The following is a 57,496-nucleotide window of genomic DNA, read 5'->3' on the forward strand; positions in this document are numbered from 1 at the left end:
TACTATCATCCAAAACAGATTCACGATCAACAATAACATCGTTTCGTTCAATAGATACAACTTCCCCTGTATCTTCATCAGCAAAATCCTCCACCCATGTTTTCAATACACGAGCAGCCAATTTACGACCAATCATCTTCTTCAAATTAGCTTTCGTTACTTTAACTTCTTCCGCTAAATTGAAGATTTCAAGAATATCTTTATCGCTCTCAAAACCAATCGCTCTTAATAAAGTAGTTACAGGTAACTTCTTTTTGCGATCAATATAAGCATACATGACATTATTAATGTCCGTTGCAAATTCAATCCACGAACCCTTAAAAGGAATGATTCGTGCAGAATATAATTTTGTACCATTCGCATGAACACTTTGTCCAAAGAAAACACCTGGAGAGCGGTGCAACTGAGATACAACAACACGCTCTGCACCGTTAATCACGAATGTACCACGCTCTGTCATATAAGGAATAGGACCCAAATATACATCCTGTATGACAGTATCAAAATCTTCATGATCCGGATCCGTACAATATAGTTTTAACTTCGCTTTTAGCGGAACGCTATAAGTAAGTCCTCGTGAAATACATTCATCTATGCTATAACGAGGAGGATCTATATAGTAATCTAAAAACTCCAGCACAAAATTGTTTCGAGTATCTGCTATAGGGAAATTCTCAGCAAATACTTTATACAAACCCTCCTTCTTTCTCTTTTCAGGAGGTGTGTCGAGTTGAAGGAAGTCCCGAAAAGACTTCAATTGCACTTCGAGAAAATCCGGATATGGTAGAGAATTCTTTATCGAAGCAAAATTTACTCTTTGATTTACAGCTGTTGAAGACATCTAGTAAGGATTTTATTGAACTTATTAAAATTATAGACGCAAAAAGGTTAAGAATCCCCATCGCCGAAGATTCTTAACCAACTACCTGATTAACAGGTTACAAATTTATTACTTAAGCTCAACTTCTGCTCCAGCGTCTTCCAAAGCCTTCTTCAATGCTTCAGCATCTTCTTTAGAAATACCTTCTTTAACTTTGCTAGGAGCAGCATCTACCAAGTCCTTAGCTTCTTTCAAGCCCAGACCACAATGTTCCTTAACAGCTTTAACTACCTGCAATTTAGCAGCACCTGCTGATTTCAAAATTACATCGAAAGATGTCTTCTCTTCTACCGGAGCCGCAGCACCTGCTGCCGGACCTGCAACAGCCACAGCTGCAGCAGCTGGTTCAATACCATATTCTTCTTTCAGAATTGTTGCCAATTCACTAACTTCTTTTACGGTCAGGTTTACTAATTGTTCTGCAAAAGCTTTCAAATCTGCCATTTTTGTATGATTTAAATGATTATTTTTTACTTTATTAACTACTTAAATTATCTTTCTTCCAATGTCTTCAACAAGCCATGGATTGTTTGCCCGGATGATTGCAGAGCCGAAATAACATTCTTCGCTGGAGATTCCAACAAAGCAATAACATCTGCAATAAGTTCTTTCTTGCTCTTGATACTTACTAACACATCCAATGAAGTTGCATCGTAAAAACTTTCTTGTACATAAGCAGCTTTCAACTGAGGCTTACCTTCACCTTTCGTATCTTTCGTAAAATCTTTAATCAAACGGGCCGGAGCATTAGCCACCTGCGAAAACATCACAGCTGTACTCCCTTTCATCGAATCATGTAAAGGAGAGAAATCACCTTCTACATTCTCCAATGCTTTTTTCAGCAAACTATTTTTAACAACAACCAACTTAACGTCATTCTTGAAGCATTCACGTCTCAACCGAGAGGTTGTATCTGCATCAATAGCTTCAATATCCGTCAGGTAAAAATTAGGATACTCCTTCAATGTTGCAGTCAGTTGCTCTATTATAACACCTTTATCTTCCTTTCTCATTGTTCAATTGTTTTTAAAGTTCATCAACTGATTTCGGGTCTACCTTGATACCCGCACTCATAGTACTTGAAAGATAAATGCTCTTAATATACGTACCTTTAGCTGCTGACGGTTTCAATTTAATCAATGCAGAGATAAATTCTTTTGCGTTATCGCGAATTTGATCTGCATTAAAAGAAACCTTACCGATTGAAGTATGAACAATACCAGCCTTATCTACTTTGAAATCGATTTTACCCTGTTTTACTTCTTTTACAGCATTACCAATTTCATTCGTGACAGTACCGCTTTTAGGATTAGGCATCAAGCCACGTGGACCTAACACTCGTCCCAAAGCACCAATCTTACCCATGATGGAAGGCATCGTAATAATTACATCAACATCCGTCCAACCACTTTTAATCTTATTGATATATTCATCCAAACCGACATAGTCAGCTCCTGCTGCAGTAGCTTCTGCTTCCTTGTCTGGAGTACACAATGCAAGAACCCGAACCTGTTTACCAGTTCCATGAGGTAATGAAACAACACCTCTCACCATTTGATTGGCTTTACGGGGATCAACACCTAAACGAACATCTACATCTACAGAAGCATCAAACTTTGTGGTTGTAATTTCTTTAACCAACGCAGAAGCTTCCTTCAATGAATATGTCTTCCCAGCTTCAATCTTACCCAAAGCCAACTTTTGATTTTTTGTAAGTTTACTCATTTCAATTGAAGTTTTTAATTATTACCCGGGAATGTCCCTTTAACTGTGATACCCATACTTCTCGCTGTTCCAGCAACCATCCTCATGGCCGACTCAACAGTAAAGCAGTTCAAATCTTGTAACTTGTCTTCTGCAATCGTTTTTACCTGATCCCAAGAAATTTCTGCAATTTTCTTACGATTCGGCTCTGCAGAACCACTCTTTTGTTTCGTAGCTTCCAACAACTGAATAGCCACAGGAGGGGTTTTAACGACAAAGTCAAAAGACTTATCTGTATAGTAAGTAATTACTACCGGCAATACCTTACCTGCTTTGTCTTGGGTTTTGGCATTAAATTGCTTGCAAAACTCCATAATGTTAATACCCTTAGAACCCAATGCAGGTCCTACTGGGGGAGAAGGGTTTGCTGCTCCTCCTTTAATTTGCAATTTGATTTGTCCAGCAACTTCTTTAGCCATTTTTCTAAAATTTAATACAGTATAACACCTACAACTGAAAGATCCATACTTTTCGTAACCAGAGTACTTACTCTTTCTCCACCTGCATATAACCTAACTCAAGTGGGGTTTTACGTCCAAAAACTTTCACCATCACTTTGAGTTTCCGTTTCTCGGCATTTACCTCTTCGATGATTCCACTAAACCCATTAAATGGACCAAATGTGATTTTCACACTTTCTCCTACGAAATATTGGATATCAGCATCATCCGGCTGTTCTTGCATTTCATCAACCGTACCTAAAATACGACTTACTTCTGCAGGACGTAGCGGAACGGGGTTATCAGACCCTCCTAAAAATCCAATAATGTTAGGAATGTTCCTCAATCGATGAGCGACTTCTCCCACCAAAGCAGCTTCTACTAATACATAACCTGGCAAATAAGCACGTTCTTTCATTACTTTTTTCCCGTTACGCACCGTAAAAGTTTTTTCAGTCGGAATTAAAACTTGAGATACATATTCTCCTAAATCCGTATTCTTTATCTCAGCTTCCAAATACTCTTTCGCTTTATTCTCCTTTCCGCTAATAGCACGAAGAACATAGAATTTCTTTTGAACGTCAGACATTTTCAAAACTGATTAAAAGATTTTTTCGTAGAAGAAACGCATCACAGCTTCAAAGCCCATGTCAATAACAAAGATTACAACAGCTATGATAAGGGAAGCAAACATAACCACAACTGCACTATTCGCAAGCTCTGTTTTTGTTGGCCAAGAAACCTTATATACAAGTTCGTTATAAGATTCTTTTATATATTCAACTATTTTCTTCATCGAATCTGTTATTTTTTGCACGGAACGAGAGGCTCGAACTCCCGACACCTGGTTTTGGAGACCAGTGCTCTACCAACTGAGCTAGTTCCGTAGTTAAAATGAAGAATTAAGAATTACTTCTTTTCGGTATACCGATTCTTCATTCTTAACTCTTCATTCTTTACTATTATTAGTTTTCCAGTTCTGTAATCTGACCTGCACCTACCGTACGACCACCTTCGCGGATAGCGAAACGCAAACCTACGCTACATGCTACCGGATAGATCAATTCTACCTCGATTGTTACGTTATCACCTGGCATAACCATTTCAGTTCCTTCCGGCAACTTGATTTCACCCGTCACATCCAATGTACGGATATAGAACTGAGGACGGTAGTGGTTGTGGAACGGAGTGTGACGACCACCTTCTTCTTTCTTCAAGATATAAACCTCTGCTTTAAACTTAGAGTGAGGCTTAACCTGACCCGGGTGGCAGATTACCATACCACGCTTAACTTCGTTCTTATCGATACCACGGAGCAACAAACCTACGTTATCACCAGCTTCGCCCTGATCCAACAGTTTGCGGAACATTTCAACGCCTGTAACAACAGATTTCTTACCTTCAGCACCCAAACCGATAATCTGAACTTCATCACCTACTTTCACAACACCAGTTTCGATACGACCTGTTGCTACAGTACCACGACCTGTGATAGAGAACACGTCTTCAACCGGCATCAAGAAAGGCTTATCGATTTCACGCGGAGGCAACGGAATCCAAGTATCGCAAGCATCCATCAATTCCATTACTTTTTCTTCCCACTTCGGATCGCCATTCAACGCACCCAGCGCAGAACCACGGATGATAGGAGTATTGTCACCGTCGTAACCGTAGAACGAAAGCAATTCACGCATTTCCATTTCTACCAATTCCAACATTTCTTCATCGTCAACCATATCGCACTTGTTCAAGAAAACAACCAAACGCGGTACGTTCACCTGACGAGCCAACAAGATATGTTCACGAGTCTGAGGCATAGGACCATCAGTAGCAGCAACTACAATGATAGCACCATCCATCTGAGCAGCACCAGTTACCATGTTCTTTACATAGTCGGCGTGACCCGGACAGTCTACGTGAGCATAGTGACGGTTAGCCGTCTGATACTCTACGTGAGCAGTGTTGATAGTGATACCTCTTTCCTTTTCTTCAGGTGCATTATCGATAGAATCGAATGAACGCTGTTCTGAAAGACCTCTCTTTGCCAACACCGTTGTGATAGCGGCTGTCAAAGTTGTTTTACCGTGGTCAACGTGACCAATCGTACCAATGTTAACATGTGGTTTCGATCTGTCAAATTTCTCTTTTGCCATAACTTAATTGTCCTTTATTTGATTAATAATTTCATTCTTAAATATCCGAGCCTAAACCGAGACTTGAACTCGGGACCTCTTCCTTACCAAGGAAGTGCTCTACCGCTGAGCTATTTAGGCATTTTGAGCGGAAAACGGGACTCAAACCCGCGACCCCCAGCTTGGAAGGCTAGTGCTCTATCAACTGAGCTATTTCCGCAATACCTATATATAAATAGGTGGGCAGTGATGGATTCGAACCACCGAAGGCGTAAGCCAGCTGAGTTACAGTCAGCCCCATTTGGCCACTCTGGTAACTGCCCTTTCCAACATTTCTTTTGAGCCTCTTGTCGGATTCGAACCAACGACCCCGAGATTACAAATCACGTGCTCTGGCCAACTGAGCTAAAGAGGCATATCTTCAAAATAACAGCCGTTTCGGTACTCTCATCGAAACGGCTGCAAATTTAGGCATTATTTCTTACATACCAAATTTTTCTACCGTATTTTTTATTTGGTTCTGCTTTTTTCTTTGAATTTAACCAATTGTTTTTCCAAAGCTTCCACACTTTCGTCGATTGCCTCTTCAAAAGTGTCTTTTGTTTTCTCTGCAAAGCAATCCCCATTTTTCACTTTCACTAAGATAGCAGCATTCTTGTTCATTGCCGTTTCCGGTTTTACAACCTTCAGAGTCACTTCAGCCAATATGATGCCATCGTAGTATTGTTCCAACTTGGATACTTTCTTTTGAATAAAAGCTTCCAACTGCTTCGTCGCATCAAAATGAATCGCCTGAATTCTAATTTCCATAATAACCTCCTTCTTTTTTCGCCCGAGGGTGGGCATGATACACTTTTTTTAATTCCTCAAAGGATGTATGCGTATATACGCTCGTAGAAGCCAAACTACTGTGTCCTAATAAATCTTTCACCGCGTTCAACTCTGCGCCGTTGTTCAGCATACTTGTCGCAAACGAATGCCGCAACACGTGCGGGCTACGCTTGGCCAATGTAGGCACTTCCGACAATCTTCCTTTTACTACTCTATAAACAATATAGGAAGAAATTTGTTCACCATTGGGGCGAATAAAAAAATATTCCGAAGCGCCTACCTCTTGGTTGCGCACCTGTATGTATTGCCACATCAAGTCCTTCAATCTCTCGGCAAACGGTATCAATCGTTGCTTATTGCGCTTTCCTGTCACCTTGATTTGCATTCGTTCGAAATCCACATCCGCATCGCGAAGGTTAACCAATTCCGCCCGTCGCATTCCGGTATCGTAAAGCATTTCCACAATCAGATTGTCTCGTATGCTTATAAAATCCTTTTCCCCATTGCCTTCATGCGAGTCGAGCAGCATTTCCATGTCTTTGTCTTTTACGAAATAAGGCAAAGGCTTTTTGGCTTTCGGCCCCGTAATAAGGCGCATAGGGTCAGCAGAAATCCGTTTCTGCTTCATGAGATATTTAAAAAAAGACTTCAAAGAACTCAATTTCCGATTGACGGAAGTCTCCTTGTATCCCTTACCTTCTCTACCTCCTTTATTATCCATCAAGGAAATAATCCAGCGCCGGACCAAATCGGCATCCACATCTTCCGGAAAGGTTATGTTTTCGTCCAATTCCCGCAAATACAATATGAATTGCAACAAATCCTTCCGATAAGCCTCAACCGTCAGAAGCGAATAATTACGCTCATATTGCAAATAGCTTAGAAATTCATCGACCAGCATATTCGTTCACCAATCCTTTCTTGGGCACGAATATAGAAATTAGATTTTAAAGAACCAAATTTTTCGCACAGAATTATTCTTCCGCCTGATGCAATTGCTGTACGTAGATAGCGCGCATCATTTGCTTTCTCTTTGTTACAGACGGTTTTTCGAAAGCTTGACGGTTTCTCAATTCTTTTACGATACCAGTCTTTTCAAATTTTCTCTTAAACTTCTTCAGCGCCTTTTCAATGTTTTCGCCTTCTTTCAATGGAACTACGATCATACTTTTTTAATTTATTATTTTGTTTAATTACTACTTCCTTTAAAATGGGCACAAAATTAGAGATAGTTTCGCTACTTGCCAAACTTTCTGCCCATAAATATCATATTTTTCTTATTTTAATAGGTACAACGACCTCCTTTCTTGTCCTTCTTTCATTAAACATCTGATTAGTTCCTCTGTGCAACCCAAAGCCATACACCCCGAATCGCCGCGCAAAGGTACACTTTTTCTTTGTTTTTTGCAACACATCCTAACTTTTTGTGTATCAACACAAGGGTACGTGCCGAGATTTATGCCTATAATCGTTTCCATTTATAACGGGAATCGTTTTCGTTTATGCCTATATTTGCAAACGATTTCAACGAGAATCTGGAGAAAAATCCCTACTTTTGCCACCGGATACCTATACATATATTATATATACTATCATCAGATATGGAAAAGAAGACGACAGAAGAGGAAGTTATGGCTTATTTGCGACATGGAGAAATACAGGCAGCCGAGGGACATTTAAAAGAGGCGGAAGCGGACTTCAGGCTTGTATTGGAATTAAATCCGTTCCATACAAAAGCGCTTGGTTATATGGGCGATCTGTTCGCCTACCAAAAGAAATGGGACGAAGCTATCCAATTCTTCAGCGAAATGATTGAACAAACGCCCCTTTCCGCTAAAGCTTTCTCCGAACGAGGACGAGCCAAACATCTGAAAGGCGATGAAAAAGGCGCTTTCGAAGATTTGAAACGAGCCATCGAATTGAATCCTACAGGCGAGGAAGCACAACGTTTGGAGGGTATCCATCGTAATTTTGCAAGAAAATGAGTTTAACTTTTTGGTAGTTCCAAAAAAAGGACGTATCTTTGCAGCCCGAATAAACATGTGAATAAGAACAAGAATAATAATAAATAAGATAGAAAAATGAAAAGAACATTCCAACCATCCAATCGGAAAAGAAAGAACAAACACGGATTCCGTTCAAGAATGGCTACTCCTAATGGCCGTCGTGTATTAGCAGCTCGTCGAGCTAAAGGCAGAGCTAAATTGACCGTTTCTGACGAATACAACGGATAAAAAATATCCGTTTCGTAGCAAACTTGACAAAGAAGTAAAGGTTTTTTTGAGGAAAGCCTTTACTTTTTTTGTTTTTATGTCTATCTTTGAACCTTGTATCAAAAACAAAGAACCATGAGTAATCATTTCTTAAAAATAGGAAAGAATCCATTCGTCGTAAGCATTCTGCTTGTTATCCTCATTACGTGGGGGTTAATCTACGGAACATTGCTTTGGCTGGATAGCTATACGCGCCATAACCAAGCGGTAGTCATACCTGACGTAAAAGGATTGACTATCGAAAAGGCCGAACCGCTATTAGCCGAAAAGGGCATCCGATACAACATCATCGATTCGGTTTTCTCGAAAGATGTGCCACCGGGTGCCATCGTTGAATTAGTACCCGAACCCGGTTCGAAAGTAAAAGAAGGGCGAATCGTGTTTGTGACTATCAATGCAAAAACGTCTCAAATGGCCATTATGCCCGAAGTACAGGATTTGTCATTCCGGCAAGCTTATGCCTTGCTCCGCTCGTTGGGTTTCACTTCGGTAGAAGTAAAATACATACCGGCGGAATATACTAATCTGGCCATTGGAGTGGAAATGAATGAACGCCCCGTCGAACAAGGGCAACATGTTCCCCTCAACGCACCATTGGTGCTTATTGTAGGGAGCCAAGAGATGGAGCAAGATTCATTGGCCTTGGATAGCTTGAACAATCTTCCCATAGAGAGTTTAGATAGTGAAGTAGAAAATTGGTTTTGAGATGGCAGACTTCATAGACGAAATAGAAGAGATTGAAAAGGAGCAAGCAAACGACTTTTTGCTGGAAGACGATGACGAATGTGCGTCTATCATCACTTCGCCCGAAGTCTCTCCCGGATTATACGAGCATTTCAAGATTATAGCAGACAAAGGGCAATCGCTCTTACGTGTCGACAAATTCTTGGTGGCACGCTTGGTGGGGGCTACCCGCAACCGTATCCAGCAAGCCGCTGAAGCAGGATGTATTTGGGTGAATGGACAAGCCGTAAAGAGCAATTACCGGGTAAAACCGGCAGACGTAGTGCAAATCGTCATGGACCGCCCTCGACGCGAGACAGAAATCATTCCTCAAGATATTCCATTAAATATTGTATATGAAGATGCCGACCTTATGGTAATCAACAAACCGGCTGGTATGGTTGTACATCCAGGACATGGAAACTATTCCGGTACGTTACTGAATGCTATCGCTTATTATTTGCGAGATGACCAGCATTTCGACGCATCTGATCCCCGCCTCGGTTTAGTACATCGTATCGATAAAGATACTTCCGGCCTACTGGTGATTGCAAAAACCCCAGAAGCTAAAAGCCATTTGGGACTTCAATTCTACCACCATACGACGAAACGGCATTACCGCGCCGTCGTATGGGGACAATTTCAAGAAAAAGAGGGACGAATCGAAGGGAATATTGCCCGAAGTATGAAAGACCGCCTTCAGATGACGGTCTATCCGGACGGAAGCCAAGGCAAACATGCTGTCACCCATTATCAGGTATTGGAAAAGTTAGGCTATGTGACATTGGTGGAATGCCGTTTGGAAACCGGACGCACGCATCAAATTCGTGTGCACATGAAATATATTGGCCATACGCTATTCAACGACGAACGTTATGGTGGACATGAGATTCTGAAGGGGACTACGTCCTCAAAATATAAACAATTTGTACAAAACTGCTTTGCTATTTGTCCTCGTCAAGCTCTGCATGCCAAGACATTAGGATTCGTCCATCCGTCTACAGGGGAAGAGATGTTTTTCGACTCCGAATTGCCCGAAGACATGCAACACCTCATCGACAAATGGCGCATCTATTCAACTTCTAAAGATATTGAATTATGAATACGAAAAAGAACATTGCGATTGTAGCTGGTGGAGATTCTTCCGAAATTGTTATTTCACTCAAAAGTGCAGAAGGAATCTACTCTTTCATAGATAAAGACAAATACAATTTATATATTGCCATTGTAAAACATGACCAATGGGCGGTAAAACTCCCCAATGGCGATTACACTCCTATCGATAAGAATGATTTCAGTTTCGAAATAAACGGGCGGAAAGTTAAGTTTGATTTTGCTTATATTACCATTCATGGGACACCAGGCGAAGATGGACGCCTACAGGCTTATTTCGATTTAATTGGGTTGCCCTATTCTTCTTGTGGGATGCTGGTAAGTGCGCTTACTTTTAACAAATATGTATGCAATCAATACCTCAGCCATTTCGGCGTGCGCATTGCAAAATCAATTCGGATACGGAAAGGCGAAAGTGTTTCAGCCGAAGAGGTGGAAACACGTTTGGGCTGGCCTGTATTTGTCAAACCGGACGACGGAGGCAGTAGCTTTGGCATTTCGAAGGTGAAAGAGGCATCCCAGCTCCAACCCGCTATCGACAAAGCTTTTGCGGAGGGAGGAGAAGTCATTATCGAAAGTTTTATCGAAGGAACGGAGATTAGCTGCGGTTGTTACAAGGTAAAAGGGAAAGAGGTCGTTTTGCCTATCACGGAAGTAGTGACGAGCAACGAGTTCTTCGACTTCGACGCGAAATACAACGGACAGGTGCAGGAAATTACACCCGCTCGCCTCTCACCCGAATTGACTGAACGCGTGCAACGGGAGATTTCCCGTATCTACGACATCCTTGGTGCCAAGGGGCTGATTCGCGTGGATTACATCATCCCGTCGGACGGGATCCCTTGCCTCTTGGAAATCAACACGACGCCAGGCATGACAGCTACCAGCTTCATCCCGCAGCAGGTACGCGCTGCCGGATTAAACATAACGGATGTAATGAATGACATTATTGAAAACGAGATAAACTAAATAGATATGGCACAAGATACTGTTTCTTCTAATTTTGAGGATATTCGTCCGCTGAACCCGAACGAGGTCCATGCTGCTATCGAAGAATTGCTAACCTCCGACGAGTTTAAAAAAGCCATCCTCTATGTAAAGCCGGATTTGGATTGGAACCTATTCGCGGCTGCTATGCGGGCTTGCAAGACGAAAGAAGAGTTTAAGACTACATTTGGATATGACGCTGTCATGACCGTAGCAAAGAAAACTACCTTCTCGCTTACGGTGTCGGGACGGAGCCGCCTTCCTCAAGGCAAACCGGCCTGCACGTTCATCTCCAATCATCGGGACATCGTCCTCGATGCATCGTTCCTGAACGTGATCCTGTACGACGTGGGATATGGATTGACCCAAATCGCCATCGGCGATAATCTTCTCATCCATCCATGGATTGAGACGTTCGTACGGCTCAGCAATTGTTTTATCGTCAAACGCGGCGTGTCTGTCCGGCAAATGCTGGAAGCTAGCAACCAGCTTTCAGCTTACATCAACCACACGATCCAAGAAACACACGAGTCTATCTGGATTGCCCAACGCGAAGGACGCGCGAAGGATTCGAACGACCGCACGCAGCCCAGCGTCCTCAAGATGCTCAACATGGCGGGCGAAAAGGACATCATCAGCAATCTCTCGGCACTGAACATCGTCCCGATTTCTATTTCCTACGAATACGACCCTTGCGATTATTTGAAAGCGCAAGAGTTCCAATTGAAGCGCGATAACCCGGCTTACCAGAAAACACAGCACGACGACCTCCTCAATATGGAAACGGGTATCTTGGGAAACAAAGGACGCGTCCATTTCACTATCGGTAATCTCATCAACGACCAGCTCCAAGCACTCGACCCCTCGATGGACAAGAATGCCCTCTTCGCAGCTGTGGCCTCTATCATCGACCGCGAGATATACACCCATTATCGTTTTTATCCTTGCAATTACGTGGCTTACGACTTGCTCAGCGGCACCCGCTGCTTCTCCAGCCACTACGGGGCGAAAGACAAGAAAGACTTCGAAACTTACCTGCAAGGGCAGTTGGACAAAATTCAGATTCCAAACAAAGACGAGGCCTTCCTTCGCCATAAAATCTTGGAAATGTATACCAATCCGCTAAAAAACCATTTGGCGTTGCAGGACTAAATAAATAACCTAACAAGCGCGAAGCCATTGGGAATCACCCGGCTTCGCGCTTGTTCTATATCCATCCCACACCACAAAGTTCGCCTCACCGCGCCACACACGTCTCATCGCCAATCCAACCAGACAATACCCGTCTTCCATCCTCCTGCTCTTTTAACGGTTATTCAAAAACAAAATCACGTGGTGAAAACGGTACAATCACCTGCCCGGATGTTCAGGCAGCACTTTGTACCGGTACAATCACCCGCCTGGAAGTCCAGGCAGCACGTCGTACCGGTACAATCACCCGCCCGGAAGTCCAGGCAGCACTTTGTACCAGTACAATCACCCGCCCGGATGTTCAGGCAGCACTTTGTACCGGTACAATCATCCGCCCGAAGGTTCAGGCAGCACTTTGTACCGGTACAATCACCCGCCCGGATGTTCAGGCAGCACTTTGTACCTCAAATCTGGCTTGTCTGGAAGTCCGGGCGGACAATTGAACCCATCGTAATCCTAAATTTGAAATTAAAGTAGGGGAAACACGCGGAAAGATGCAGAAAAGAAACATAGTACAGGCTCACCATAGTACACAAAAAAGCGACTTCCGACGCTTCGGAAATCGCCTTCATTAACATAAAATACACAAAAATGATAGCTTATGAACAACGAATCGTACGACCCAGGCGCAAGATAGTAGTACGCGTGATACCGTTCAGTTCGCACAAGCGAGCCACGGTCGTACCATACTTCTGTGCAATAGCGCCCAGCGTATCGCCCGATTGAATCTTATGATAAATAGGCTGGCCTTCCGACTCGGTCGTGAGCGCAGCTACTGGTTCCGTCTGCGCCTCCACCTGCGTTTCTATCTTCGGCCGCCGCGTGGTGTAATTCTCGCCTGCTGTGCAACGAAGCACACGTCCGATGCGCAAAGTCGTCGTCGGACGGATGCCATTCAGCCGACAAAGTTCGCCGATGGTCGTCCCATACATGCGGGCAATCTTACCGAGCGTATCACCCGATTTAATACGGTGATAAACCAACTGGTCGCCCGAGGTATAAATATTACTTTTACGCCCATTGATTTTGACATTGCGGAAGACGTAAGTATCTTGAATAGGCACGCCGTTCTCGAAATCGATGATAAGAGCCGGGTTGATAGGTTGCCCGAGGAAACGCGTTTCGAAATGGAGATGTGAACCGGTTGAACGCCCCGTATTTCCCCCCAAACCGATGGGATCGCCCGCGTGCACAATATCATTTACTTTTACCAATTGTTTAGAAAGATGACCGTAGATGGTTTCCAATCCGTTCGGATGGCGAATGACGAGGTAATAACCATACCCCCGGCGCTCGTAGTTACGGATACGCACTTTCCCGTCGAAAGCAGCACGGATAGTATCACCTTTATAGACTTTCAAGTCGATGCCCTTGTGCATCCGGCGGCGACGCGGGCCATATTTCGAAGTAACTCGAATCATCGTATCGATAGGAAAAACAAAAGAGGAACAATCTATCAGGCAAGAATCTGGGAATTCCACTTTTTCTTCACCTCGGAAAGGGTCAACCCAACGGGTGTTCCAATTCGAGCCATAGAGCTCATCGGCGGGAAACATTAGGTTTTCACGAGCCACTTCATCGGCGAGTTTAGCTTCGGCAAGTTTCTCAAGGGCGATGTCCTTTTTAAATCCGACACGTTCCGCCATGAGTTCCGATACTTGGCGTTCCATTACATTGTTGGCTTCTTCTACAGAGACGGGAGACGTTTTTCCCTTTTCAGGTTCTGCGGCTTCCATCCCTGGGAGCATCAGCAAGCCCAAACAGGCAGATAATATTGCTTTAATTGTCATCTTTCAAAATCCTTCAAACTTATAGACCGTTATTAAAACTTCGTACTTAATTGTTTTTCAACTAAGAACTGTTCAAAGTTCGATATTTTGGTTTTTACCTCAAAATAATTCGAGAGAAAAAATTCGTACGAGTTTTAATGAATTTTAAATGCGCTTGCTAAACAAAAGAGCAATAATGATTTACGGAAAATATGTTTTACAACATATTTAGCTAATTAAGCGCCAATTTAGCTTGCCCGAGAAGAGCTGGCGGAGCCTTTCGTTCAATAACCGATAGGTTTCGCTCATTAATTGCGGGTCTTCGTTCAATATCTCGAAAGCTACCGAACGAGCGTATTGGAGGATTTGGCCATCTGTCGCAAGATTGGCTATTTTGAGGTCCAAGCCTTCACCACTTTGCCGGGTTCCTTCGATATCACCCTGCCCCCGAAGACGGAGGTCGGCCTCTGCAATTTCAAATCCGTTGTTGCTCTGAACCATTATCTCCAAACGTTTGCGCGTCTCGTGGCTGAGTTTGTAAGAAGAGACAAGAATACAATAAGATTGTTCGGCACCGCGCCCTACTCGCCCCCGGAGCTGATGAAGTTGAGAAAGTCCAAATCGCTCGGCACTCTCGATGACCATCACAGAGGCATTCGGGACATTCACACCAACCTCAATTACTGTAGTAGCCAAGAGAATCTGCGCTTCACCCGTGATAAAACGTTGCATCTCCCGCTCCTTGTCGGCTGATTTCAACCGCCCGTGCACCATACAGACCGTATACTCTTGGAATTCCTCTTTAAATACCTCAAACCCCTCTTCGAGACTCTTGTAATCAAGTTTTTCGTTACCTTCAATGAGAGGATAAACTACATACACTTGACGTCCTTTCTCGATTTCCTTCCGCAAGAAATCAAAGAGCTCTTTACGCTTGGTATCGTAACGATGGAGCGTGACAATTGGCTTACGTCCCGGCGGAAGTTCATCGATGACCGAAACATCCAAATCACCATACAGCGTCATGGCAAGGGTACGGGGAATAGGAGTTGCCGTCATAACCAACACATGGGGCACCGTCTGCGTATTCTTCCGCCAAAGTCTGGCCCGCTGCTCCACGCCAAAGCGATGCTGCTCGTCGATAATAGCCAATCCTAAAGAAGAAAAAACTACCGTATCCTCTATCAAAGCATGGGTTCCTATCACAATCTGAACCTCTCCATGGGCTATGGCTGGAAGCATCTTATCTCGCTCGCGCTTCTTGGTAGATCCCGTCAACAACGCTACCTTTATATCCATATCTTGGAGAAAAGACTTCACCGTAGCATAATGTTGGGCTGCCAATATCTCTGTAGGCGCCATCATACAAGCTTGGCACCCATTATCAAGGGCAAGTAGCATGGCCAACAAACCCACCAGCGTTTTTCCGCTTCCGACATCTCCTTGCAGCAAACGGTTCATCTGTCGACCGCTACCCATATCGGCACGAATCTCTTTTATCACCCGTTTTTGTGCGTTCGTTAACTCGAACGGCAAGTAATCTTTATAAAATGTATTAAAATAAGTACCGACACGAGGAAAAGGAATTCCCCGCAAATGCAATTTCCGATCTTGCGCCGTCTGGAGAATGTGGAGTTGGATAAAAAACAACTCATCGAATTTCAACCTCACTTGCGCCTCGCGCAACTTTTGGACCGATTCTGGAAAATGGATATGCCGCATAGCTTCCGATAGAGGCATAAGGTGCGTTTTGGTCAATACCGCTTCAGGCAATATTTCAGGAATACGCCAATTCAAATTGCTGAGCAAAGTATATTGCAGATTCTGCAATGCACGCGAATTAAGAAATGCTTTCTTCATCCGCTCAGTCGTATTGTAATAAGGAGTTAATCCATTGGCCACCTGCTCCGCCTGTTCAATAGGATCTATGTCTGGATGTACTATATTATATGTATGTCCAAATTCAGTAGGCCGTCCAAAGACTATATATTCTGTATCTGTCTTAATCTTTTGGGTCACATAAGCCAAACCCTTAAACCACACGAGGTCTATCGTCCCTGTACCATCAGTAAATTTTCCAATTAACCGTTTCGTACGTCCTTCCCCTATTTGGTCGAAAAGTACAATCTTACCCTTTAGTTGGATAAAAGGCATATTACCCGTCACCTCATTCACACGATAGAACCGACTCCGGTCGATATATTTATAAGGAAAATAATAAAGCAAATCCTCGTAGGAGGAAACACCTATCTCTTGCTTTAGTACCTCCGCTCGCCGTGGTCCTACGCCAGGCAAATAAGTTATCGCTCGTTTATTTAAGTCCAGTTGCATACGTGGCACTTGTACCCCCGTTGGGAGTATCAGATATAAAATAAGACAAAATACAGTAAAACACAATAGTCCCAATTACAGATATTTAATGTTATTCATTGCAAATTATAACTGCATGAAATTGCATCAAATTTCATTTTGGAGGACAAAATGAGGACAAAAAACGTTTTAAGCCACATTTTGTGATTACCTTTGTAACGAATAGGAACGAAAAATATTATGGCAACGATTCAAAAAAGATTATCGACGCAAAAAGACGGACAAGGATATAGTCAGATACTTTTCCGTGTATCAATCGACCGGAATATAAAGATACGCCTAAAAACGGGCGTGTTTGTCCCTGAGAAAAGATGGGATGCAGCCAAAGGACGAATGAGTTACGGTAAGGCCATAGGTGTAGAACGTGCCGAAATGGTGGAAAAAGAAACGAGACTAAACGATATCGAGGCCAAAGTGTTGAAATTATGCGAAATCTTTCCGAAAGACACTCTTTCTAAGGAGTGGATGGAATATGTATTGCCACTTTGTAAGGACATAAAAGCTGATCAATTGTCGGTTCTGTTGGTAAATGAATTGATAGATAAGGCTCAGAATCCGGAAAAGTATATCAAACGGCCATTCTTTGACTGTATGATTGATTTCCGAGATAATGCAAAGAAGAAAATCAATGGTAAACGAGAAGGCGATAAATCGGATGTATGGAAACGGAACTTTGATGTACTTGTTCGTGCACTCCAGCGGTATGAGATGTTTGTTCGTGCTTGCGATCCCAGGCGGAAAGATTTTAGGCTGGATATAGATACCATAGATAGCGAAACGATAGAGGATATAGAATCGTTCCTTCGCAATGAATATGCTTTGGCTGAGAAATATCCAGAGATATATAAGAAGATCCCTATTTCTACCGACAAGCGGAGAAGCCCGAAACCTCAACAACGGGGACGCAATGCGATTGCTACCTTGTTCCATAAGTTTAAAGCCTTCTTTAATTGGTTGAATGAAACAGGCGTTACAGTAAATAATCCATTCGTAGGATTTGAGGGTACAACTACAGAAAAATACGGTACGCCTTATTACATCACGCTGGAGGAACGGAATCAAATTGCGGACTTCGATTTATCTGCGCATCCTCAATTGTCGATCCAGCGAGATATATTCATATTCCAATGTTGCATCGGCTGCCGGGTGTCTGATTTATTTCGCCTGACAGCAAGCAATGTGATAAATGGGAACATTGAGTATATTCCGCGTAAGACTAAAGAAGAGCGGCAAGATGTAGTCCGTGTACCGTTAAATAGTAGAGCAATGGCGCTAATGAATAAGTATAAGAATGTAGATGCTAAAGGTCGGTTATTTCCGTTTATCACTCCGCAACGATATAATGATGATATAAAAGAGATATTCCGCCTATGTGGTATAACACGGCTTGTTACCGTGCTTGACAGTGTAACCGGTGAAGAGGTACAACGACCTATCAATGAAGTTGCATCTTCACACATGGCACGCCGTTGTTTTGTGGGAAATTTGTATAAGAAGGTACAAGATCCGAACCTGATAGCGTCCATGTCCGGTCATGTACAAGGCAGCAGGGCTTTTAATAGGTATCGAGAGATTGACGATGAATTAAAGAAAGAGATTGTCTCTCTAATTGAGTAGAGTTTTTTGGAGGGGATGGCATCCCCCCCTATATTATGGAAATATGATACAGTTACATCATCTAAAAAATTTTTTCTTATGAATTTTGAAATGACAAAATGCCTGAAAGCATTAGACGATAGTATAACTTTATTGGGTCTGTATATAAAAGATAAACCTAACACTATAGAGGAATCGAATGCTTTGTATAGTTCTTATTATTTGGGCGGAATAGGGAGACAAGATCCCACTGTAGAAGAATATATTGTTCGATTATATGAAGATTGCAGGATTATGTCTCAAGTTCTGAAAGAGCCTATGGAAGAAATAGACAAGTATGCAGATTCTATCTTGCGGATATTTGATTGTGCTGAACGAACTGGGTTATTTGATTGCAAGCGTTATTCCTACATCAATGCAAGTGATGCAGCGAAAGAGCCTCCCTCTTATATTGAATGGAAGCGTCGATATTTGCATAGTTTATTTGTGGTCGTTAGTATGGTGCTTACAAATATTAGAGGGAAATTCAGTGCTGATAATTCTATTGTTCACTACAGCGATGAATTATTGGGTTTATTCAACGGTAATGAAAACCTTATTCAAGAGCTTGCGGGAAAGTCAGATGATGAAATAGCAACGATGATCAAAAAATGGGCAAAAGAAAAAGATAAATTTGGAAAACCTTTGATAGAGAATCCGGAAAATAATCTGAAAAAGGCTTTTGCCGAGGCTTTAAAGGAGGTCAATATAATATCCATGTCTTCTGACCGATTTAGACACTTATTGTAATCACAATCGATTTACATATCTGTAATGAGGGTGTGCTTTTGAGTGCATCCTTTTTTTGTCCAATTTACCCAACTTACCCACCAATTTACCCAAGTTACCCAACTTGTTGCCATTAGTTATACAACATTGCACCTTTGCAATATCCAAAGAGGATAAAGCCGTATCCTCGTTGTTTGGAAGTGGTAAATCTTAAGCCGTCGGCAAGGTTATGAGAGACCACTCAATGTTCAATTTCACAAATCATGAACATTACAAACTTAATTAAAGAAGGAGCAAACGTGCAGTTGGTCATTAATGCACTTGACCTCAAAGAGGCATTTCTACAATGGAATGCGGAGATGAAACACCCGGAACCTGTCCGACAGGAAGAGGACTATTTGACGGCAAAGGAGACAGCTAAAAAATTGGGTGTAGATTTATCCACGTTGTGGCGATGGGACAGGTCCGGGTATTTGAAAAAAATCAAGGTAGGCAAAAGCGTGAAGTATAGAGGAAGTGATATTAGAAAATTAATGGAGGAATAACATATGAATAAAAAACAAAAGGCGACTTTCGCCGCCCCCTGCACCACCAACAGGGGCAAAGTTAATGATAATATTCCAATAATAAAAAAGATAAGATCATTATTTATGTCTGGGAGAAAATTTTATGCGAAAGAATTAAACGAACTTGCCCACACGAATGATGCTCGTAAGCGCATATCTGAGCTAAGACGGGCAGGATTGGATATTCAGGATAGTTGGCAACCTAATGGATGTAAGCTGTATTGGATCAACTTAAATGATAACAGGCAGTTGGATTTCTGGTCTAAATGGGAGGGCGTACGCTATGACTAATATTTCGATCAATCCTACTGACTTAGATGTAAGAGAGGCTATGCTGCCAATTGATGGCCTATCAACGCAAGCTCAAGGCGTTATCGACGCTATTGTAGGCACATTCCAATGTTCAAGGGACATGGTCGTGGCAAGCCTGTTCGCCGTTGCCGGTACGGCAGTAGGTAAGCGACTGGTCATTGATGATGGCAAGTATCAGAATTATCCTTGCCTTTGGATTTGCAATATAGCCCCTTCTGGAAGCAATAAGAGTACGCCTATGCGTTTTCTGTTGCAGCCCTTAAAGGATAGAGATGCCTACAATTATGGCATTTACCGGGAGAAACTTAAGCTGTACAAGGCTGCAGGCGACGATAAAGCCGAGAAGCCCGTATTTAACCAGTTCCTCGTTTCTGACAGCACGCCAGAAGCTCGTAACCAGGTACTATCTGTTAATCCTAATGGTGTTCTGCTTTACCGGGATGAACTAAAGGGTATGATTGACGATTTCGGGCGATACAACCGTAGCGGGGAGCTATCGCAATTACTATCAATTTACGATTCTGATAATATAATCGTAAATAGGAAGAGCGACGATACTCTATTGATAGAGAAGCCTTTCATGTCCATATTGGGGAGTATCCAGCCGAGTGTATTAAATGAAACGTTCGGTAATGAACTGATGATGGGTAATGGGTTTGTTCAGCGGTGGTTATTCTGCTTCCCGGATTCCGTTCCTCCAGCTATGTACAGTGATGAGGTGATTCCTTCTTCGGTTGCTAATGATTGGCGTTCATTCATCTATAATCTCCTAATGTTTGATTTCAGTGCAGAAGGTGGTAAACTCTATTTACGTAGCGAGGCAAAGAAAGTATATATTGAATATTACAATAAACTGCAGCTCAAGAAAGTAGATACTGATGATTATATGGCTGCAGTTTGTTCCAAGTTGCAAATATATGTCATTCGATGGGCTGGTATTGCACACATATTAGGGCGCAATCCTTATTCTGTGGACATTAGTCCGGAAGAGATGGAATACAGTTGTCGGTGTATGGACTACTTCATAGGATGCGCTGAGAAAGTCTATCAGATACTTCGATCTGGGAAGAATAGACCGGAAGCAAAGCCGATGGGAAACGAAGAAATGGTAGCTCGTTTGTACTTTACTAATAAGCCTAAGAACCAAAGGGCATTTGCGGATGCACTTGGGGTTTCACAGCCGTATATCGCTAAATGCTTAAAGAAATATAGCAGGTTATCAGGTTATAGGTTATCATCAAACGAAAGCGTTGATATTGAGGAAGATAACAAATAATAAGCGATAACCTAATGTTTTATGGTATTAAGATACCATAATTAATAAGGTTATCATATAAAACGTTATAAATATCTGATTTACAATAAATAAATCAATATATAACCTATAACCTGATAACCATCTAATAAATTTGAGAGATTATGAAGAAAGATATTTTTGATACAGAGGTTTCGATATACAATGGTGTCCGTGATGTGTACGGCACTACCCACCCCCTTCGAGAGTTCCTATCGGACACGGGCCACATCCAAGAGATAGAATACCTGCGCACCTTGCAAACTAAAGAAGAGCGGAACGCAATTAAGAAACGTTTGCCGCAGGCTTGTATTAGTGGAATATTCCAACCTACACGCAAGGCGGACAACCTTGTTAAGCATTCCGGGCTTATCTGTCTGGATGTAGACCGGAAGGACAATCAAGATATAGACAACTGGACAGATCTTAAGCAAGAATTTGCTAAGTTACCGCAAGTAGCTTATATCAGCCTTTCGGTAAGTGGTAACGGTTACTTTTTGATTCTTCCTTTACGATATCCAGAATTTCATAAGCAGCAGTTCGAGCAACTGAAACGGGATTTCAGTAAGATGGGTATTACCATAGACCCGGCTTGTGGTGATGTTACCCGGATGAGGTGCCTGTCGTATGATCCTCATCCGTATATCAATCCAGATGCAGTACCGTATGAAGGGTATTACATGGAGCCTAAGCCATTCATCAATTATCAGTATTCAGGCGATGGAGTACTGGATAAGGTTGCAAAGTGCTGTGAGCGGATAGAAGCCAATGGGATAGACATCACGGGCGATTATCAGTCATGGTTTACCGTAGGATGCGCATTGGCTTCATTAGGCGAGCAAGGACGGCAGTTCTTCCATGTGTGCAGTAGTCAGAATAACAAATACAACCGGGCAGAAACCGATAAGAAGTTCACCAACCTTTTGCGTACAGGCAAGCGCATAGGCATTGGATCGTTCTTCGAAATATGTAAAGATTATGGGATCACCTTTAAATCCAATTATTGATATGATAGAAATTCCAGCAATAAACAGAACGAAGAAAACTCCGAAGCCACGTTACCAGAAGCCGGATTCGGTAAAACAACTGGAGATTGAATATTTCAAATGGAAATACCGGGAATCTTCCATTCCTCAGCAATGCCGGTTCAAACGGTCTTTCCGGGATGATACTGCCAACGGATTAGCCGGGTGTATTGAGGCATGGGCTAAGATTCATGGGGCGTTTTACCAACGACAGAACTCGCAAGGCCAGTACGACAGCCGACTAAAGATATGGCGCAAGTCCGGCACAACGAAAGGCATTGCCGATGTGCAAGTAACCTATAAAGGTAAGACGTTCAATCTGGAGATAAAGGTCGGTAAAGACCGGCAAAGCGAGGTGCAAAAGGAAGTCGAGCGGAAAATCAAGGCAGCAGGAGGGCATTACGCAATCATTCGTTGCTTTGACGATTTTTTGGAGGAGATATGGCAATATGAATAAGATAGACCTTATTAACCAACCAAGTCCGAAATATTTCAATTTCCAGTCCCCGGATATATCGAACATGTTTCCGTTCCAAATGGATGATCGTACTACGTTCTATTTCAGGACGGAAGAAAAGCGAAAGGCTTTTATAAGGAAAAGATTAAACAAACGATAGTATTAACCCATTAAATTAGATTGAAAATGAAAAAATTGTCGATGGAATTAGTAAACAACATGAGCGAGGATGCTATGCGTCAATTGCTCCGTGATGAAGTTGTAGAGCAGCATCTCAAAGAACAGGCAGAAGCCGAACGCATTAGGGCAGAGGAAGAGGCTAAAGCCAAGGAAGAAAAGGCGATGAACGATTTCTTTGCCAACAAGTTTAAAGACAATTCTCCACGATTCGGAGACCAGTATTAACCCATTAAATTTCAGTAGGTATGGAACAATTAGAAAATTTCATAGTACAAGAATGGCTCAAACAGCAAGAACTCAAATATCTTGGACAGCAAGAAGAAGGAGTAAATAATGCTCTGAAAGTATTGGAAGCGGAAGGTTTGCCAACGTCCATCAATACGCTGTCTAAAATTGTCGTATCAGACGAAGCGTTTACCAACTGGATAGACAAGGCGGAAGCTTCTTATATCGGCAAACTGGGATTCATCCCAAAAGAGGAAAAGAAACGTATTCGGGAGACTTTCAGGGCAATGGCAGACCGTACAAAGGATGCCCGTAATACAGTAGGGCATTTCCTAAGAGAAAAGAAGTTTCCTATCATTCAAGATGGGGACAGTACGCTGCACTACGACCGTGAAGAAGTAGACAAGGTTCTTACGGAGAAATACACGAAGCGTTTTTCAGACGAAGATAAGGAATATTACCAAGTTATTCTACAGGCCAAAGCAGCCCTTCAGAGACTTTATGACTGGGAAGAGGCACATTTATATGTTCCGATGAATTTAATCATCCAGAACGTCGGAAAATTCCTCACGGAAGAATTTACCAAAGGATGGTTCCAGGAAAATATCGGATGGAGAATCGGCAAGATGAATCCGGACGCTATCCGTATGCTGAAGGAACAAAGTAATGATGAAGATTAGTATTAACCAGGGTTATGCGGTTAATTCCGCATAACTTTTAAATGATTTAATCATGGATAAGAAAGAAGTAAAATCATTATTAGACATATCACTTAGCAACGTTTTGCTTACTCGGGTGCCCGTTGGAGACATCCACAAGTGCATAACGCAGCTTGTCAAGCTAAAAAATACGCTCAAGCAAGGTAATATACTATATGCGCACGCAATTTGCTCGTACCTTATTTTGTATTGCGACAACCTTGTAGAACGTGAATTGCATTTTGAAGAATATCTTAAACAAGAAAGCGAGGTAAATCATGGGAAGAAGGAAACAGAATGAAGATGAGATATTAACTCCTACTGAGAAGTTTTGCCTTGATGCTTACTTGCTCAATGGCGACGTGGACAAGGCTTACACGTTAAGTCGTCGGAACCGTATCAAGACCGACAACCAAGACACCATACATCGTATGGCTCTGCGTTGGCTGAGGTCTGAGTATGTGAAGAAGTACTTGAATGAACGGAGTATCCTCCTCCAGGATCGGGTCACGGAAGGGAATAAGCCAAAAGCCGGAAGACGTGATAAGGACGCAATCGTATCGGAACTCAACATCTTGGCAGATGCTACCAAAGACCCGAAGCAGAAAACGGAAATCCTTATGAAGCTGGCAGACCTGCAGCAAATGAAGAAGGATGCGACCAAAGAAGAAGAGGATAACACGGTACATTACTATCTGCCACTTAATTGTAGGAACTGCGAATTGTACATCAAACGGCAACAAGGGATGGATAGCAAGTAAGAGATGGTTACAATGTGAAGCCGGAACGATGGTAACTCCAAGAATATTTTCAGGAATATTTTAACGACTAAACATCCTTTTTACTTCCTGTTGTGACAGATATTTTTTAACATGTGGTATTTGTGCCTGGAACAAATATATAAACACTTCCTAAAGACAGCAAAGCCCCGCTAACGGAATTTCTGTTTCGGGGCTTTTACATACACCAGTTTTGGGGCTTCCATCAAATTTAAATACCCCGAATTTGGGGTATTTAAAATGCGTAGAATTTACGTATTAGTTCTCACTGCACATTGAACAAAAAACACGCTCCATAATTTTGTGGGGGCAGTATTTGATAACTCGGTCAACAACCATTGAAAACACGCAGAATCTTGCGTATTTAATCCATCCCTCCCAATATGGATAAATAGCGGTGCATGGAGGCTATTTCGGCTTCTGCTACGAGCTTTTGAAAGGCTTCTGGATGTTTCTCTATGTGTGATACCTCTAAAGCTGTATAATAGGCTAATTTCGCCTCATCTGTCCCTTTGAGATTTACGATAACATAGCCATTACGCAAAAGATACAGATTCATTAGAAGGCGTGAAGTACGTCCGTTGCCGTCAATGAATGGATGGATGCGTACCAATTCATCATGCAGGTAGGTTGCAATTAAGACTGGGTGTACCTTTTCTCCTTCCATTTCCCGATATCTAATCATGAAATCCTCCATCAGCTTATTTATCAAATAGGGCTGGGGCGGAATATGCCGGCTTCCAGAAATCAGGACAGGGACAGAACGGTAACGTCCTGCATTCTCCCGATTGATGCCATGCAATACAAGGGCATGTATTTCTTTGATGGTTCTTTCACTTATTTCCATACCATTATGGGCAAAGTCTTTGATATAGTCGATCGCTTCCGCATGGTTGATGGCCTCTAAGTGCTCACGCATGGATTTCCCGGCAATAGTCACGCCTTCATTTACGACAAGTTCCGTTTCCTGCAAGGTAAGCGTGTTCCCTTCTATCCGGTTGCTTTCATAGGTATATTCAATCGCTAATGCGTCCTCTATCTTTTTCAGAGCCTCAGCAGGCAAGGGGCGCATTGCTGAAAGATGAGCCCTCAACGTATCACATTCTTGCAACAATGTAGTTATTTCTGCATCCATATTCATTCTTATATTTGTTTCTGAATGCAAAGATAGTGTTATATCGTCTTGTGATGAATCCTTACGACCACAAAAAAGCAGGTTACGCTCAAATTGATTGTATCTTTTTAAATATCAATTAGTTTAATACTATCGTAACCGTAACATAGGGTATTTATTCTCAGAAGCAATACCACAAATAAGGTGGTTGTAACTATTTTATCCATATCTGCCTAACTATCAAATCATTTAATATTACACAACCTACAACCTGACAACCTACCACTATTTTTGTAATCCCAATACCATAAATTAGGTGGTTGACGCACATTTTATTGTAGATATTTGTATATCAGCTTATTTAATACCTGTCAACCGTCAACCTGTCAACCTCTATATAATTTCTACATGCTATAAAAATAAAAAATATGGGGCTTTTCTTTTGCCATTTCAAAAACTTTTCCCAACTTTGCGGTGCTCTACTAATTCACATGGCGGAGAGTCCGCCGAACATATTTGTGTTGCGGCATTTTTTATGCCATAGCATTTTGAAGATATACGGTTTCGTACCCCCTTGATACGGCTTAATGGCCGTAACTGCCATGTGAGGTGTAGAGCAAAGGGACAGGCGAAACCGTTTTTATTTTGCCTGCAAACCAAACAATTTATAGTTATGCTCAAACTCACAAACATTTGTTTGCCGGGGAAAAATAGTACCCTGCAGACAACGTTGCCAGCTAACGACAAAGCTGTAGTAAAGAATCTCTTTTCCTGGCGCACTGTTGCCAAAGTGTATCAATTCCTCTCCTGGAGATTATTAGGCGAAGTAACCGAAGAAGAAGCTAAAGGTTACACGAAGGTCCTATTGTTGTTATTTTCTGCCGTCGCTATTGGCGGATTAATGGAAGGAGGTGCGATATGATGAACACAAACCCCAAAACAGAAATCATTTTTGCCAACTTTAAAATAGACGAGCAGCTGTCCGATATTCTATTGGTTGCAACTGATCTATATTCGAGATTAGACAGTCTTATTGATTCCCAAAAATATAATCATGAAGAATATCCGGGAAAAGAAATAGATGAATTGTTTGATGAAGTAGGCAATATTATGTGCAAGTTGGGAGACGTTATAGGTCATGATATTGCCTTACAAGCCTTTGATTTATGCAAAAACAAGGAAGGAGGCGAGGCATGAAAGAAGATAAATCAATAAAGCGTATTGTAAATACGGATATGCCGTATGATATAACAAAACTAAATCAGTATTTGATTGAAAGAGCAAGGCATATAAACGAAGCGATAAAGGCTGCAAGAGAAGAATATCGCAAAAGATTTAATACTGGATTCTATGTGGGTGATATATTGTCTTTTATGGTAAGTCCAGAATGGTCTTTCAAGGATAACTTAGATAATTTGTTGTCTATCGCTGAAGGCAATACGATTGCAGGAATATTTTTGGAACATAGCTCGCTTAATGATTTGAATAAAGTAATTTCTAAGGATAACAAAATCGATGAGTTGGGTAATTTGTGCTACCTCCTAAAAAAGCAAAAGGAAGAAGAAGCTCGACTAAAAATGATGGCTTTTTTATTTATTATCAGAAATGGGTTTGAGGATGAATTCTGTGCTTTCAACGCCAATTATCACGGCAATGTAAAAGAAGATCTTCAAAGAGAATTTGAGCGTATTTACGGAAATGGAGCACGTTTTAATTAACCGAACTATAAAAGCAACGCCCGAAGCTGTAAGAGGGCAAACTATAATAATCAAACATGAACGAAGATAGAGTTTTGACAATGGCAAAGAGTGCGCTAAAGCTGGCAAACATCATCCGATATGAAAACGGACACGAGATAATAGATGTGAGCCTGTTGCGTACAATTCCAGATGGCGAATTAATGAGATTTCGCAATGTGGGTAAAACCACGATTGGGAAAATACAAGAAATAAGAAAGTCGCTCGACTGGATGTAATGTTTATCCCTGCAGACCGGAACGACCGGACATTGCGGAGCGAGACCGCAGCAGGGAACAAGATGCACACTTAGCCGGTAATCATAACCGGAGGTGAAGATACAGGACATAAGCAGATGCAGACAATCGTCTGTTGAGAGCGGTCTTTTCGATTGCATAGGGTCTACATGGGTGAAGATATGTTCTTTTAAATAGGCTTTCAGTAGCACCAGCCCGACCCTGCACGGTCTTAGAGCCTACCCTTTGATGTGGATGCAGGGAACAGAAAAATATATCTCGGCATACAAATGCCATAAGGTATTTTAAAGCGAAACGGAATGTTAAAGGATGTTTGCTAAGCATGGCAAATATACCCCTTTTCATTGATGTTTATAATTTGGAGGACAAACGGAGGACAAAAGCGCAAGTTGCGAAATGTTATTATATTAATAATTAAATAGTTATGATTTTAAGTTGTACCCCCGTTGGGAATCGAACCCAAATTTACGGTTTAGGAAACCATCGTTCTATCCGTTGAACTACAAGGGCATCTTTTTTGGTTCGGCAAAAGTAAGTTCTTTTCGGCAAATGGGCAAATTTTTCGGGAAAGAACTTGCGTCTTCCTATTAATCAAAAAGCGATTGGAGGACGGAAAGGGACTTGATTTCTTGAAAACCGGGAACGTGAAGCCGGTAATATTCAAAGATACGTTCGATGATGCGTACCCGGTCGTGGCGCGAAAAAGCATAGAGGGACATATTTTCGTAGCTTATCTTTAGGAGACGAACCAATATGCGTGTTTCGTCGGGACGAAGATAATGCGGATGCATCGGTATTTGATCCGTAAAGACACCATTTAGCATATCGAAATAAAGCCCTTCGCGCCGATGCTCCGTATTGGGATAAATCCCCAAATAATATAATAGATGAAGCAAAAACACCAAATGGAAATTAGCAACACCCTCGTCCGTCTTTTCCAGCACTTGGATGGAATCGTAGAGGAAACGAAACAGGCGTTCGTCCGGTTCAGCATCTTTTACGAAGCGAAACAACACCTCGGAGAGGAAAAGCGCCAGCACGTTCTTTATCGGATTGCCCATCCATTCGTTCGATGCAAGGCAAAGCCGCGCCTCTTTGATGCGTTGCATCTCGCGCCGATTCAAATGTTCTACCTCCAAATCTAAAACCGAAAGCGGGATGAACAACGAACGCATCACGCCCGATTTCTTCCCCCGTCCGCGCGAAACCAAATAGGAAACGCGCCCGAATGCTTCCGTATACATATATATAATATGGTATGTTTCCTTGTAAGGAATCGTACGCAAGACGATTCCCCGCGTCTTATATAACATATAAACAACCTCCTTTCCGTCTGGTGGCCCCGCAAAGATACGACCTTTCTGCCTATTCTAAAAATCTTCTCCCTACCGAAAAATTCCGACAAAGGGGAGAAAACTTTCTTTTCCAACGATACATTCTACAAGTATCGTCGATATTTTTATATCTTTAGGCTAAAGATACACAAATATCGTCGATATTTATACAAACATCGACGATATTTAGAGAAATCACAAGCAGAAAAGGAACTTTTCTCCGCTATGCATAGAAGTATTCAAGGCGTATAAAGACGTTAAAAAAAAGCCTTATGCATATTTTTCTTTCAAAATGTTTTGTCAGTTCAAAAAGAAACCCTACCTTTGCACCGCAATTGAGAGAACAACATCTCTCGAAACGATTAAAACTTGAAATATAAGTGCGGAAGGCCCGTTCGTCTATCGGTTAGGACGCAAGATTTTCATTCTTGAAAGGGGGGTTCGATTCCCCCACGGGCTACAATAAACAGGATTAAAAAATTATAAAGAGATTTCGAAGAAATGGCAAACCATAAGTCATCGATTAAAAGAATTAGACAAACAAACGCAAGACGTCTGCACAATAGATATTATGCAAAGACTGCGCGTAACGCGATGCGTGATCTCCGTGCTACGGAAGATGCAAGCGAAGCAAAAGCTATGTACCCGAAGGTATGTTCTATGTTGGATAAATTAGCTAAGAAACATATCATCCACAAGAACAAGGCTGGTAACTTGAAATCAAAGTTGGCTAAGCATGTGAATGCATTGGCTAAATGATAAAAATATCATAACTCTATTAGAGAAGCTGGCCCGTTCGTCTATCGGTTAGGACGCAAGATTTTCATTCTTGAAAGGGGGGTTCGATTCCCCCACGGGCTACGGACAAAAGGAATACGATTTGCATCGTGTTCCTTTTGTCTTTTTTATTTTTTTACACCTAAACCGTTTTCCATCTCAACAATTTTCCGTACATTTGTTAGCTTATTTGAAAGATTATAACAAGTTAAAAACGAAATAGACGCATGAGTGAAGAATTAAAGAATACATCGTCCGAGTATTCAGCCGACAGTATCCAAGTGCTGGAAGGTCTGGAGGCGGTGCGCAAGAGACCAGCCATGTACATTGGAGACATCAGTGAAAAAGGTCTCCACCACTTAGTATATGAAGTTGTTGATAACTCTATTGACGAAGCATTAGCTGGTTATTGTAAACATATCGACGTAACAATAAACGAAGACAATTCGATTCAGGTAGTCGACGACGGGCGAGGCATTCCGGTAGATATCCACGAGAAAGAAGGAAAATCGGCATTGGAAGTAGTACTGACCGTACTTCATGCCGGCGGTAAGTTCGATAAAGGAACATATAAAGTATCAGGAGGTTTGCACGGCGTAGGTGTTTCTTGCGTGAATGCCCTTTCTACCTATTTGCGGGCAGAGGTACGACGCAACGGACATATTTACATGCAAGAATTTGCATGTGGGAAACCTTTACACGATGTAGAAGTAATTGGTGATGCAGACACAACAGGTACCACCATCCTCTTTAAGCCAGATGGAAGCATCTTTACGACTACGGAATACAAATACGACATCTTAGCAACCCGACTCCGCGAGTTGGCCTTTTTGAATTCAGGCATTACGTTGCGCCTGACCGATAAACGAATGGTAAAGGAAGACGGGACGTACCGTTCGGAGACATTCCACTCGAAAGAAGGATTGAAAGAGTTTGTACGCTACATCGACCGTTCGAAAGAAGAGTTGATTCCCGATGTGATTCACATCGTAACGGAAAAGCAAGGTATCCCTGTCGAAGTAGCTATGACTTATAATACCTCGTACAACGAAAGTGTATTCTCGTATGTGAATGATATCAACACAATAGAAGGAGGTACGCACGTAGCTGGTTTCCGTCGCGGATTGACGCGTACACTTAAAAAATATGCAGAAGATTCGAAGCTCCTCGAAAAGGCAAAAGTAGAAATCCAAGGCGATGACTTTCGCGAAGGATTGACGGCCGTGATTTCCATCAAAGTGGCAGAACCCCAATTCGAAGGGCAAACGAAAACGAAGCTGGGTAATAACGAAGTAACAGGTGCTGTCGACCAAGCTGTTGGGGAAGCTCTCGGTTATTACCTTGAAGAGCATCCAAAAGAGGCAAAGACAATTGTAGAAAAAGTAATACTCGCCGCATCAGCTCGCCAAGCTGCACGTAAAGCCCGTGAACAAGTATTGCGTAAATCGCCGATGACGGGAGGCGGACTTCCGGGTAAGCTGGCCGATTGCCAATCAAAAGATGCCGCGGTATGCGAACTATTCCTCGTCGAGGGTGATTCGGCAGGTGGTACCGCTAAGCAAGGACGCGATAGCAAATTCCAAGCCATCTTACCGTTAAGAGGTAAAATCTTGAACGTCGAAAAGGCTATGGAGCACAAGATATTCGAAAGTGAAGAAATTCAGAATATTTTCCGCGCCATGGGTGTGACTATCGGCACAGAGGACGACCCGAAGGCTTTGAACCTGGATAAAATACGTTATCATAAGGTGATTATTATGACCGATGCCGATGTCGACGGAAGCCATATCGCCACCCTAATTTTAACCTTCTTTTTCCGGCGGATGCGTGCCTTGATAGAAAACGGTTATGTGTATTTGGCTACACCGCCTCTGTATCAGTGCTCGAAGGGGAAAGTGAAAGAATATTGCTGGACAGACCAACAACGTCAAGCCTTTATCCTGAAATATGGAGGAGGCGACGAAAAACAAATCCAGACTCAACGCTACAAAGGTTTGGGTGAAATGAGCGACCATCAATTATGGGAAACAACCATGGACCCCGAAAACCGTATCTTGAAACAAATAACCATAGACAATGCAGCGGAAGCAGACCAAATATTCTCAATGTTGATGGGCGAAGACGTAGGTCCACGACGTGAGTTTATTGAGGAAAATGCAACCTATGCCAATATTGACGCATAAGTATGGATTTCACATTTCCACTAGAAGAACTTTTCAAACAGGCCGATTCTTTCCAACTCAAGAAAGAGCCGGTCTTGATTGGTATTTCTGCCAATCATAAAGAGGGATTGAATTGCCTTGCCGACACCTACATACGGTCGATTATCAAAGCAGGCGGAGCGCCGGTCATCATCCCTTGCACATCCGATTTACGCGTATTGACGCACATTGTCAACCAATTGGATGGCTTGCTAATGAGCGGAGGCGGCGATATCAATCCGCTTTTCCTCCACGAAGAGCCAGTTCAAGGCTTACAAGAAGGGGACACCTGGCGAGACCAATCAGAGCTACTTTTGCTTCGACTCGCAGCCAACCGGCAATTACCAATCATGGGTATTTGCCGAGGCCATCAATTGGTCAATGTCGCATTCGGAGGCAGCCTTTATCAAGACATTTACACGCAATACACGCAAAACCTCTTAAAGCATAGCCAAAAGATGCCACGCGAAGAGGTATCCCATTCTGTCACCTTGGAAAACGGAGCAAAGGTCTATGTTAACTCTTTCCATCATCAAGCAGTGAAAGACATAGCGCCTGATTTCATCGAAATGGCCGTAGCGCCCGATGGCATCAACGAAGGTATCCGTCATAAGGAAAAACCGGTGTTCAGTGTCCAATGGCATCCGGAAGCATTTCACCTGAACGAAGACGAGATGGCTTATTCTTTGTTCAGTTATCTGATATCCAAAGCTCATTGTTTCCATCAAGCCAAAGAGTTACATCGTCAATATGTCACCTTGGATTCCCATACCGACACACCTATGATTTTCCCCGGCCCGTTTGATATCGGAAAGAAAGAAGGAGGAAAAGTAAACCTGCCATTGATGGAAGAAGGCCTTATCGACGCGGCAGTGATGGTTGCTTACATCCCGCAAAAAGAACGAGATGAACAATCGCTTCGAAAAGCCACCGAATATGCGATTGAACGGCTTTCAGCAATACACCGTCAAAAAGAACTCAACGATAAACGGATGCGAATAGCTATTACCTATTCGGACGTCATGCAGGCGAAAAAGCATGGCGAAAGGGCTATTCTCATCGGCGTAGAAAACGGTTATGCCATTGGGAAAGACTTGGACAACATCTCTCGCTTCAAAAAGATGGGTGTGTGTTATATCACATTGTGTCATAATGGCGATAACGATATTTGCGACTCGGCAAAAGGAGATAAGGAATGGAACGGCCTCAGTCCGTTCGGACGGGATGTCATCGCCGAAATGAACCGTCTGGGCATCATGGTCGACGTATCGCACGCCTCGGAAAAGAGTTTCTATGATGTGCTTGAATGCAGTCAATATCCCGTGATTGCTTCCCATTCTTCCGTGCGGGCTTTGTGTAATCATCCACGGAACTTGACCGACATGCAAATTCGCGACCTGGCCAGCATGGGCGGCGTCGTGCAGATTTGTCTGTACAAAGGTTTCATCAATGAAGAGGCTGAAAAAGCGTCGCTTTCCGACGCTATCAATCACATCGATTATATCGTACAAATGGTGGGACCAGACCATGTGGGCATCGGCTCGGATTTTGACGGCGATGGCGAATTGATTGGTTGCCGTGCCAGCAACGAACTGATCAACATCACCATGAAACTATTGGAATTGGGGTATACAGATCAGGATATTCGTAAAATTTGGGGCGGGAATTTCTTTCGCGTCATGCGGGAAGTCCAAGCTGCCTATCCCTATCGTACCTAATAATGAAATATCAAAAACAACCACTCTCATGTTCCGAATTTTCTATTTAACCCTCGTGGTCATGTTGTTATCTTGTAGTAACAAACCGGCAGGGAATCCAAGTGCGACGACCTCTCCCGAAGTCAAAAAGACAGAGGCTGCGGTGCCGTCTCCCACGCCTGAATTCAATGCCGACAGTGCATACAGTTATGTGCAGCGGCAAGTGGATTTCGGTCCACGCGTCCCCAACTCGGCCGCCCATAAGGCATGTGGCGATTTCTTAGCCCAAGAATTGGAACGTTTTGGCGCCAAAGTGTATCAACAAAATATGACCGTCACGGCCTACGACAACACGCCGCTCGAAGCACGGAATGTCGTCGGCGCTTTCCGTCCGGAAGCGAAACAGCGTATTTTGCTCTTTGCCCATTGGGATTCACGCCCGTATGCCGACCACGACCCGAATCCGACCCAACATAAAACAGCTATCGACGGTGCGGACGACGGCGCAAGCGGCGTAGGCGTTTTGCTCGAAATCGCCCGCCAAATCGGACTTAAAGCACCCAACGTGGGTATCGACATCATCTTTTTCGACGCGGAAGACTACGGGACGCCGGAATTTATCGACGATTACAAACCGAATACATGGTGCCTCGGCTCCCAGTTCTGGGCAAAAAAGCCGCACGTCGCGGATTATACGGCCGAGTTTGGCATCCTACTCGACATGGTGGGCGCCAAAGGAGCTACTTTCTATAAGGAATATACCTCCATGCGCTATGCGGCGCGCTACGTGGACCTCGTCTGGAACACCGCTCGGAAGCTCGGTTACGGCAAGTTCTTCGTCAATGCCGACGGGGGCGCCATCACCGACGACCATCAGTATGTCATCGAAGGACGTGGCATTCCTTGCTTGGATATTATCCATTTCAATCCCCACCAAGACAGCGGCTTCGCGCCTTATTGGCATACCACAAACGATACGATGGAGAACATCGACCGCGAGACGCTCAAAGCCGTGGGGCAAACGGTATTGGAAGTAATCTATAACAGATAATTAATTATGACTATCAACGAACTGCAAGACAATGTCGTCGAAGAGTTTTCGGCCTTCGACGACTGGATGGACAAATATGCCCTGCTTATCGACATGGGCAACAATTTGCCGGCATTGGACGAGAAATTCAAAACGGAGAGCAACCTCATCGAAGGCTGCCAGAGCCGCGTCTGGCTTCAGGCAGATTATGTGGACGGGAATATCATCTTCCAGGGAGACAGCGACGCCGTCATCGTGAAGGGCATCGTCTCGCTGCTCATACAGGTCCTCTCCGGCCATACCCCGCAAGAGATTCTCGACGCCGACCTCTACTTTATCGAGCAAATCGGACTGAAGGAGCACCTCTCGCCTACCCGCTCGAACGGATTGCTCGCCATGGTCAAGCAGATGCACCTCTACGCGGTCGCTTTCCGCGCGCGGGAAAAAGAGGAAGGAAAGAATTGACCCTTCCGCCCACGGCTCTTTCATTTAAGTTGGATACTGCAGGCCTCGCTCCGCTTCGACCTACGGCTACTTGAAAATTGCGCCTCTTCGAGGCACGATATAGGTAATAAAACAGTCCTCGAAGAGGACTTCTGTGCATAGCTGCTGGTCGAAGCGGAGCGAGGCCTGCAGCTACAAGCGTTCCGAACCAGTTCCCTTAGGACCTACAAGGTCACCGCTTTTTTAAATGAAAAAGCCGTGCCTTCCGCCCTGTTCGGGGGCAGAGAAATTCGCAAAATCGAACCGAATACTTTTCGTATGCCTACGAAAACCGAATCGCGACCGTTTCGTAGGGCTTCGAAAACGTCCTGCCGTCGGCGCGACTGTTTCGTACGGCTTCGAAAACGTCCTGCCGTCGGCGCGACCGTTTCGTACGGCTTCGAAAGCTCCCCGACGGCGGCGCGGCCGTTTCGTAGGGCTTCGAAAGCTTCCCGATGGCGGCGCGGCCGTTTCGTACGGCTACGCAAAACACGCCTCCGGGTTTTGCGTAGGGCTTCTCTCCTACGAAAGGACCCGTTTGCCCCCTTAGGCAATAATTGGAACGATGCCCGATTTTTTCGAGAACAAGGGAAAAGCGAAGAAGGATGCGCCTCGAAAAAGGTCGCACACAGGTATAGAGACAAATAAAACACGGACAACACGCGGTCCGCGTCGTCCGTGCCTGCAAAGGGAAGCGGGAAGATTACTTCACGGCTTCTGAAAGTTCAGCGCCCGGTTTGAATTTAGCCACCTTGCGTGCCGCGATTTCGATGGGCTCTTTCGTACGAGGGTTCAACCCAGTGCGGGCTGGTTTTTCCGTTACCGAGAAGGTGCCGAAACCCAAGAGCGCGAGTTTGTCGCCCGCCTTCAATACATCCGTTACGGTTTCGCAAAAAGCATCCACTGCCTTTTTTGCATCGGCTTTCGTCAAGCCGGACTTTTCAGCCACTTGGCTGATGAAATCTGTTTTATTCATGACTCAATTGTATTATGTGTGAAACATTTTCGTTTGCGTTACAGTCTTTTATTCGATTCGCGCCCAAATGTAGTTCTATTTTGAGATACCACAAAGAAAAAAGGTGTTTTTTTCTTGACAGACTATGTTTTAGTCTTGTTTTGCGGGATAATTCCAAAATATATTTACCTTTGTCCCTGTAAAAAGTAAAAACAGAACGTATGATCAATCAAAATGGGGGAGGATTCTTGAGCGGAATCCCCGTGGTAACGAAGAATCTTATTATTATTAATGTATTGATGTGGGTCGCCAGTCTGGTGCTTCCGCGCGTCGGCATCGACCTGACGAGCTGGTTGGGATTGCATTTCCCCGGAGCGAAAGACTTCTACGCCTTCCAGTTTATCACCTACATGTTTATGCACGATACGCACTCGTTTGCACACGTCTTCTTCAATATGTTTGCGGTCTACATGTTCGGCCGCGTGCTGGAACAAGTCTGGGGGCCCAAACGATTCCTGATCTTTTATATGGTGACGGGTATCGGCGCGGGGCTGGTCCAAGAGCTGACATGGATGTACGACCTGCGTGACGTCATGGCCGCACCGCAAGAGTTAATCAACATCGGAGGCGGGCAAATCTTGGAGAAGGCAGACTTCTACAACCTGTTCGTGACGGTAGGTGCCTCCGGGGCGGTCTTCGGCATCTTGCTGGCCTTCGGGATGCTTTTCCCCAACGTGCCGCTCTACCTTATGTTCGTCCCGATACCTATCAAGGCGAAATACTTTGTGATATTCTACGGATTAGCCGAACTGACGCTGGGTGTAGCCAATTTCAGCGGCGACAGCGTGGCGCACTTCGCGCACTTGGGCGGGATGCTCTTCGGCTTTTTCATGATTCAATATTGGCGGAAGAAAGGAGTGAACAATGGGTTTTATTTCTGATATGCAACGCCGGTTCCAGGAAGGCGACCTGCTGACGCGCCTCTTGTTCGTGAACATCGGGGTATTCCTCCTGGTGCGTGTGGCCGATATCCTGCTGATGCTCTTCAACGGCAGCATCGAAACGTGGCTGCGCTACGTGGAGTTTCCCTCCTCGCCCACCCGCTTCCTCCTGCAACCTTGGAGCATCCTGACGTATATGTTCCTGCACTACGACGTGCTGCACGTCCTGTTCAACATGCTCTGGCTGTATTGGTTCGGACAGATGTTTCTGCGCCATTTCGACGCACGCAAGCTTTTTGGCGTCTACCTGGCAGGCGGTATTTTCGGAGCGATATTCTTCATGCTCATCTATAATATCTTCCCTTATTACGCCCCGATGGCGGAATATAGCTATATGTTAGGTGCATCCGCTTCAGTCATGGCCGTCGTGTTCGGCGTCTCCTTTTATGCCAAAGAGGAAGAGGTGATGCTGTTCCTTATCGGGCGCATCAAGATATTCTATTTGGCGTTGTTCGTGCTCGTGCTCGATTTGCTATCCATTACCTCGACGAACGCAGGCGGGCATCTGGCTCATATCGGAGGTGCGCTGTTCGGCATTTGGTTTGCCTCGCGCATGCGGGCCGGGAAAGACATCACCCAAGCCCTGAACCGCATCGTAGACAAAATAGCCAACCTCTTCAAGCCCAAATATAAGCCGAAGATGAAAGTAACCTATACCCGTCCGGAAACAGACTACGATTACAACGCCCGCAAGCAGCGCGAAAATGCCGAAATAGATGCCATCCTCGATAAACTCAAGCGCTCGGGCTACCAAAGTCTCTCCTCGGACGAGAAGAAGCAATTGTTTGACGCCAGCAAAAAGTAAAAAGCGATGAAGGTATTGCGTTTCCTGTTTCGTTCGTTCTTCCTGACGGCCCACATCGGAGTGGCCATCCTCTTCCTCTTGTCGGCCGTATCAGACAGGATTTCGCCTGCCTCCTTTCCGCTTTTCGCCTATTTGGGGTTAGGTTTTCCCCTCTTTTGCTTATGCAACGTTGCGTTCACCATCTATTGGCTCTTCCTACACGAATGGCGGTTTATTTGGATTGGACTATTGGCGTTCGTATTAGGTTGGGAGCAGGTCAAGCTCTATTTCCCCGTCCATGCGCCCGTAGAGGAGATACCAAAGGAACAAACCATCAAGCTCCTTACCTACAATATCATGTCGTTCGCTTACAAAGAACATACCCAAGCACACCCCAATCCGATAATTGAATACATTGCCCATTCAGACGCTGACATCGTTTGCCTGCAAGAATATGCCGAAGATACACATGCCAATTACCTGACCAAACGCAAAATATACCGCGCGTTAAAGATGTATCCGTATCGTTCGATTATCTACTTGACGAAAAGCAACCGGTTGCGTTCAGGCATTGCCGTCTTCTCCAAATTTCCCATCGAGAAAAGCCAACGAATTGAATACGATAGCGAGTTTAACGGTTCGTCCATGCACTTCATCCGCCTCCCGGGAGATAAAAAGCTGCTCTTGGTCAATAACCATTTGGAATCGTTCAAACTCACGACAGAAGACCGCACTCGTTATGCCTCGTTTCTGAAGGGTTCCGGTACCGAGGATTTGGAATACCTGAAAGGTTCGCTCCAGCAAAAATTAGGTACCGCTTTCAAGATTCGGGCCGCCCAAGCTCAGAAAGTGGCTGAAGTAGTACAAAAGACCGAAAGCGATTACGTAATCGTATGTGGAGATTTCAACGACACGCCCATTTCATACGCACACCATACGCTCCAACAAGGATTGGTAGATGCCTTTTCCGAATCAGGGCGCGGCATGGGTATTTCCTACCATCAGAATTGTTTCTGGTTTCGTATAGACCATGTCTTGCACTCTAAGAACATGAAATCATTGAATTGCACGGTCGACGATATAGCCGATTCCGACCATTACCCTGTTTGGTGTTATTTACAATTGAAATGAACGGGGATTATAGGCATATTCCTCTCTATTTATCGTTATATTTGCAGAAAATTTAAGGCTCAATCAATATGTTCCGGTTTCTACTATTTTTCTGGTTCTTTTCCCTCTCTTGCACTTATGGACAAATAACTCATGGAGGACAACCTTTACCCTTTTCCCTGACACGAAGTACGTCGGTGGATTTCTTTGAAGAGATGCCCGCTTTTGATGTCGCAGAGCAATTACGGCTGGATTCGCTGGAATATGGGAGCTTACGGGCATCGAATCGTTTCGCGTATAAGTTCATGACAGACCTTACGCCGGCTAATTCCGGCCTAAATTATACCTTGGCAAATGGGACAAAAGTATGGCGTGTCGGGATTTATTCACCCGGAGCTCGTTCGTTAAACCTTTTGTTCACAGAATATGAATTACCGGAAGGAGCCAGTCTTTTCCTTTACGATGCCCAGCAACATCAAGTACGAGGCGCTTTCAATAACCAAAATAATTCGGAGCGCGGTATCTTGCCCGTATCGCCCATTGCTGGAGAACGCATCATCGTAGAATACCAAGAGCCTGCCCACGCGACGTTTCATGCCCGGCTCCGGATTGGCGAGGTGAACCATGCCTATCGCGATTTGCCTCGTTTAGCAGAACCGGCTTCCGAACCTTATTATTCTGTGTCATGTATTCCATCACTGGCTTGTTCGGTAGCAGAAGGAGATCCGTATGCAGAGATTGGAAAGAGTGTAGTAGAATTGATTATTGACGGCATGTACTATTGTACAGGATCGATGGTAAACAACACCTCGCAGGACGGAACACCCTATCTCCTGACGGCATCGCATTGCCTGAACCGAAATTTTTCGCTCCAAAATCCGGATTATGAAGAAATCGCGGGGCGCATCGTCGCTTTCTTCAACTATGAAAGTCCGACTTGCTCTTCTACAATGCGAGGCACAGAAGAAATGAGCTTAGCCTCTGCCTATTGCCGGGCAGTTTACGAACGGACGGACCTCGCCTTGTTGGAGTTTCAAGACATGCCGCCTGTCTATTACCGTCCTTTTTATGCAGGATGGAATGCCACCGAGACACATACAGCACCTTATGTTTGCATCCAGCATCCGCAAGGAACAACCAAACGTTTCAGCCTCACGAATAGTATTGAACGGCGCGATGTGCAAATCGCCGAACAAACCTTCGATGAGAATAGCTTCTGGTATGTGACAGATTGGGAGACTGGTTGCACGGCCGGAGGTTCTTCCGGTTCTCCCCTTTTCGATGCAGAGCAGCGTATTGTAGGTGTCCTTACGGGTGGAAATTCTTCCTGTACTTCGCCTTCGGATGATTTCTACTATGCCCTGGTAGCCGCTTGGGAACCTTCTCAAGAATCAAACGAGCAATTAAAATATTGGCTAACAACTGAAGATAAACAGGCGACTATGTGCAACGGACTGAACCCTTATGGCCAATCCGCAGCTATTCGTCTAAGTAATATCCTGGATAACGGATGGCAGGAAAACATAGAAGCGACACGCGATGCGAATAACGACCCGCTTTTCGGACTCAACGAAACAGGAACTACCGAATATGCCGAACAATACATGCTCCCTACACCCGCTATCCTTTACGGTTGCTACTTGGTTACACCCGCTATTTCAAGCCGCACTTATCCCGAAGTGGAAATCTGCGTGTATAGCGGAAACGAACAACCTGAAACTTTGCTTGCATCCCAACGCTTCTCGCCTCAAATTCAATATATAGATAATGAAGAAATCACCTGGGGAGAAAAACCGCTTACCCGTAGCCAAGAACATTTTGTTGCGTTTGACGAACCCATTCCCCTATCCGAGAATCTTTTCGTAAGTTATCGGATAAATAACGAAAACACCTTCTTCTGTGTCTACAACATACCACAAGGCGAAACTACGGCCAATACTGCTTGGCTTCGCGTAGACGATACATGGACGCCAGCTACACAACATCCTGCAGGTGGTTTCGCGACTTCGCTTTTCATCGACCCTATCTTAGTTTATAGCGACGGACGATTAACCGCCAATGAATTGCTCCCGGTTTCCAACGAATTCCTCTTCTCCGAGCCACACACACATACGCTCCATATTTATTTAACCGACGAAATCCACACCGCAGAGTTCACCCTCTATTCCATGCGAGGCGAACAGCTCGACCGGCAAATTATATCAAACGGGCAGGCGACGTTCTCCTATCCGCAACTTTCCACCGGTATTTACATCGTGAACCTGCAAATAAATGGTGAGCGAAAAAGCAAGAAAGTCGTTTTTCATTAATACATTCATAAAAACAAAAGGCAAGACCCTTCAGAGGATAGTAAAAATCCAATGGAAGAAATAAGTATCTTTCGATTACAAATATAACGAGATTCATTTCTAATTCTCGTTATATTCTCCTCCAAATATAACGACTTTTCCCTACCTTTGCCTTGGTATATCTTTTAAATCAATACGGCAATGGATATTAAACGGAATTTGATAGAGACGATTGGGCATACGCCTTTAGTGCGGATGGAGCGGATAGCGGTACCCTATCAGGCGGTAGCGGAAATTGTGGCGAAGGTGGAGCGTTTTAATCCGGGCGGAAGCGTGAAAGACCGGGCTGCACTGGGAATGATTCAAGAGGCAGAACAGGACGGTTCCTTATCTCCAGGCGGAACGATTATCGAACCAACGAGCGGAAATACGGGTGTCGGATTGGCTTGGATTGCCCGGTTGAAGGGGTATCGGGTGGTATTGACGATGCCGGAAAGCATGAGTCTCGAACGACGGAAATTACTACAAGCGTCAGGAGCCGAATTGATACTTACGCCGGCTTCGGAAGGAATGACAGGAGCTATCCGTCGGGCAGAAGAGCTTCACCAACAGACACCGGGAAGCATTATCTTGGGACAATTCGAGAATCCGGCGAATCCTCGGGCACACGAAACGACAACGGCCGAGGAGATTTGGCAAGATACGGATGGAAAGGTGGATGTATTCGTCGCCACGGTCGGGACAGGCGGTACACTCACAGGGACGGCCCGCGGATTGAAACGGCATCATCCGTCGATACGCATCGTAGCGGTCGAGCCGGCTTCCTCTCCCGTACTTTCGGGCGGAAAGGCAGGTAAGCACGCCATTCAAGGCATCGGAGCAGGATTTGTCCCGCAGAACTATGACGCGACATGGGTGGATGAAGTGATTACAATTACGGATGAGGAGGCTTTCCGCACGATGCGTGAGTTGGCATCGATGGAAGGTTTGCTGGTCGGCATCTCGTCGGGAGCGGCGATGGCGGCAGCTCTTCAAGTGGGACAACGAACTGAATACAAAGGGAAACGCATTGTCGTACTCCTACCCGATACGGGTGAACGTTATCTTTCTCTTTGGTGATTCATCCATTTCAAGGCGATAGATTAAAAATTATACACTATCTTTGCACAAAACGATAGCTTTATGAAACGAATTCATTTATTTTTATTGGCATTATTTTGCCTCATGGCGCTTCCGGCGCAAGCCCAATTCAAATGGGGCGTAAAAGGAGGCATGAACATTTCAAGTATTCATTTCTCGGATTTGCCCGAGACTTTCTCGTCGAGTAACGTGACAGGTTTCCACGTGGGACCCATGATTGAGTTGATGGCTCCGTACGTAGGATTAGGTTTCGATGCAGCCATCCTCTATTCGCAAACAGGCGTGGAAATGGGTGTGCAAGAAATTAAAAACGATTATCTCGACATCCCTGTACACCTGAAATGGAAGTTTGGGCTTCCGGTGGTGAAAATCTATGCCGCAGCAGGTCCGTTCGTCGGATTCCGGTTAGGAGGAGATAAGATTTGGAACGTGTTGTCGGATCAGATTTCGTCGAAGAGCTTTAGCGCGGGTTTGGATTTCGGCGCGGGCGTCGAATTGTTCCGGCTGATACAAGTGGGTGTCAATTACCAGCTGGGCTTGACAAACAATTACAGCCTCAAACAACTGGATTTAGGAGGTAAGAATCGCGGATGGCAAATCTCGGCGGCTCTCCTTTTCTGAAATTAAACCAATAAGAACACGGAGGCACAGAGTCATTGCGTTTTCCATATAAATACGCTGTGGCTCTGTGTTTTTCATTCTACCTTTTGCGAATATGCCATTTGCCAACATCATTCTTCCACTTCCGTTAGAAAATAAATACACGTACCGCATCCCGGCTGATTTGGAGAAGAGCGTCACGACGGGTTGCCGGGTGATTGTTCATTTCGGTGCCAAACATTTTTATACAGGTATCGTCGCGGAGGTCATGGATCGTCCGCCTTCCGAAGAGATGGAGTATAAGGAGATTTACGCCCTCTTGGACGCTGCCCCCATCCTTCGTCGTCCGCAACTTCGTTTTTGGCAATGGATTGCTTCGTATTACCTCTGCCAATTGGGGGATGTATATAAGGCGGCCTTGCCTTCGGGACTCAAATTGGAAAGCGAAACGACGGTGGCCCTTCATCCGGATTTCGAAGCAGAGGCTCCGTTGAAACCGACCGAGCAGGCCGTGCTCGATGCCTTCGGGGCTTTGCCTACGAAACTCACCGCCTCCGAACTGGCGCGCAAGACGGGGCTTCGCAATATCCTGCCTATCCTCTCTTCGCTGATGGCAAAAGGGGCTATCCTGGTGGGGGAAGAATTGCGCAAGGGTTTTACACGCAAGACGGAGACATACGTCCGCCTCTCTCCGAAATGGACCTCAGACGCGGCTTTGCGGGAGGCTTTCCTCCTCCTCCACCGTTCGCCCAAGCAGGAACAGTTGCTTCTCCATTTCCTGGATTTGAGCCAAACGTTGAATCCGGCGTTGGCGAAAGAACTCTCCAAAAAGGAATTGCTCGAATCGGAAGGAGGAAATACGGCCGTGTTGAACAACCTCGTGAAGCGCGGCATCCTCGAATACTACGAAAAAGAAATCAGTCGCTTGCAACGCCACGTCTGCCGGGTGCAGGAGTTGAATCCGCTCACCGACGCGCAACAGGCGGCTTACGGACAAGTGCTCGACGCCTTCCGGCTGCATGAGACTTGTCTCCTCCACGGCGCGACCTCGTCGGGAAAGACCGAATTGTATATCCACCTGATCGCGCAAGTGCTCCGCGGCGGGCGGCAAGTGCTTTACCTCCTGCCGGAGATTGCCATCACGACCCAAATCACCGAGCGGTTGGCGCGTGTCTTTGGCGACCAACTCTTGGTTTATCATTCCAAATTCTCGGACAACGAGCGGGTGGAGGTCTGGAACCGGCTCCTGCACGATGGGAGTCCTCGCGTCGTCCTCGGCGTGCGCTCCTCGCTCTTCCTCCCGTTCAAAGACTTGGGATTGATTATCGTCGACGAAGAGCACGAAGGCAGTTACAAGCAGCAAGACCCGGCTCCGCGCTATCATGCCCGCAACGCGGCCCTCGTCCTCGCGAACATGCACGGCGGGAAGACGCTCCTCGGCTCGGCGACTCCTTCGCTCGATTCCTATTTCAATGCCCTCTCGGGCAAATTCGGCCTCGTGGAACTGAAAGAGCGTTACGGCGGCGCGCTTCCTCCGGAGATGCTGATTGTCGATACGAAAGAGATGAAGCGGAAGAAACTCATGAAGCACCCGCTCTTCTCTCCGCCCCTCCTCGCGGAAATAGAGCGGACGCTCGCGGCGGGCGAACAGGTCATCCTCTTCCAAAACCGGCGTGGCTTTGCCCCAATGATGGAGTGCAAGGCTTGCGGATGGGTGCCTCGTTGCGCGAATTGCGACGTGAGCATGACCTACCACAAGCGGCAGGGCCTCCTCGTCTGCCATTATTGCGGATACAGCCTCCGTCCGCCTCAGCAGTGCCCGGCGTGCGGCACGGACGATTTCCAACTCTTTGGCTTCGGGACGGAAAAGGTAGAGGAAGAGGCGCAGGCTCTTTTCCCCAGCGCCCGCATCGTCCGCATGGACCTCGATACCACCCGCACCCGCACGGCCTACGAGCGCATCATCCACGACTTCGAACAGCAGCGGACCGACATCTTGATTGGCACGCAGATGATTTCCAAGGGGCTGGACTTCGCGCACGTGGGCGTCGTGGGCATCCTCCATGCCGACGGACTCATGAACTACCCCGACTTCCGAGCCTACGAGCGTGCCTTCCAGCTCATGGTGCAGGTGAGCGGGCGCGCCGGGCGGCGAGACAAGCGGGGGAAGGTGGTCCTCCAGACTTCCCAGCCGGAGCATCCGCTCATCCAACTGGTCGCGCAGGGTGCCTACCGGGAGATGGCGGACGGACAACTCGCCGAGCGCAGCCAGTTCCGCTACCCGCCCTACTATCGCCTCATCATCCTGGTACTCCGCAGCCGGCACGAGCCGCTGGTGCACGACCTGGCTCGCATCCACGCCGAGCAGCTCCGCACGCTCCTGGGCGACCGCGTCCTGGGGCCCGTCACGCCGCCCGTCGCGTTCGTGCAATCCCTCCACATCCGCCAGATTGTCTTGAAGATTGAAATCACAGCCGCCATCCAGCCCGTGCGCGACCTCCTCCTCCGCGCTGCCCAAGAGACTGCCGCCCGCTATCCGGACTTCCGCAAGCTCCTCCTCCATTACGACGTGGACCCCTATTGACAATGGAGAATTGACAATGGACAATGGACAGTTTCCCCGTTCGTAGGGGGCTGTGTCAAAATGCTATCTGAAAAGCTCCCCTGCTCATAGGGGAGCTCCCCGAAGGGGTGAGGGGTTATTGTTTATTATGAGAGATTTAACCCCTCAGTCTCAGCTATCGCTTCGCCAGCTCCCCTACGAGCAGGGGAGCTTTTCAGATAGTATTTTGATACCCACTCTCATGAATCTAAAAAAATCGAATACAAAAAAGGGCGGACACCCAGGTCCGCCCCTACAAGCATATTCATTGTCAATTGTCAATTCTCAATTGTCCATTACCATAACGTGATGGGTTCCGGATATTCCACCACCAGCGGACTTCCGCCATCATACGTTTCGATGCGGACTTTATATTGACCTTCCGTCAAATCCGGGACCATGGTAAATTCGAAACTGTTTTCCGTGACGTTGGTGATAGTCGCCGGTTTAATCCATTCCGGATAATCCTGGTCGTTGATAAGCGCGACGACATGATCCAGCGTACCATCCGCACCTTTCAGGGTAAAGCCTTGATATTCCACCATGGTTTGTTCATCCCGCCCGATACGATGTGGATTCTCCGGGTCGCCTCCCTCCTTCTGGTAAACGGCGGTGATTTCCGGAGTGACGGGTTCGGGCTCCGGCATACTTTCCGGCGTGCTGGGACCGGTTCCGGTTTCTGCGATGTGCGCGAATGTTCTTACAGTATCATCCACGCTTTTTACAAACTGGTTTATTTCATCCGTCGGTTGTATAATAGCAAACACATTGACCACCTGTACAATCTGTTGATAAAGAGTATTAGCCGTTTCCATTAAATCCTCCGACTTCACATCGCTCTGCCGAGACATCTCTCCATATTCCGCGATACGTTTTTCAAAAAGTTCATCAAACACATTGTTAGCAGAACGTAACGATTCAATCTCGTCTGAAAGATGCAAAGCCTCGACAGCTTCCGCATTTTCCTCTTTGTCGAGGACAGCCAACATGCCATTGACCTCATCCGTCTGTTTGGAATACTCGTGGGTACCGATAGCCCGATAAGGCGAAAGTTGCGGGCTCAGCAACTGCGCCGCTGCCTGTCTGGCCGCAACCGTAGAAGTAAGATTTATACGCACCATATTGTAAATCAATCCCGTTGCGCGGTCGCGCACATCATCCGCCTTCCGCAATTCGGCGGTGGTAATGAGTGCCCGCTGGCGATTTACAACGGAAGATAACGTAGTAGAAGCATTAGCATAGGGAGAAGCCAACGTTTCGATATGTAGCGCTGCCGGGGTGGCTACCGTTATCAATTTGTTTATTTTTCGGTGAAAATTACTGCATGAGGCGATTGTCATCTGACTCATTGCAAAAGCTCTAATTTGGAGTGCCATATCACGATTCAATTTAAGAATTAGTACTCTGTTATCGATTTCAAAGGTAGGTATTTCTTTTTCATAGAAAAATTTTCTGATGTTAATACTATATTAATATAGGTTTAAAATAGTAGAGAAGAAGGTAAACAGATATATGTTCAGGTCTCCCAATCCCTTGAGAAGGGTAAACAGATATCTGTTCAGGTCTCCCAATCCCTTGAGAAGGGCAAACAGATATCTGTTCAGGTCTCCCAACTCCTTGAGAAGGGCAAACAGATATCTGTTCAGGTCTCCCAACCCCTTGAGAAGGGCAAACAGATATCTGTTCAGGTCTCCCAACCCCTTGAGAAAGGCAAACAGATATCTGTTCGGTACTTTTTATTTGAAATAATAGCTGAACCCGATGGTGGGCTCAAGATTGAACTCTAATCCGAACCTGTTTTGAGACTGGCTTTCATCAGTATTCCACTCGCGAGAATAATGGCTATATGCCAAATTCCCGCAAGAGAATGAAATACCAAATTTTTCTACAGGCTTAAATTCAAAGGCGCAAATAACAAATCCGCCTCCAAAAGTTTTATGTCCGTATGTATCTGTTGTTTGCGAATCGGTTTCCTCTTTAATCTTCCCAGTTTGGATTTCAATATAAACAGATGGGCGATAGTAGAAATTTTTCCCTAAATCTACATAATAGAACATCTCTGGGCGAAATACGAATGCCCCCTCTTTATCATATCGAATGGATTCTTCCGTACTATGTGAATTCCTTTCCTTTTCATGTTGATATCCAATTTTAGCACCTAAAGCCACATTGTCAGAGATAAAATAATAGATTTTGGGAAGAAATTTGAAACTCATTTCTTTATCCCAGAGGGTAGACTCGTTCCCAGACTTAATTTTAACTTCGGTAGAAACTATTGAAAAGTCTCCACCAATGACCCAATCACCTTCATCTTGTGCCTTAGCTACAAAACTTACAAGTGCAAATAGCACCAAATACATCCATTTTTTCATTGTCTTTATCGTTTAAGATTAATACTAAATCAAAAGAATACTTTACTTATTTTTCTTTTTGCAAAGATATGTTACTTCTGAAAAGTATTTGGGATGAAGCTGTTGCTAAGAATGCTACAGTTTTGTGGCGTATTTTACATCAGGTATGGCTTTCATGCATGTGCTGGGAAAGGTCGGCAAAGAAATCATGCTCCAAAATGAGCGATATTCTTTTCAACTGTTCTGTATTGAGGCTCTCTTTTGCAAATAGCCGGTATATGTTCGAACGGTCACACGACAGTTTCCGGGCAAACCAGCTGATACTTCGCTCTTGTCTCTCTAATTCTTCTTTTATTAAAACTCCAATGGGCTTCATAAGAATACAAATTTGCCAATTGTTTCCCTGTTTTGGCGATTAACACAATCATGGTAAGACAACAAAAAACGTGGGAAACTACGAAAACTTATCCCACAAGTAGGCTTCTCGCATTGCCTTCAGAAAAGGATAAGCAACGCAGTAAGCCCACGCAATGGTATACAATGGCATCTGACGCGATTACGCCAGTATGCCCAATACACATGCTTGAACGTTCCCGTTGCCATATCTTCTTTCCTGAATAAATTTTGCGAGAATTTACTTGTAGAAGATATACGTCGTAAACGTCTTTTTTTATGTCTGCATTCCCGTTAAAAGGAATGCGCTGCAAAGGTAAGAAGGATTATAAAAAAATCGAAACTTATATGCAAAAAAAGAACCTAAAAAAAGTATTTGGGAAACGAAAAGGTTTTTGAGGAAGATTACACTGAAGAGGAATGGATAAAGAAACTGGAACACACGGAGCCACATCCCCAGATTCCCAGCCCATTAGCCCGATGAACGAAAGAAAATGAGAAAAAAGTAGGCAAAAAGTTTGGTGGGTTCGAAAAAAGGCACTACTTTTGCAGCGTCAAACTCGGAAACGGGGGGAGACGAAAGCAAATGGCGAGATAGCTCAGCTGGTTAGAGCGCATGATTCATAATCATGAGGTCCCGAGTTCAATCCTCGGTCTCGCTACCGAAAAAGGAGCCGTTACGACGATTCGTAGCGGCTTTTTGTTTTGCTTCCCGGCAAAGGCGGCCGAAAAACATCTTTTCTCTCTATATAATTAAGGTATAGGGTTGGAAAAACGGCTGATATTTCGTACTTTTGCACGGTGAAAGGCGCGTGGAGGGGGCAAGGATGTGTCCCCTCGTTTTGTCTGAAGGCAACAGAAAAGCAAAAAGTATAGAAGAAGTATGATAACGAGAGATGTAATTGTGCAGTTGGCCGAAGAGAAACTGGCCTCTTCAGCGAATTACCTGGTGGATGTCGAGATTCGTCCGGGCAATGTGATAGTGGTAGAAATAGATAACGACGAGGCGGTTTCGATTGACGATTGCGCGGAACTGAGCCGGTATATCGAGGAGCACCTCGACCGGGACGCGGAAGATTTCGAACTGGAAGTAGGTTCGGCGGGGATTACGTCTCCCTTTAAAGTGCTTCGCCAGTACCAGAAGAACATCGGGAACGAGGTGGAAGTCTGGCTGGCAGGAGACGGGAAGCTGACCGGCGTGTTGAAATCGGCCGACGAGGCGGGCATCGTCCTCACGGTGCAAAAGCAAGTGAAGCCGGAAGGCGCCAAGCGCAAAATAACGGTCGAGGAAGACTTGGCCTATCCTTATAACGAAATAAAGAGTACAAAATATTTAATTAGATTCAAGTAAGTTATGGCGAAGAAAGAGGAAACAATCAGTATGATTGACACCCTTGCGGAATTCAAGGAGTTGAAAAATATCGATAAGGACACGATGATCAGCGTGCTGGAAGATTCGTTTCGCAACGTGATTGCGAAGATGTTTGGCACGGACGAAAACTACGATGTCATCATTAATCCCGAGAAGGGCGATTTTGAAATATGGAGAAACCGCAAGGTGGTGGCCGACGAAGATTTGACCGACCCGAACAAAGAGATTTCGCTGACGGAAGCGCGGAAAATCGAAGCCGATTACCAAGTGGGTGAAGAGCTGACAGACGAGGTGCATTTCGCAGACTTCGGGCGCCGTGCCATCCTGAACTTGCGCCAGACTTTGTCTTCAAAGATTCTTGAATTGCAGAAAGACAACCTGTTTGCCAAGTACAAAGACAAAATCGGTTCGATTATCGCGGCAGATGTATACCAGATTTGGAAGAAAGAGATGCTGCTTTTAGACGATGACGGGAATGAGCTCATCTTGCCGAAATCGGAACAGATTCCGGGCGATTTCTACCGCAAAGGAGAGACAGCCCGCGCGCTTATCCAGAAGGTAGACAATGTGAACAACAACCCGAAAATCATCCTTTCGCGTACGGATAAATTGTTCTTGCAACGGTTGTTTGAGCTGGAGGTACCGGAAATAAATGACGGCTTGATTACGATTCGCGCCATCGCCCGCATACCTGGCGAACGGGCGAAAGTAGCCGTAGAATCGTATGACGACCGCATCGACCCGGTGGGCGCTTGCGTCGGAATGAAGGGTTCGCGTATTCATGGGATCGTACGCGAATTGCGGAATGAGAATATCGACGTAATCAATTATACCACGAATACGTCGCTGTTCATCCAACGTGCATTAAGCCCCGCCAAGATTTCTTCCATCCGCGTAAACGAGGAAGAACATCGGGCAGAGGTCTATTTGCGCCCGGAAGAGGTATCGCTGGCTATTGGTAAGGGTGGATTGAATATCAAGTTAGCTTGCATGCTGACAGGATTTACGATTGATGTATTCCGTGATATCGACGGCACCGACGAAGAAGATATCTATCTGGACGAGTTTGCCGACGAAATAGACGGATGGGTAATTGACGCGCTGAAAAATATCGGTTGCTATACGGCTAAGAACGTATTGGCTATCCCGCAAGAAGAACTTGCAGAGCGCGCCGACTTGGAGGAATCGACAGTAGAGGATGTATACCGAATCCTGGCTGCCGAATTTGAGGAAGATAATAATGAATAAGTTTTACGACAAAGTTTGATATGCCTATAAGATTAAGTAATGTATTAAAAGATATGAAGGTGGGGCTCAACACAGTGGTTGAGTTCCTCCATAAGAAAGGGTTTACGGATGAAGAGTTCAACTCGAATTCCAGATTAAGCGATGAACAGTATGCTTTGCTCGTAAAGGAGTTTGGGAAAAATAGAACTGTTGGGGGAAGCAGTACATTCCAAATGACAAAGTCTCAGAAAAAAAAGGTTCGGGAAGAGGAAACTCCTTCAGAAATCAAAACAGTGATTCCAGAGGAATTCCGCCCGAAAATTGTGACCAAAGGGCATATTGATTTGGATGCGACAAATAAGTCCGAAAAAAAAGAAGAAGTAAACGAAGAAATCAGTATTGAACCGGAACATGTTGTCGAGCCGCCTGTTGCAGAAATACAAATGCCGCAGAATGAAGCAGAAGAGCAAACAACAGCAAAAGAAGAAGTAAAAGAAATTATTGTGGATAAGGAAAAAACGGAAGAAAAGCAACCTGAAGCGGTCATATCCGAACAGGAAGAAAGCACGCAAAATAGTGCAGAAGCTAAGACAACGGAGGATACGGTTTTCAGATTGGGGACTCCAAGGCTTGAGTCGAAGGTTAAGGTCATGGGTAAGATTGATTTGGAAGCGCTCAATCAATCTACTCGTCCTAAGAAAAAGACGAAAGAAGAACGACGGAAAGAACGAGACGAAAAGCAAGCCAATAATGGGAATCGCCCGGGACAGCCATCGAATGCCAAAGGAGGAAAAGACGCGCAACGTCCCTCCAATAACAATACCAACGCTGTTACTACAACCGGAAAAACGGAAGAAGGCGATGGAAAAAAGAAACGGAAACGTATCAAAAAAGATCGCGTAGACGTAGAACGCGTTTCGGGAACGAATTTCCGTCCGGGACGTGAACGCAAAGAACGGGATGATCGAAAGCAACGTCTCAAAAAGCCGGTAAAAGCTGAAGTCAGCGAGGAAGATGTACAAAAACAAATCAAAGAGACATTAGCCCGCCTGACCAATAAAGGAAATAAGACAAATAAAGGAGCTAAATATCGCCGCGACAAACGAGATGCCATCCAAAAACGCGAGCACGAATTGCAGGAACAGGAAGAGAAGGAAAGCAAAATCCTGAAGTTGACAGAGTTCGTAACGGCTAACGACTTGGCAAACATGATGGATGTGCCCGTTACCAAAGTCATTGCTACATGTATGAGCATCGGCATCATGGTTTCTATCAACCAGCGTTTGGATGCAGAAACGATTAATATTGTAGCCGAAGAATTTGGTTTCCAAACAGAATATGTAAGCGCGGATGTGGTAGAAGCCATCAAAGCAGAAGAGGAAGATGACAACGAGGAAGATTGGGTTCCACGTCCGCCTATCGTCACGGTGATGGGACACGTCGACCACGGTAAAACATCGCTCTTGGATAATATCCGAAATGCGAATGTGATTGCGGGCGAGGCCGGCGGTATCACACAGCATATCGGTGCTTATAACGTGACATTGGCTAACGGTCGCCACATTACCTTCCTGGATACGCCGGGACACGAAGCATTTACCGCGATGCGTGCCCGCGGTGCGAAAGTGACGGATATCGCTATTATTATCGTAGCGGCAGACGATGCGGTAATGCCTCAAACTGTAGAGGCCATCAACCATGCTTCGGCAGCTGGAGTTCCGATTGTATTTGCGATTAACAAGATAGATAAACCTCACGCGAATCCAGATAAAATCAAAGAGGAACTGGCGAATATGAATTATCTGGTGGAAGATTGGGGCGGCAAATACCAATGCCAGGAAATATCGGCTAAGAAAGGCATCGGCGTGGACGAGTTATTGGAAAAGGTCTTGCTGGAAGCCGACTTGCTGGATTTGAAAGCCAATCCGATGCGTAAGGCTACGGGTTCTATCATCGAGTCATCGCTGGATAAGGGACGCGGCTATGTTTCTACGGTTCTGGTAGAGAACGGTACGCTGAAGATGGGTGATATCGTGTTGGCTGGTACGCACTACGGCCGTATCAAGGCCATGTTCAACGAACGTAATCAGCGCGTGCAGCAGGCAGGACCGTCGGAACCGGTATTGATATTGGGTCTGAACGGAGCTCCACAAGCAGGCGACACCTTCCATGTATTGGACACAGACCAAGAGGCTCGCGAGATTGCCACCCGCCGCGAACAATTACAGCGCGAATTGGGTTTACGTACGCAGAAGATGTTGACGTTGGACGATATCGGCCGCCGTATTGCAGTAGGAAACTTCCAAGAGCTGAACGTTATCGTGAAGGGCGATGTGGATGGTTCCGTCGAGGCATTGTCGGATTCGTTGATTCGCCTCTCTACGGAAGAGATTCAGGTGAACGTCATCCACAAAGCTGTGGGACAGATTTCCGAATCGGATGTAACCTTGGCTGCGGCGTCGAATGCCATCATCATCGGTTTCCAAGTACGCCCGTCTCAGTTAGCACGTCGCAGTGCCGAGCGTGAAGGTGTAGAAATTCGTTTGTATTCTATTATCTATGATGCCATCAACGAGGTGAAGAGCGCAATGGAAGGTATGCTCTCTCCGGATATCAAGGAAGAGGTTACGGCGAACGTCGAAGTGCAACAGGTATTCAAGATTTCGAAAGTGGGTACGGTTGCGGGCTGTATCGTGAAGGAAGGCAAAATCAAACGGAGCAACAAAGTGCGCCTGATTCGCGACGGTATCGTCATCCATTCCGGCGAACTGGGATCGTTGAAGCGCTTCAAGGACGACGTGAAAGAGGTTGTCGCGGGGCAAGATTGCGGTCTGAATATTGCCAACTTCGATAATGTTCAGGTAGGCGATATCATCGAAGCGTATGAAGAAACGGAAGTAAAGAAAACATTATAGTGTGAATTGGTTAGACATTGTTCTGCTTGTATTGGCAGGAATTGGATTGGTAAAGGGCCTGTTTGACGGTATCGTCAAACAGGTTGTTTCGCTTATAGCCCTGGTGGCCGCGATTCTCTTTTGTGCGGAAGTAGCGGCGTGGTTGAAAGGCTACATCGCCCAGCTGGGATGGTTGCCGGATTATGGGGTGACGATTGCAAGTTACGTCTTGGGCTTCATGCTGATTGTGGGCGTGCTGAAGTTGGCAGGCGATGCCATGGGGCATTTGATTGGCATCACGCCGTTAGGTATATTGAACCACCTGCTGGGCGGTTTCTTCGGGTTGATGTGTATGATGTTCTTCCTGAGTTTGCTGCTGAACGGCATGGAATATCTCGACGCCAGTTCGCATTGGATTCCGCGCGAGACCAAGGTCGAATCCCGTTTTTACGCGCCAATTAAGCAAATTGTCCCAACCATTTTCCCTGCAGACTTGTTTAGTAAGACGCAACAAGCTATAAATATATAAGGTATGCAAGATTCAAAAACTGTATTGGACGAAGTCACGAAAGGCGATTACAAGTATGGTTTCGTGACGGATATAGATACCGATGTCATTCATCGAGGATTGGACGAAGAGACCATCCGCCTCATCTCTGCCAAAAAGAACGAACCGGAGTGGTTGCTGGAATTTCGCCTGAAGGCCTTCCGCTATTGGCAGACGTTGGAGATGCCGGACTGGGCGCTCCTCCGCATCCCTCCTATCGATTATCAAGACATCATTTATTACGCTGCCCCAAAGCAAAAAGAGGGGCCGAAGAGCATGGACGAGGTGGACCCCGAATTGCTCAAGACCTTCGACAAGCTGGGCATTCCGCTTGAGGAGCAGAAGGTACTGAGCGGCATGGCGGTGGATGCCGTCATGGACAGCGTCTCGGTGAAGACCACCTTCAAGGAGAACCTCGCGGAAAAGGGCATTATCTTCTGCTCGTTCAGCGAGGCGGTGCAGCATCACCCTGATTTGGTGCAGAAGTATCTCGGAAGCGTGGTGAGTTACCGCGATAATTTCTTTGCGGCACTCAACTCGGCGGTCTTCTCCGACGGGTCGTTCATTTACATCCCGAAGGGCGTGCGCTGCCCCATGGAGCTTTCCACCTATTTCCGAATCAATGCGCAAAACACGGGGCAGTTCGAGCGCACCCTCATTGTGGCGGACGACGAATCCTACGTCTCTTACCTCGAAGGGTGCACCGCCCCGATGCGCGACGAGAACCAGCTCCATGCCGCCATCGTGGAAATCATCGCCCACGACCATGCCGAGGTGAAATACTCGACCGTGCAGAACTGGTATCCGGGCGACAAGGAGGGGAAGGGCGGAATCTACAACTTCGTCACGAAGCGCGGCCTCTGCAAAGGCGAAGGCAGCAAGATTTCGTGGACGCAAGTGGAAACCGGCTCCGCTATCACCTGGAAATACCCCAGTTGCATCCTTGCGGGCGACAATTCGGTGGGCGAGTTCTACTCCGTCGCCGTGACGAACAATTACCAGCAGGCCGATACGGGCACGAAGATGATTCACTTGGGGCGGAACACGCGCAGCACGATTGTCTCGAAAGGCATCTCCGCCGGGCATAGCCAGAACAGCTACCGTGGGCTGGTGAAGGTCTCGCCACGCGCCGAGGGGGCACGCAACCACAGCCAGTGCGACAGCCTTTTGCTCAGTCCCACCTGCGGCGCGCACACGTTCCCTTACGCCGACATACAAAACGAAACGGCAATCGTAGAACACGAGGCGACCACCAGCAAAATCAGCGAGGAGCAGCTCTTCTACTGCCAGCAGCGCGGTATCTCGACCGAAGAGGCCGTGGGACTTATCGTCAACGGGTATGCTCGCGAAGTGATGAACAAGCTCCCGATGGAATTTGCCGTCGAAGCGCAGAAATTGCTCAGCATCTCACTCGAAGGAAGCGTCGGATGAGGCTTATGCAGCCCTGCAATCCTCTCCCTGAGGCTCAGCGGACAAATTTCCCCAAGGAAATTCTTTCACTGAGGCTCAGCGGACAAATTTCCCCAAGGAAATTCTTTCACTGAGGCTCAGCGGGCAAATTTCCCCAAGGAAATTCCTTCACTGAGGCTCAGCGGGCAAATTTCCCTAAGGAAATTCCTTCACTGAGGCTCAGCGGGCAAATTTCCCTAAGGAAATTCCTTCACTGAGGTTCAGCGAACAAATTTCCCTAAGGAAATTCTTTCACTGAGACTCAGCGGGCAAATTGCAGCAAAACAAAGAGGGTACAGGCTTCTAAAAAGAAAATCGAATGAGAGCGAAGCGAAACAGATGGATTTGGTGCTGCCTTTGGGCGTTTTGCCCGCTCGGCGGACTGCAAGCGCAGTTTTGCACGGGCGACGACGAAGGCGGGGCGCGATGGGGATTGGAATACACGGGCGGCGTGATGGTCAAGCCGCTCCTGCAGGAAAATCCGCAGCAGGTATCGACGGGCCGCGGGCAATGGCAGTCGGTGCGCGGCGAATATTTTTTGCCGAAGAAATGGAGTATCCAAGCGGGATACTATCGTACGACATTGGATTATGGGCACACGAACCGGACGATGGAAGGTATCTCGATAGGTGCCAAGCGTTATTTCGTCCCCAACGACTGGCTGGTGCAACCCTACGTGGGTGCGGCGTGGCAATTCAACTGGAGCGGACGGCGCGAAGAATATACGTCCGGCTGGGAATCAGTCGGACAATCGGTTGTGGTTCGGCAAACGGCAGTTAATCCGCGCGTAACGTTCGTGCCATCGGTAGGCGTCGATGTGTACCTTTTCTCATCGGTCGCGCTGGTGGTGCGATATGATTTGGGTATCGGAATCGATTCGCGAACCCGCATCGAGGCCACAACCAACGACGGCACGACGTTCCGGATAAAAGATAAAGGCCTCTACCACGGGCTGAGCCTGGGAATCAGGCTGACCTTCCCGATGCACTTCTCCGAGCGGGATTTGCAGAGCGTAGGCGGACTCGGCGGACTCCTATTCGACTTGTGGGACGAAAGCCTCGACCGGAAATTACAAGAACAGATATTATATCGATAAGAACAAGAAAACAAAGAATAAAAAGAATATAGGTTAAAGAATCGTATGTTAGAGATAAAGAACTTACATGCCAACATCAATGGCAAGGAAATATTAAAGGGCATCAACCTCTCGGTGAAAGCAGGCGAGGTACATGCCATTATGGGCCCGAACGGATCGGGCAAAAGTACGTTGAGCAGCGTGCTGGTGGGTAATCCGGCCTTCACGGTGACGGAAGGCGAAGTGACATTCAACGGCAAAGACCTCCTCGCGTTCTCGCCCGAAGACCGTAGCCGCGAGGGGATCTTCCTGAGCTTCCAATATCCGGTCGAGATTCCGGGCGTGAGCATGGTAAACTTCATGCGGGCAGCCGTGAACGCGCACCGCGAATACAAAGGACTTCCGCCCGTATCGGCCACTGATTTCCTGAAGATGATGCGCGAAAAACGTGCCATCGTGGAGTTGGACAACAAACTAGCCAGCCGGAGCGTGAACGAAGGATTCTCAGGCGGAGAAAAGAAGCGGAACGAGATATTCCAAATGGCGATGCTCGAACCGAAGCTCTCCATCCTCGACGAGACAGACAGCGGACTCGACATCGACGCCCTGCGCATCGTGGCAAGCGGAGTGAACAAGCTAAAACGGGCCGACAACGCCACCATCGTCATCACCCACTACCAGCGCCTCCTCGATTACATCAAGCCCG

The 57,496-nt window shown here is 45.5% G+C and carries 58 protein-coding genes and 9 tRNA genes (2 of these 67 only partly in view); 42 read left to right on the plus strand and 25 right to left on the minus strand.

Annotated features, from left to right (window positions below; translation table 11 throughout):
* The 16 genes from rpoB to rpsU form a co-directional block, all read right to left on the minus strand.
* Positions 1-841: the 5' end (the start) of a DNA-directed RNA polymerase subunit beta gene (rpoB, locus tag B5F77_RS03130; RefSeq protein ID WP_087327512.1), read on the minus strand. The gene continues 2,972 nt to the left of window position 1, outside the view; the window shows 841 of its 3,813 coding nt (coding positions 1-841); its start codon is at positions 839-841; its stop codon lies beyond the left edge, outside the window.
* A 108-nt stretch (positions 842-949) separates the two neighbouring features.
* On the minus strand, positions 950-1,324 hold the full coding sequence (gene rplL, locus B5F77_RS03135; protein WP_087327515.1) for a 50S ribosomal protein L7/L12: 375 nt from the start codon (positions 1,322-1,324) through the stop codon (positions 950-952).
* A gap of 47 nt (positions 1,325-1,371) precedes the next feature.
* Complete coding sequence (gene rplJ, locus B5F77_RS03140) at positions 1,372-1,893, minus strand: 50S ribosomal protein L10 (RefSeq protein ID WP_087327518.1); 522 nt, start codon at positions 1,891-1,893, stop codon at positions 1,372-1,374.
* A gap of 13 nt (positions 1,894-1,906) precedes the next feature.
* Positions 1,907-2,605 carry a 50S ribosomal protein L1 gene (gene rplA, locus B5F77_RS03145; protein ID WP_087327521.1) on the minus strand — a complete coding sequence of 233 codons (699 nt, stop codon included), beginning with the start codon at positions 2,603-2,605 and terminating at the stop codon, positions 1,907-1,909.
* Positions 2,606-2,619: 14 nt separating this feature from the next.
* Entirely contained in the window at positions 2,620-3,063 is a 444-nt protein-coding gene (rplK, locus tag B5F77_RS03150; protein WP_087327523.1) for a 50S ribosomal protein L11, read from the minus strand.
* 67 nt (positions 3,064-3,130) lie between these two features.
* Entirely contained in the window at positions 3,131-3,673 is a 543-nt protein-coding gene (gene nusG, locus B5F77_RS03155) for a transcription termination/antitermination protein NusG (RefSeq protein WP_087327525.1), read from the minus strand.
* Between the two features lie 12 nt (positions 3,674-3,685).
* The gene (gene secE / locus B5F77_RS03160) at positions 3,686-3,880 is read right to left on the minus strand and encodes a preprotein translocase subunit SecE (RefSeq protein WP_087327528.1); all 195 of its coding nucleotides are present in this window, start codon (positions 3,878-3,880) and stop codon (positions 3,686-3,688) included.
* An 18-nt stretch (positions 3,881-3,898) separates the two neighbouring features.
* A tRNA-Trp gene (locus B5F77_RS03165) sits at positions 3,899-3,971 on the minus strand.
* Positions 3,972-4,049: 78 nt separating this feature from the next.
* On the minus strand, positions 4,050-5,237 hold the full coding sequence (gene tuf / locus B5F77_RS03170; protein ID WP_087327531.1) for an elongation factor Tu: 1,188 nt from the start codon (positions 5,235-5,237) through the stop codon (positions 4,050-4,052).
* A 48-nt stretch (positions 5,238-5,285) separates the two neighbouring features.
* Positions 5,286-5,357: transfer RNA gene (locus B5F77_RS03175), tRNA-Thr, on the minus strand.
* Between the two features lie 6 nt (positions 5,358-5,363).
* Positions 5,364-5,436, minus strand: a tRNA-Gly gene (locus tag B5F77_RS03180).
* A 20-nt stretch (positions 5,437-5,456) separates the two neighbouring features.
* A tRNA-Tyr gene (locus B5F77_RS03185) sits at positions 5,457-5,539 on the minus strand.
* A gap of 18 nt (positions 5,540-5,557) precedes the next feature.
* Positions 5,558-5,631: transfer RNA gene (locus tag B5F77_RS03190), tRNA-Thr, on the minus strand.
* Between the two features lie 95 nt (positions 5,632-5,726).
* Positions 5,727-6,026: a ribosome-associated translation inhibitor RaiA gene (gene raiA / locus B5F77_RS03195; protein ID WP_087327532.1), complete on the minus strand. Its 300-nt coding sequence runs from the start codon at positions 6,024-6,026 to the stop codon at positions 5,727-5,729.
* Positions 6,016-6,948, minus strand: coding sequence for a tyrosine-type recombinase/integrase (locus B5F77_RS03200; protein WP_087327535.1), 933 nt, complete (start codon positions 6,946-6,948; stop codon positions 6,016-6,018). Before B5F77_RS03200 ends, raiA begins: the two co-directional genes overlap by 11 nt.
* 73 nt (positions 6,949-7,021) lie before the next feature.
* Positions 7,022-7,213: a 30S ribosomal protein S21 gene (rpsU, locus tag B5F77_RS03205; RefSeq protein WP_087327538.1), complete on the minus strand. Its 192-nt coding sequence runs from the start codon at positions 7,211-7,213 to the stop codon at positions 7,022-7,024.
* A 435-nt stretch (positions 7,214-7,648) separates the two neighbouring features.
* On the opposite strand from rpsU, the gene B5F77_RS03210 reads away from it, so the two are divergent.
* From B5F77_RS03210 to B5F77_RS03235, 6 genes are all read left to right on the plus strand, one after another.
* Positions 7,649-8,032: a tetratricopeptide repeat protein gene (locus B5F77_RS03210; protein ID WP_087327544.1), complete on the plus strand. Its 384-nt coding sequence runs from the start codon at positions 7,649-7,651 to the stop codon at positions 8,030-8,032.
* Positions 8,033-8,128: 96 nt separating this feature from the next.
* Positions 8,129-8,281 carry a 50S ribosomal protein L34 gene (gene rpmH / locus B5F77_RS03215; RefSeq protein WP_087327547.1) on the plus strand — a complete coding sequence of 51 codons (153 nt, stop codon included), beginning with the start codon at positions 8,129-8,131 and terminating at the stop codon, positions 8,279-8,281.
* A 114-nt stretch (positions 8,282-8,395) separates the two neighbouring features.
* Positions 8,396-9,025, plus strand: a complete 630-nt coding sequence (locus tag B5F77_RS03220) for a PASTA domain-containing protein (RefSeq protein WP_087327551.1) — start codon at positions 8,396-8,398, stop codon at positions 9,023-9,025.
* A gap of 1 nt (position 9,026) precedes the next feature.
* Positions 9,027-10,145 carry an RluA family pseudouridine synthase gene (locus tag B5F77_RS03225; RefSeq protein WP_087327554.1) on the plus strand — a complete coding sequence of 373 codons (1,119 nt, stop codon included), beginning with the start codon at positions 9,027-9,029 and terminating at the stop codon, positions 10,143-10,145.
* A complete protein-coding gene (locus tag B5F77_RS03230) occupies positions 10,142-11,125 on the plus strand; it encodes a D-alanine--D-alanine ligase (protein ID WP_087327557.1) in 984 nt (327 codons plus the stop codon). Before B5F77_RS03225 ends, B5F77_RS03230 begins: the two co-directional genes overlap by 4 nt.
* 6 nt (positions 11,126-11,131) lie before the next feature.
* On the plus strand, positions 11,132-12,295 hold the full coding sequence (locus tag B5F77_RS03235; RefSeq protein WP_087327560.1) for a 1-acyl-sn-glycerol-3-phosphate acyltransferase: 1,164 nt from the start codon (positions 11,132-11,134) through the stop codon (positions 12,293-12,295).
* 9 nt (positions 12,296-12,304) lie between these two features.
* Here B5F77_RS03235 and B5F77_RS16080 read toward each other — a convergent pair whose 3' ends face one another.
* From B5F77_RS16080 to recG, 3 genes are all read right to left on the minus strand, one after another.
* Positions 12,305-12,436, minus strand: coding sequence for a hypothetical protein (locus B5F77_RS16080; RefSeq protein ID WP_255377023.1), 132 nt, complete (start codon positions 12,434-12,436; stop codon positions 12,305-12,307).
* 497 nt (positions 12,437-12,933) lie between these two features.
* Positions 12,934-14,070 (minus strand): M23 family metallopeptidase, encoded by a 1,137-nt coding sequence (locus B5F77_RS03240; RefSeq protein WP_239445719.1) that lies wholly within the window; start codon positions 14,068-14,070, stop codon positions 12,934-12,936.
* Between the two features lie 261 nt (positions 14,071-14,331).
* Positions 14,332-16,434, minus strand: a complete 2,103-nt coding sequence (gene recG / locus B5F77_RS03245) for an ATP-dependent DNA helicase RecG (protein WP_087327565.1) — start codon at positions 16,432-16,434, stop codon at positions 14,332-14,334.
* 219 nt (positions 16,435-16,653) lie between these two features.
* Here recG and B5F77_RS03250 point away from each other — a divergent pair, with 219 nt between their 5' ends.
* The 10 genes from B5F77_RS03250 (at position 16,654) to B5F77_RS03300 (ending at position 24,355) form a co-directional block, all read left to right on the plus strand.
* On the plus strand, positions 16,654-18,090 hold the full coding sequence (locus B5F77_RS03250; RefSeq protein WP_087327568.1) for a site-specific integrase: 1,437 nt from the start codon (positions 16,654-16,656) through the stop codon (positions 18,088-18,090).
* 78 nt (positions 18,091-18,168) lie between these two features.
* The gene (locus B5F77_RS03255; RefSeq protein ID WP_140392803.1) at positions 18,169-18,858 is read left to right on the plus strand and encodes a hypothetical protein; all 690 of its coding nucleotides are present in this window, start codon (positions 18,169-18,171) and stop codon (positions 18,856-18,858) included.
* Between the two features lie 242 nt (positions 18,859-19,100).
* Positions 19,101-19,382, plus strand: a complete 282-nt coding sequence (locus B5F77_RS03260; protein ID WP_087327573.1) for a helix-turn-helix domain-containing protein — start codon at positions 19,101-19,103, stop codon at positions 19,380-19,382.
* A gap of 105 nt (positions 19,383-19,487) precedes the next feature.
* Positions 19,488-19,694, plus strand: coding sequence for a hypothetical protein (locus B5F77_RS15845; protein ID WP_204244943.1), 207 nt, complete (start codon positions 19,488-19,490; stop codon positions 19,692-19,694).
* A gap of 40 nt (positions 19,695-19,734) precedes the next feature.
* Entirely contained in the window at positions 19,735-20,991 is a 1,257-nt protein-coding gene (locus tag B5F77_RS03270) for a DUF3987 domain-containing protein (RefSeq protein WP_239445716.1), read from the plus strand.
* Between the two features lie 143 nt (positions 20,992-21,134).
* Positions 21,135-22,016: a BT4734/BF3469 family protein gene (locus B5F77_RS03275; RefSeq protein WP_087327579.1), complete on the plus strand. Its 882-nt coding sequence runs from the start codon at positions 21,135-21,137 to the stop codon at positions 22,014-22,016.
* 1 nt (position 22,017) lies between these two features.
* Positions 22,018-22,491, plus strand: a complete 474-nt coding sequence (locus B5F77_RS03280) for a hypothetical protein (RefSeq protein WP_087327582.1) — start codon at positions 22,018-22,020, stop codon at positions 22,489-22,491.
* Between the two features lie 186 nt (positions 22,492-22,677).
* Positions 22,678-22,896: a hypothetical protein gene (locus B5F77_RS03285; RefSeq protein ID WP_162607944.1), complete on the plus strand. Its 219-nt coding sequence runs from the start codon at positions 22,678-22,680 to the stop codon at positions 22,894-22,896.
* A gap of 20 nt (positions 22,897-22,916) precedes the next feature.
* Positions 22,917-23,576: a hypothetical protein gene (locus B5F77_RS03290; protein ID WP_087327586.1), complete on the plus strand. Its 660-nt coding sequence runs from the start codon at positions 22,917-22,919 to the stop codon at positions 23,574-23,576.
* A gap of 296 nt (positions 23,577-23,872) precedes the next feature.
* Positions 23,873-24,355: a hypothetical protein gene (locus tag B5F77_RS03300; RefSeq protein ID WP_087327592.1), complete on the plus strand. Its 483-nt coding sequence runs from the start codon at positions 23,873-23,875 to the stop codon at positions 24,353-24,355.
* A 382-nt stretch (positions 24,356-24,737) separates the two neighbouring features.
* Here B5F77_RS03300 and B5F77_RS03305 read toward each other — a convergent pair whose 3' ends face one another.
* Positions 24,738-25,508 carry a Fic family protein gene (locus tag B5F77_RS03305; RefSeq protein WP_087327713.1) on the minus strand — a complete coding sequence of 257 codons (771 nt, stop codon included), beginning with the start codon at positions 25,506-25,508 and terminating at the stop codon, positions 24,738-24,740.
* A 652-nt stretch (positions 25,509-26,160) separates the two neighbouring features.
* On the opposite strand from B5F77_RS03305, the gene B5F77_RS03310 reads away from it, so the two are divergent.
* The 4 genes from B5F77_RS03310 to B5F77_RS15530 are packed head-to-tail and all read left to right on the plus strand — an operon-like array spanning position 26,161 to position 27,462.
* On the plus strand, positions 26,161-26,409 hold the full coding sequence (locus B5F77_RS03310) for a hypothetical protein (RefSeq protein ID WP_087327595.1): 249 nt from the start codon (positions 26,161-26,163) through the stop codon (positions 26,407-26,409).
* On the plus strand, positions 26,406-26,684 hold the full coding sequence (locus tag B5F77_RS03315; protein WP_087327598.1) for a hypothetical protein: 279 nt from the start codon (positions 26,406-26,408) through the stop codon (positions 26,682-26,684). The genes B5F77_RS03310 and B5F77_RS03315 overlap by 4 nt, the downstream gene beginning before the upstream one ends.
* Entirely contained in the window at positions 26,681-27,205 is a 525-nt protein-coding gene (locus B5F77_RS03320; RefSeq protein WP_087327601.1) for a hypothetical protein, read from the plus strand. The genes B5F77_RS03315 and B5F77_RS03320 overlap by 4 nt, the downstream gene beginning before the upstream one ends.
* 56 nt (positions 27,206-27,261) lie before the next feature.
* A complete protein-coding gene (locus tag B5F77_RS15530) occupies positions 27,262-27,462 on the plus strand; it encodes a hypothetical protein (RefSeq protein WP_140392804.1) in 201 nt (66 codons plus the stop codon).
* Between the two features lie 456 nt (positions 27,463-27,918).
* Here B5F77_RS15530 and B5F77_RS03325 read toward each other — a convergent pair.
* A tRNA-Arg gene (locus B5F77_RS03325) sits at positions 27,919-27,990 on the minus strand.
* A gap of 77 nt (positions 27,991-28,067) precedes the next feature.
* The gene (recO, locus tag B5F77_RS03330; protein WP_087327605.1) at positions 28,068-28,793 is read right to left on the minus strand and encodes a DNA repair protein RecO; all 726 of its coding nucleotides are present in this window, start codon (positions 28,791-28,793) and stop codon (positions 28,068-28,070) included.
* Positions 28,794-29,202: 409 nt separating this feature from the next.
* Between recO and B5F77_RS03335 the strand changes: the two genes are divergently transcribed.
* The 7 genes from B5F77_RS03335 to B5F77_RS03365 all read left to right on the plus strand — a co-directional run bounded on the left by B5F77_RS03335 (position 29,203) and on the right by B5F77_RS03365 (position 34,984).
* Positions 29,203-29,274: transfer RNA gene (locus B5F77_RS03335), tRNA-Glu, on the plus strand.
* A gap of 41 nt (positions 29,275-29,315) precedes the next feature.
* Entirely contained in the window at positions 29,316-29,573 is a 258-nt protein-coding gene (rpsT, locus tag B5F77_RS03340) for a 30S ribosomal protein S20 (protein WP_087327607.1), read from the plus strand.
* 30 nt (positions 29,574-29,603) lie between these two features.
* A tRNA-Glu gene (locus B5F77_RS03345) sits at positions 29,604-29,675 on the plus strand.
* A 143-nt stretch (positions 29,676-29,818) separates the two neighbouring features.
* Entirely contained in the window at positions 29,819-31,774 is a 1,956-nt protein-coding gene (gene gyrB / locus B5F77_RS03350) for a DNA topoisomerase (ATP-hydrolyzing) subunit B (protein WP_087327613.1), read from the plus strand.
* Between the two features lie 2 nt (positions 31,775-31,776).
* Positions 31,777-33,510: a membrane dipeptidase gene (locus B5F77_RS03355; protein WP_087327617.1), complete on the plus strand. Its 1,734-nt coding sequence runs from the start codon at positions 31,777-31,779 to the stop codon at positions 33,508-33,510.
* 28 nt (positions 33,511-33,538) lie between these two features.
* Complete coding sequence (locus B5F77_RS03360; RefSeq protein ID WP_087327620.1) at positions 33,539-34,540, plus strand: M28 family peptidase; 1,002 nt, start codon at positions 33,539-33,541, stop codon at positions 34,538-34,540.
* Positions 34,541-34,546: 6 nt separating this feature from the next.
* Positions 34,547-34,984, plus strand: coding sequence for a SufE family protein (locus B5F77_RS03365; protein WP_087327623.1), 438 nt, complete (start codon positions 34,547-34,549; stop codon positions 34,982-34,984).
* A gap of 721 nt (positions 34,985-35,705) precedes the next feature.
* On the opposite strand, the gene B5F77_RS03375 is transcribed toward B5F77_RS03365, so the two are convergent.
* Positions 35,706-35,978, minus strand: coding sequence for an HU family DNA-binding protein (locus B5F77_RS03375; RefSeq protein ID WP_087327631.1), 273 nt, complete (start codon positions 35,976-35,978; stop codon positions 35,706-35,708).
* 200 nt (positions 35,979-36,178) lie between these two features.
* Here B5F77_RS03375 and B5F77_RS03380 point away from each other — a divergent pair, with 200 nt between their 5' ends.
* From B5F77_RS03380 to priA, 7 genes are all read left to right on the plus strand, one after another.
* Positions 36,179-36,898, plus strand: a complete 720-nt coding sequence (locus B5F77_RS03380; RefSeq protein ID WP_087327634.1) for a rhomboid family intramembrane serine protease — start codon at positions 36,179-36,181, stop codon at positions 36,896-36,898.
* Positions 36,882-37,763 carry a rhomboid family intramembrane serine protease gene (locus B5F77_RS03385; protein WP_087327637.1) on the plus strand — a complete coding sequence of 294 codons (882 nt, stop codon included), beginning with the start codon at positions 36,882-36,884 and terminating at the stop codon, positions 37,761-37,763. Before B5F77_RS03380 ends, B5F77_RS03385 begins: the two co-directional genes overlap by 17 nt.
* Positions 37,764-37,769: 6 nt before the next feature.
* Positions 37,770-38,873, plus strand: coding sequence for an endonuclease/exonuclease/phosphatase family protein (locus tag B5F77_RS03390; RefSeq protein ID WP_087327640.1), 1,104 nt, complete (start codon positions 37,770-37,772; stop codon positions 38,871-38,873).
* A 68-nt stretch (positions 38,874-38,941) separates the two neighbouring features.
* Entirely contained in the window at positions 38,942-41,161 is a 2,220-nt protein-coding gene (locus B5F77_RS03395; RefSeq protein ID WP_087327642.1) for a trypsin-like peptidase domain-containing protein, read from the plus strand.
* Positions 41,162-41,341: 180 nt separating this feature from the next.
* Positions 41,342-42,259 carry a cysteine synthase A gene (gene cysK / locus B5F77_RS03400; RefSeq protein ID WP_087327645.1) on the plus strand — a complete coding sequence of 306 codons (918 nt, stop codon included), beginning with the start codon at positions 41,342-41,344 and terminating at the stop codon, positions 42,257-42,259.
* 63 nt (positions 42,260-42,322) lie between these two features.
* Positions 42,323-42,901: a porin family protein gene (locus B5F77_RS03405; RefSeq protein ID WP_087327647.1), complete on the plus strand. Its 579-nt coding sequence runs from the start codon at positions 42,323-42,325 to the stop codon at positions 42,899-42,901.
* Positions 42,902-42,995: 94 nt separating this feature from the next.
* On the plus strand, positions 42,996-45,464 hold the full coding sequence (gene priA, locus B5F77_RS03410) for a primosomal protein N' (RefSeq protein WP_087327650.1): 2,469 nt from the start codon (positions 42,996-42,998) through the stop codon (positions 45,462-45,464).
* A 314-nt stretch (positions 45,465-45,778) separates the two neighbouring features.
* Here the strand turns inward: priA and B5F77_RS03415 are convergent, their stop codons facing one another.
* Both B5F77_RS03415 and B5F77_RS03425 read right to left on the minus strand, forming a co-directional pair.
* A complete protein-coding gene (locus B5F77_RS03415) occupies positions 45,779-46,831 on the minus strand; it encodes a DUF6261 family protein (RefSeq protein WP_140392805.1) in 1,053 nt (350 codons plus the stop codon).
* Between the two features lie 387 nt (positions 46,832-47,218).
* On the minus strand, positions 47,219-47,854 hold the full coding sequence (locus B5F77_RS03425; protein WP_087327659.1) for an outer membrane beta-barrel protein: 636 nt from the start codon (positions 47,852-47,854) through the stop codon (positions 47,219-47,221).
* A 960-nt stretch (positions 47,855-48,814) separates the two neighbouring features.
* On the opposite strand from B5F77_RS03425, the gene B5F77_RS03435 reads away from it, so the two are divergent.
* The 8 genes from B5F77_RS03435 to sufC form a co-directional block, all read left to right on the plus strand.
* Positions 48,815-48,888 (plus strand) — tRNA-Met (locus tag B5F77_RS03435).
* A gap of 221 nt (positions 48,889-49,109) precedes the next feature.
* A complete protein-coding gene (rimP, locus tag B5F77_RS03440; protein WP_087327666.1) occupies positions 49,110-49,577 on the plus strand; it encodes a ribosome assembly cofactor RimP in 468 nt (155 codons plus the stop codon).
* A gap of 3 nt (positions 49,578-49,580) precedes the next feature.
* The gene (nusA, locus tag B5F77_RS03445; RefSeq protein WP_087327669.1) at positions 49,581-50,846 is read left to right on the plus strand and encodes a transcription termination factor NusA; all 1,266 of its coding nucleotides are present in this window, start codon (positions 49,581-49,583) and stop codon (positions 50,844-50,846) included.
* A 20-nt stretch (positions 50,847-50,866) separates the two neighbouring features.
* Positions 50,867-53,740, plus strand: coding sequence for a translation initiation factor IF-2 (infB, locus tag B5F77_RS03450; RefSeq protein ID WP_087327672.1), 2,874 nt, complete (start codon positions 50,867-50,869; stop codon positions 53,738-53,740).
* 1 nt (position 53,741) lies between these two features.
* Positions 53,742-54,248 (plus strand): CvpA family protein, encoded by a 507-nt coding sequence (locus B5F77_RS03455; RefSeq protein ID WP_087327675.1) that lies wholly within the window; start codon positions 53,742-53,744, stop codon positions 54,246-54,248.
* A gap of 3 nt (positions 54,249-54,251) precedes the next feature.
* Positions 54,252-55,697 (plus strand): Fe-S cluster assembly protein SufB, encoded by a 1,446-nt coding sequence (gene sufB, locus B5F77_RS03460; RefSeq protein WP_087327678.1) that lies wholly within the window; start codon positions 54,252-54,254, stop codon positions 55,695-55,697.
* A gap of 337 nt (positions 55,698-56,034) precedes the next feature.
* On the plus strand, positions 56,035-56,811 hold the full coding sequence (locus B5F77_RS03465; RefSeq protein WP_140392806.1) for a hypothetical protein: 777 nt from the start codon (positions 56,035-56,037) through the stop codon (positions 56,809-56,811).
* 45 nt (positions 56,812-56,856) lie between these two features.
* On the plus strand, positions 56,857-57,496 hold the 5' portion of the coding sequence (sufC, locus tag B5F77_RS03470) for a Fe-S cluster assembly ATPase SufC (RefSeq protein ID WP_087327684.1). It continues 110 nt past the right edge of the window; 640 of the gene's 750 nt are visible here — the first part of the coding sequence; the start codon lies at positions 56,857-56,859; its stop codon lies off the right edge, out of view.

Source organism: Parabacteroides sp. An277, from assembly GCF_002159645.1.
In the GTDB taxonomy this organism is placed as follows: domain Bacteria; phylum Bacteroidota; class Bacteroidia; order Bacteroidales; family Tannerellaceae; genus Parabacteroides.

Bases quoted from the DNA above. Each gene is read 5' to 3' on its own strand.
- rplL (WP_087327515.1), bottom strand. From the start codon at position 1,324: ATGGCAGATTTGAAAGCTTTTGCAGAACAATTAGTAAACCTGACCGTA.
- rplJ (WP_087327518.1), bottom strand. From the start codon at position 1,893: ATGAGAAAGGAAGATAAAGGTGTTATAATAGAGCAACTGACTGCAACA.
- rplA (WP_087327521.1), bottom strand. From the start codon at position 2,605: ATGAGTAAACTTACAAAAAATCAAAAGTTGGCTTTGGGTAAGATTGAA.
- rplK (WP_087327523.1), bottom strand. From the start codon at position 3,063: ATGGCTAAAGAAGTTGCTGGACAAATCAAATTGCAAATTAAAGGAGGA.
- nusG (WP_087327525.1), bottom strand. From the start codon at position 3,673: ATGTCTGACGTTCAAAAGAAATTCTATGTTCTTCGTGCTATTAGCGGA.
- secE (WP_087327528.1), bottom strand. From the start codon at position 3,880: ATGAAGAAAATAGTTGAATATATAAAAGAATCTTATAACGAACTTGTA.
- tuf (WP_087327531.1), bottom strand. From the start codon at position 5,237: ATGGCAAAAGAGAAATTTGACAGATCGAAACCACATGTTAACATTGGT.
- raiA (WP_087327532.1), bottom strand. From the start codon at position 6,026: ATGGAAATTAGAATTCAGGCGATTCATTTTGATGCGACGAAGCAGTTG.
- B5F77_RS03200 (WP_087327535.1), bottom strand. From the start codon at position 6,948: ATGCTGGTCGATGAATTTCTAAGCTATTTGCAATATGAGCGTAATTAT.
- rpsU (WP_087327538.1), bottom strand. From the start codon at position 7,213: ATGATCGTAGTTCCATTGAAAGAAGGCGAAAACATTGAAAAGGCGCTG.
- B5F77_RS03210 (WP_087327544.1), top strand. From the start codon at position 7,649: ATGGAAAAGAAGACGACAGAAGAGGAAGTTATGGCTTATTTGCGACAT.
- rpmH (WP_087327547.1), top strand. From the start codon at position 8,129: ATGAAAAGAACATTCCAACCATCCAATCGGAAAAGAAAGAACAAACAC.
- B5F77_RS03220 (WP_087327551.1), top strand. From the start codon at position 8,396: ATGAGTAATCATTTCTTAAAAATAGGAAAGAATCCATTCGTCGTAAGC.
- B5F77_RS03225 (WP_087327554.1), top strand. From the start codon at position 9,027: ATGGCAGACTTCATAGACGAAATAGAAGAGATTGAAAAGGAGCAAGCA.
- B5F77_RS03230 (WP_087327557.1), top strand. From the start codon at position 10,142: ATGAATACGAAAAAGAACATTGCGATTGTAGCTGGTGGAGATTCTTCC.
- B5F77_RS03235 (WP_087327560.1), top strand. From the start codon at position 11,132: ATGGCACAAGATACTGTTTCTTCTAATTTTGAGGATATTCGTCCGCTG.
- B5F77_RS16080 (WP_255377023.1), bottom strand. From the start codon at position 12,436: ATGGAAGACGGGTATTGTCTGGTTGGATTGGCGATGAGACGTGTGTGG.
- B5F77_RS03240 (WP_239445719.1), bottom strand. From the start codon at position 14,070: ATGGAAGCCGCAGAACCTGAAAAGGGAAAAACGTCTCCCGTCTCTGTA.
- recG (WP_087327565.1), bottom strand. From the start codon at position 16,434: ATGCAACTGGACTTAAATAAACGAGCGATAACTTATTTGCCTGGCGTA.
- B5F77_RS03250 (WP_087327568.1), top strand. From the start codon at position 16,654: ATGGCAACGATTCAAAAAAGATTATCGACGCAAAAAGACGGACAAGGA.
- B5F77_RS03255 (WP_140392803.1), top strand. From the start codon at position 18,169: ATGAATTTTGAAATGACAAAATGCCTGAAAGCATTAGACGATAGTATA.
- B5F77_RS03260 (WP_087327573.1), top strand. From the start codon at position 19,101: ATGAACATTACAAACTTAATTAAAGAAGGAGCAAACGTGCAGTTGGTC.
- B5F77_RS15845 (WP_204244943.1), top strand. From the start codon at position 19,488: ATGTCTGGGAGAAAATTTTATGCGAAAGAATTAAACGAACTTGCCCAC.
- B5F77_RS03270 (WP_239445716.1), top strand. From the start codon at position 19,735: ATGCTGCCAATTGATGGCCTATCAACGCAAGCTCAAGGCGTTATCGAC.
- B5F77_RS03275 (WP_087327579.1), top strand. From the start codon at position 21,135: ATGAAGAAAGATATTTTTGATACAGAGGTTTCGATATACAATGGTGTC.
- B5F77_RS03280 (WP_087327582.1), top strand. From the start codon at position 22,018: ATGATAGAAATTCCAGCAATAAACAGAACGAAGAAAACTCCGAAGCCA.
- B5F77_RS03285 (WP_162607944.1), top strand. From the start codon at position 22,678: ATGAAAAAATTGTCGATGGAATTAGTAAACAACATGAGCGAGGATGCT.
- B5F77_RS03290 (WP_087327586.1), top strand. From the start codon at position 22,917: ATGGAACAATTAGAAAATTTCATAGTACAAGAATGGCTCAAACAGCAA.
- B5F77_RS03300 (WP_087327592.1), top strand. From the start codon at position 23,873: ATGGGAAGAAGGAAACAGAATGAAGATGAGATATTAACTCCTACTGAG.
- B5F77_RS03305 (WP_087327713.1), bottom strand. From the start codon at position 25,508: ATGGATGCAGAAATAACTACATTGTTGCAAGAATGTGATACGTTGAGG.
- B5F77_RS03310 (WP_087327595.1), top strand. From the start codon at position 26,161: ATGCTCAAACTCACAAACATTTGTTTGCCGGGGAAAAATAGTACCCTG.
- B5F77_RS03315 (WP_087327598.1), top strand. From the start codon at position 26,406: ATGATGAACACAAACCCCAAAACAGAAATCATTTTTGCCAACTTTAAA.
- B5F77_RS03320 (WP_087327601.1), top strand. From the start codon at position 26,681: ATGAAAGAAGATAAATCAATAAAGCGTATTGTAAATACGGATATGCCG.
- B5F77_RS15530 (WP_140392804.1), top strand. From the start codon at position 27,262: ATGAACGAAGATAGAGTTTTGACAATGGCAAAGAGTGCGCTAAAGCTG.
- recO (WP_087327605.1), bottom strand. From the start codon at position 28,793: ATGTTATATAAGACGCGGGGAATCGTCTTGCGTACGATTCCTTACAAG.
- rpsT (WP_087327607.1), top strand. From the start codon at position 29,316: ATGGCAAACCATAAGTCATCGATTAAAAGAATTAGACAAACAAACGCA.
- gyrB (WP_087327613.1), top strand. From the start codon at position 29,819: ATGAGTGAAGAATTAAAGAATACATCGTCCGAGTATTCAGCCGACAGT.
- B5F77_RS03355 (WP_087327617.1), top strand. From the start codon at position 31,777: ATGGATTTCACATTTCCACTAGAAGAACTTTTCAAACAGGCCGATTCT.
- B5F77_RS03360 (WP_087327620.1), top strand. From the start codon at position 33,539: ATGTTCCGAATTTTCTATTTAACCCTCGTGGTCATGTTGTTATCTTGT.
- B5F77_RS03365 (WP_087327623.1), top strand. From the start codon at position 34,547: ATGACTATCAACGAACTGCAAGACAATGTCGTCGAAGAGTTTTCGGCC.
- B5F77_RS03375 (WP_087327631.1), bottom strand. From the start codon at position 35,978: ATGAATAAAACAGATTTCATCAGCCAAGTGGCTGAAAAGTCCGGCTTG.
- B5F77_RS03380 (WP_087327634.1), top strand. From the start codon at position 36,179: ATGATCAATCAAAATGGGGGAGGATTCTTGAGCGGAATCCCCGTGGTA.
- B5F77_RS03385 (WP_087327637.1), top strand. From the start codon at position 36,882: ATGGGTTTTATTTCTGATATGCAACGCCGGTTCCAGGAAGGCGACCTG.
- B5F77_RS03390 (WP_087327640.1), top strand. From the start codon at position 37,770: ATGAAGGTATTGCGTTTCCTGTTTCGTTCGTTCTTCCTGACGGCCCAC.
- B5F77_RS03395 (WP_087327642.1), top strand. From the start codon at position 38,942: ATGTTCCGGTTTCTACTATTTTTCTGGTTCTTTTCCCTCTCTTGCACT.
- cysK (WP_087327645.1), top strand. From the start codon at position 41,342: ATGGATATTAAACGGAATTTGATAGAGACGATTGGGCATACGCCTTTA.
- B5F77_RS03405 (WP_087327647.1), top strand. From the start codon at position 42,323: ATGAAACGAATTCATTTATTTTTATTGGCATTATTTTGCCTCATGGCG.
- priA (WP_087327650.1), top strand. From the start codon at position 42,996: ATGCCATTTGCCAACATCATTCTTCCACTTCCGTTAGAAAATAAATAC.
- B5F77_RS03415 (WP_140392805.1), bottom strand. From the start codon at position 46,831: ATGAGTCAGATGACAATCGCCTCATGCAGTAATTTTCACCGAAAAATA.
- B5F77_RS03425 (WP_087327659.1), bottom strand. From the start codon at position 47,854: ATGAAAAAATGGATGTATTTGGTGCTATTTGCACTTGTAAGTTTTGTA.
- rimP (WP_087327666.1), top strand. From the start codon at position 49,110: ATGATAACGAGAGATGTAATTGTGCAGTTGGCCGAAGAGAAACTGGCC.
- nusA (WP_087327669.1), top strand. From the start codon at position 49,581: ATGGCGAAGAAAGAGGAAACAATCAGTATGATTGACACCCTTGCGGAA.
- infB (WP_087327672.1), top strand. From the start codon at position 50,867: ATGCCTATAAGATTAAGTAATGTATTAAAAGATATGAAGGTGGGGCTC.
- sufB (WP_087327678.1), top strand. From the start codon at position 54,252: ATGCAAGATTCAAAAACTGTATTGGACGAAGTCACGAAAGGCGATTAC.
- B5F77_RS03465 (WP_140392806.1), top strand. From the start codon at position 56,035: ATGAGAGCGAAGCGAAACAGATGGATTTGGTGCTGCCTTTGGGCGTTT.